This is a genomic window from Clostridium sp. 'White wine YQ', from assembly GCF_028728205.1.
Classification (GTDB): Bacteria; Bacillota; Clostridia; order Clostridiales; family Clostridiaceae; genus Clostridium_T.
In genome coordinates this window covers 173015-216080 of record NZ_JAQYUU010000009.1, presented here as the reverse complement: position 1 = coordinate 216080, position 43066 = coordinate 173015, and the positions used below count along the sequence as shown (strand labels likewise).

Annotated in this window: 45 protein-coding genes and 1 riboswitch (1 of these 46 only partly in view); of the genes, 11 read left to right on the top strand and 34 right to left on the bottom strand. The window is 31.4% G+C overall.

The features are described 5' to 3' along the window. The first annotated feature begins 417 nt into the window (after positions 1 to 417). Both PTZ02_RS18365 and PTZ02_RS18360 read left to right on the top strand, forming a co-directional pair. On the top strand, positions 418 to 1620 hold the full coding sequence (locus PTZ02_RS18365) for a class I SAM-dependent methyltransferase (protein ID WP_274229207.1): 1203 nt from the start codon (positions 418 to 420) through the stop codon (positions 1618 to 1620). A gap of 150 nt (positions 1621 to 1770) precedes the next feature. Next, positions 1771 to 2430 carry a DUF4230 domain-containing protein gene (locus PTZ02_RS18360; RefSeq protein WP_274229206.1) on the top strand — a complete coding sequence of 220 codons (660 nt, stop codon included), beginning with the start codon at positions 1771 to 1773 and terminating at the stop codon, positions 2428 to 2430. 36 nt (positions 2431 to 2466) lie between these two features. Here the strand turns inward: PTZ02_RS18360 and PTZ02_RS18355 are convergent, their stop codons facing one another. Then, the gene (locus PTZ02_RS18355) at positions 2467 to 3222 is read right to left on the bottom strand and encodes a tRNA threonylcarbamoyladenosine dehydratase (RefSeq protein WP_274229205.1); all 756 of its coding nucleotides are present in this window, start codon (positions 3220 to 3222) and stop codon (positions 2467 to 2469) included. A gap of 273 nt (positions 3223 to 3495) precedes the next feature. Between PTZ02_RS18355 and PTZ02_RS18350 the strand changes: the two genes are divergently transcribed. Next, positions 3496 to 4188 carry a 5'-methylthioadenosine/adenosylhomocysteine nucleosidase gene (locus PTZ02_RS18350; RefSeq protein WP_274229204.1) on the top strand — a complete coding sequence of 231 codons (693 nt, stop codon included), beginning with the start codon at positions 3496 to 3498 and terminating at the stop codon, positions 4186 to 4188. Positions 4189 to 4242: 54 nt separating this feature from the next. Here the strand turns inward: PTZ02_RS18350 and PTZ02_RS18345 are convergent, their stop codons facing one another. The 3 genes from PTZ02_RS18345 to PTZ02_RS18335 all read right to left on the bottom strand — a co-directional run bounded on the left by PTZ02_RS18345 (position 4243) and on the right by PTZ02_RS18335 (position 6511). Continuing rightward, complete coding sequence (locus PTZ02_RS18345) at positions 4243 to 4887, bottom strand: pentapeptide repeat-containing protein (protein WP_274229210.1); 645 nt, start codon at positions 4885 to 4887, stop codon at positions 4243 to 4245. Between the two features lie 181 nt (positions 4888 to 5068). Next, entirely contained in the window at positions 5069 to 5707 is a 639-nt protein-coding gene (locus PTZ02_RS18340) for a glycosyltransferase (RefSeq protein WP_274229203.1), read from the bottom strand. A gap of 78 nt (positions 5708 to 5785) precedes the next feature. Beyond that, complete coding sequence (locus tag PTZ02_RS18335) at positions 5786 to 6511, bottom strand: DUF421 domain-containing protein (RefSeq protein ID WP_274229202.1); 726 nt, start codon at positions 6509 to 6511, stop codon at positions 5786 to 5788. Between the two features lie 139 nt (positions 6512 to 6650). Here PTZ02_RS18335 and PTZ02_RS18330 point away from each other — a divergent pair, with 139 nt between their 5' ends. After that, on the top strand, positions 6651 to 7163 hold the full coding sequence (locus tag PTZ02_RS18330) for a L,D-transpeptidase (RefSeq protein ID WP_274229201.1): 513 nt from the start codon (positions 6651 to 6653) through the stop codon (positions 7161 to 7163). A gap of 62 nt (positions 7164 to 7225) precedes the next feature. Here PTZ02_RS18330 and rnfB read toward each other — a convergent pair whose 3' ends face one another. From rnfB to PTZ02_RS18265, 13 genes are all read right to left on the bottom strand, one after another. After that, a complete protein-coding gene (gene rnfB / locus PTZ02_RS18325; RefSeq protein WP_274229200.1) occupies positions 7226 to 8092 on the bottom strand; it encodes an RnfABCDGE type electron transport complex subunit B in 867 nt (288 codons plus the stop codon). A 12-nt stretch (positions 8093 to 8104) separates the two neighbouring features. Then, the gene (locus PTZ02_RS18320) at positions 8105 to 8686 is read right to left on the bottom strand and encodes an electron transport complex protein RnfA (RefSeq protein WP_274229199.1); all 582 of its coding nucleotides are present in this window, start codon (positions 8684 to 8686) and stop codon (positions 8105 to 8107) included. After that, entirely contained in the window at positions 8683 to 9309 is a 627-nt protein-coding gene (gene rsxE, locus PTZ02_RS18315) for an electron transport complex subunit RsxE (protein WP_202769248.1), read from the bottom strand. Before rsxE ends, PTZ02_RS18320 begins: the two co-directional genes overlap by 4 nt. A 1-nt stretch (position 9310) precedes the next feature. Next, the gene (locus PTZ02_RS18310; RefSeq protein WP_274229198.1) at positions 9311 to 9874 is read right to left on the bottom strand and encodes an RnfABCDGE type electron transport complex subunit G; all 564 of its coding nucleotides are present in this window, start codon (positions 9872 to 9874) and stop codon (positions 9311 to 9313) included. A gap of 5 nt (positions 9875 to 9879) precedes the next feature. Next, entirely contained in the window at positions 9880 to 10872 is a 993-nt protein-coding gene (locus PTZ02_RS18305) for an RnfABCDGE type electron transport complex subunit D (RefSeq protein ID WP_274229197.1), read from the bottom strand. A 14-nt stretch (positions 10873 to 10886) separates the two neighbouring features. Further along, positions 10887 to 12203, bottom strand: a complete 1317-nt coding sequence (gene rsxC / locus PTZ02_RS18300) for an electron transport complex subunit RsxC (protein ID WP_274229196.1) — start codon at positions 12201 to 12203, stop codon at positions 10887 to 10889. A gap of 58 nt (positions 12204 to 12261) precedes the next feature. Further along, positions 12262 to 12681 carry a SoxR reducing system RseC family protein gene (locus tag PTZ02_RS18295; RefSeq protein ID WP_274229195.1) on the bottom strand — a complete coding sequence of 140 codons (420 nt, stop codon included), beginning with the start codon at positions 12679 to 12681 and terminating at the stop codon, positions 12262 to 12264. 554 nt (positions 12682 to 13235) lie between these two features. Further along, positions 13236 to 13856 (bottom strand): thiamine phosphate synthase, encoded by a 621-nt coding sequence (gene thiE / locus PTZ02_RS18290; protein ID WP_274229194.1) that lies wholly within the window; start codon positions 13854 to 13856, stop codon positions 13236 to 13238. Then, positions 13849 to 14682, bottom strand: coding sequence for a hydroxyethylthiazole kinase (gene thiM, locus PTZ02_RS18285; RefSeq protein WP_274229193.1), 834 nt, complete (start codon positions 14680 to 14682; stop codon positions 13849 to 13851). Before thiM ends, thiE begins: the two co-directional genes overlap by 8 nt. Beyond that, entirely contained in the window at positions 14672 to 15499 is an 828-nt protein-coding gene (gene thiD / locus PTZ02_RS18280) for a bifunctional hydroxymethylpyrimidine kinase/phosphomethylpyrimidine kinase (RefSeq protein WP_274229192.1), read from the bottom strand. The genes thiM and thiD overlap by 11 nt, the downstream gene beginning before the upstream one ends. Before the next feature lie 58 nt (positions 15500 to 15557). After that, on the bottom strand, positions 15558 to 16055 hold the full coding sequence (thiW, locus tag PTZ02_RS18275; RefSeq protein WP_274229191.1) for an energy coupling factor transporter S component ThiW: 498 nt from the start codon (positions 16053 to 16055) through the stop codon (positions 15558 to 15560). Positions 16056 to 16130: 75 nt separating this feature from the next. Next, positions 16131 to 16243, bottom strand: a riboswitch (TPP riboswitch). A gap of 57 nt (positions 16244 to 16300) precedes the next feature. Further along, positions 16301 to 18301 (bottom strand): methyl-accepting chemotaxis protein, encoded by a 2001-nt coding sequence (locus PTZ02_RS18270; RefSeq protein WP_274229190.1) that lies wholly within the window; start codon positions 18299 to 18301, stop codon positions 16301 to 16303. Between the two features lie 147 nt (positions 18302 to 18448). Then, the gene (locus PTZ02_RS18265; RefSeq protein WP_274229189.1) at positions 18449 to 18892 is read right to left on the bottom strand and encodes a MarR family winged helix-turn-helix transcriptional regulator; all 444 of its coding nucleotides are present in this window, start codon (positions 18890 to 18892) and stop codon (positions 18449 to 18451) included. 156 nt (positions 18893 to 19048) lie between these two features. Between PTZ02_RS18265 and PTZ02_RS18260 the strand changes: the two genes are divergently transcribed. From PTZ02_RS18260 to PTZ02_RS18250, 3 genes are all read left to right on the top strand, one after another. Then, on the top strand, positions 19049 to 19528 hold the full coding sequence (locus tag PTZ02_RS18260; RefSeq protein ID WP_274229188.1) for a glutathione peroxidase: 480 nt from the start codon (positions 19049 to 19051) through the stop codon (positions 19526 to 19528). A 4-nt stretch (positions 19529 to 19532) separates the two neighbouring features. Beyond that, positions 19533 to 20078, top strand: coding sequence for a glutathione peroxidase (locus PTZ02_RS18255; protein WP_274229187.1), 546 nt, complete (start codon positions 19533 to 19535; stop codon positions 20076 to 20078). Between the two features lie 201 nt (positions 20079 to 20279). Beyond that, positions 20280 to 20762, top strand: a complete 483-nt coding sequence (locus PTZ02_RS18250; RefSeq protein WP_274229186.1) for a CarD family transcriptional regulator — start codon at positions 20280 to 20282, stop codon at positions 20760 to 20762. A gap of 103 nt (positions 20763 to 20865) precedes the next feature. Here the strand turns inward: PTZ02_RS18250 and PTZ02_RS18245 are convergent, their stop codons facing one another. Both PTZ02_RS18245 and PTZ02_RS18240 read right to left on the bottom strand, forming a co-directional pair. Then, positions 20866 to 21903, bottom strand: coding sequence for a M42 family metallopeptidase (locus tag PTZ02_RS18245; RefSeq protein ID WP_274229185.1), 1038 nt, complete (start codon positions 21901 to 21903; stop codon positions 20866 to 20868). Between the two features lie 68 nt (positions 21904 to 21971). Beyond that, entirely contained in the window at positions 21972 to 23873 is a 1902-nt protein-coding gene (locus PTZ02_RS18240) for an endonuclease MutS2 (protein WP_274229184.1), read from the bottom strand. Between the two features lie 466 nt (positions 23874 to 24339). On the opposite strand from PTZ02_RS18240, the gene PTZ02_RS18235 reads away from it, so the two are divergent. After that, positions 24340 to 25158: a TPM domain-containing protein gene (locus tag PTZ02_RS18235; RefSeq protein WP_274229183.1), complete on the top strand. Its 819-nt coding sequence runs from the start codon at positions 24340 to 24342 to the stop codon at positions 25156 to 25158. A gap of 26 nt (positions 25159 to 25184) precedes the next feature. Next, positions 25185 to 25754: a LemA family protein gene (locus PTZ02_RS18230; protein WP_274229182.1), complete on the top strand. Its 570-nt coding sequence runs from the start codon at positions 25185 to 25187 to the stop codon at positions 25752 to 25754. A 51-nt stretch (positions 25755 to 25805) separates the two neighbouring features. On the opposite strand, the gene asrC is transcribed toward PTZ02_RS18230, so the two are convergent. The 7 genes from asrC to PTZ02_RS18195 form a co-directional block, all read right to left on the bottom strand. Continuing rightward, a complete protein-coding gene (asrC, locus tag PTZ02_RS18225) occupies positions 25806 to 26768 on the bottom strand; it encodes a sulfite reductase subunit C (RefSeq protein WP_274229181.1) in 963 nt (320 codons plus the stop codon). A gap of 11 nt (positions 26769 to 26779) precedes the next feature. Then, positions 26780 to 27571 carry an anaerobic sulfite reductase subunit AsrB gene (gene asrB / locus PTZ02_RS18220; RefSeq protein ID WP_274229180.1) on the bottom strand — a complete coding sequence of 264 codons (792 nt, stop codon included), beginning with the start codon at positions 27569 to 27571 and terminating at the stop codon, positions 26780 to 26782. After that, the gene (gene asrA, locus PTZ02_RS18215; protein ID WP_274229179.1) at positions 27564 to 28580 is read right to left on the bottom strand and encodes an anaerobic sulfite reductase subunit AsrA; all 1017 of its coding nucleotides are present in this window, start codon (positions 28578 to 28580) and stop codon (positions 27564 to 27566) included. The genes asrB and asrA overlap by 8 nt, the downstream gene beginning before the upstream one ends. 37 nt (positions 28581 to 28617) lie before the next feature. Continuing rightward, on the bottom strand, positions 28618 to 29385 hold the full coding sequence (locus tag PTZ02_RS18210; protein WP_274229178.1) for a formate/nitrite transporter family protein: 768 nt from the start codon (positions 29383 to 29385) through the stop codon (positions 28618 to 28620). Positions 29386 to 29454: 69 nt separating this feature from the next. Beyond that, positions 29455 to 30144 carry a Crp/Fnr family transcriptional regulator gene (locus PTZ02_RS18205; RefSeq protein WP_274229177.1) on the bottom strand — a complete coding sequence of 230 codons (690 nt, stop codon included), beginning with the start codon at positions 30142 to 30144 and terminating at the stop codon, positions 29455 to 29457. Between the two features lie 64 nt (positions 30145 to 30208). Then, the gene (locus PTZ02_RS18200; RefSeq protein ID WP_274229176.1) at positions 30209 to 31651 is read right to left on the bottom strand and encodes a sensor histidine kinase; all 1443 of its coding nucleotides are present in this window, start codon (positions 31649 to 31651) and stop codon (positions 30209 to 30211) included. A gap of 15 nt (positions 31652 to 31666) precedes the next feature. Further along, a complete protein-coding gene (locus tag PTZ02_RS18195) occupies positions 31667 to 32359 on the bottom strand; it encodes a response regulator transcription factor (RefSeq protein ID WP_274229175.1) in 693 nt (230 codons plus the stop codon). A gap of 182 nt (positions 32360 to 32541) precedes the next feature. Here PTZ02_RS18195 and PTZ02_RS18190 point away from each other — a divergent pair, with 182 nt between their 5' ends. Both PTZ02_RS18190 and PTZ02_RS18185 read left to right on the top strand, forming a co-directional pair. Further along, positions 32542 to 32820 carry a hypothetical protein gene (locus PTZ02_RS18190; protein ID WP_274229174.1) on the top strand — a complete coding sequence of 93 codons (279 nt, stop codon included), beginning with the start codon at positions 32542 to 32544 and terminating at the stop codon, positions 32818 to 32820. 11 nt (positions 32821 to 32831) lie between these two features. Then, complete coding sequence (locus PTZ02_RS18185) at positions 32832 to 33413, top strand: hypothetical protein (protein WP_274229173.1); 582 nt, start codon at positions 32832 to 32834, stop codon at positions 33411 to 33413. 53 nt (positions 33414 to 33466) lie between these two features. On the opposite strand, the gene PTZ02_RS18180 is transcribed toward PTZ02_RS18185, so the two are convergent. From PTZ02_RS18180 to PTZ02_RS18145, 8 genes are all read right to left on the bottom strand, one after another. Beyond that, the gene (locus tag PTZ02_RS18180) at positions 33467 to 34648 is read right to left on the bottom strand and encodes a DegT/DnrJ/EryC1/StrS family aminotransferase (protein ID WP_274229172.1); all 1182 of its coding nucleotides are present in this window, start codon (positions 34646 to 34648) and stop codon (positions 33467 to 33469) included. Between the two features lie 21 nt (positions 34649 to 34669). Then, complete coding sequence (locus tag PTZ02_RS18175; protein WP_274229171.1) at positions 34670 to 35794, bottom strand: DegT/DnrJ/EryC1/StrS family aminotransferase; 1125 nt, start codon at positions 35792 to 35794, stop codon at positions 34670 to 34672. Positions 35795 to 35821: 27 nt separating this feature from the next. Further along, on the bottom strand, positions 35822 to 36592 hold the full coding sequence (locus tag PTZ02_RS18170; RefSeq protein WP_274229170.1) for a DeoR/GlpR family DNA-binding transcription regulator: 771 nt from the start codon (positions 36590 to 36592) through the stop codon (positions 35822 to 35824). Positions 36593 to 36818: 226 nt separating this feature from the next. Beyond that, positions 36819 to 37991, bottom strand: coding sequence for an ABC transporter permease (locus PTZ02_RS18165; protein ID WP_274229169.1), 1173 nt, complete (start codon positions 37989 to 37991; stop codon positions 36819 to 36821). Further along, positions 37991 to 38704, bottom strand: coding sequence for an ABC transporter ATP-binding protein (locus tag PTZ02_RS18160; RefSeq protein ID WP_274229168.1), 714 nt, complete (start codon positions 38702 to 38704; stop codon positions 37991 to 37993). Before PTZ02_RS18160 ends, PTZ02_RS18165 begins: the two co-directional genes overlap by 1 nt. A gap of 78 nt (positions 38705 to 38782) precedes the next feature. Next, on the bottom strand, positions 38783 to 40438 hold the full coding sequence (locus PTZ02_RS18155) for an efflux RND transporter periplasmic adaptor subunit (protein WP_274229167.1): 1656 nt from the start codon (positions 40436 to 40438) through the stop codon (positions 38783 to 38785). A 253-nt stretch (positions 40439 to 40691) separates the two neighbouring features. After that, positions 40692 to 41723, bottom strand: coding sequence for a low-specificity L-threonine aldolase (ltaE, locus tag PTZ02_RS18150; protein ID WP_274229166.1), 1032 nt, complete (start codon positions 41721 to 41723; stop codon positions 40692 to 40694). 38 nt (positions 41724 to 41761) lie between these two features. Next, positions 41762 to 43066 carry the 3' portion of a C40 family peptidase gene (locus PTZ02_RS18145; protein ID WP_274229165.1) on the bottom strand. The gene runs 33 nt beyond the window's last position, so only the last 1305 of its 1338 coding nucleotides appear in the window; its start codon lies off the right edge, out of view — the gene reads right to left on this strand; it ends in the stop codon at positions 41762 to 41764.

Here is a 43066-nt window from a genome sequence, read left to right as displayed (position 1 = left end):
ATATCATAAATTATATTATGAAATGTCTTTTATAAAAAAATCGTCAAGGCGATTTTGAGCCGTCGATTTTTTTCTCGCAACTGCCTTTCCAAGCGCATGTGAGGAAAATTTGGCAGGCGACTAATTCTATTTTTTATTCCTTAGGTGAGTTCATAGGGTTTTTATAGGAAACTTAATTTATTCTTGTTTGTGTTCAGGTATGAATAAATTTTTAGTTGAACTTAAAACCCTATAGTAAATTCTTAGATTATAATTCAAACTTTTAATGTTATCCAAAACCCTAAAATATTATAAAATCCTAAAGAATAAAAATATGTATTGATATTATGTAAGGTTAATTCTAATATTATTGGTAGATGTTTTAGAGTTTTAAGATGGCCTACATAATTAAAACTCTTTAGAAAGGTTAGTGATTTTATGAATAAGCAAAACATAGGCAAAATAAAACTTTTTTTAATAGGACTTGAAAGTAGATTTAGTGATAATGCCTCTATTTTTAAAGGAATTTATATTTCTTACAAAGCAGGCCTTAAAACCTTTAAAGGCGTAGGTGACTACTTAGATGGCAATATATCCTATAACTTTAATGGAGAAACTAAAGTTTATCCTATAAGTTCTCTATTTGAAAGAATTTGTTCTGATAGTGAAAGCTACGATGAAGTTTCAATATTATATAGAGAAAGAGGGACAGATATATTAATAACAGCTGATAATAAGAATGTTAAAATGCAGAACAAAGAAGTTAAGGAAGAGGATGAATTAGTTACTGCTAAAAATAGCACTTCTGCACCTCACCTAAACGAAACTTCAACTCTGCTAAACAGAGATTATTATATAAAAGTTGGAAAAGCAGATGCTCTTTTAAAAGAAATTGGAATAATGAGCAAAGAAGGAAAAGTCATAAATAATAAAATTAGAAAATATAATCAAATAGACCGTTATGTAGAATTGCTAGAGGGAGCCCTTGATTCTCTTCCAAAGAATGAGGTTATAACTATATTAGATTGTGGTTGTGGAAAATCTTATCTTACTTTTGTACTAAACTATTACCTAACTGAAGTTAAGAAAAGAAAGTGTCATTTTATTGGCTTAGATATATCTGAAGGTGTAATTAATTCCTCTAAAAAAATGGCATCTAACTTGGGATATAGAAATATGGAATTCCATGCAATAGATATAAAAAATTATATTCCAAAAAGAAAAATACATGTAGTTATTTCTCTTCACGCATGTGATACAGCAACGGATATGGCTTTAGCTTTAGGTATTAAAGTTGATGCTGATTGTATTATTGCAGTTCCTTGTTGTCATAGAGAAATGCTCTCACAATACAGTTACGAGCCTTTTAACGGAATCATAAAACATGGCATATTAAAAGCTAGAATGGCTGATGTGCTTACAGATGGTATGAGAAGTATGCTTCTCGAAGCTAAAGGATACAATGTTTCTGTCGTTGAATATATTTCACCATTAGAAACTCCAAAAAACCTAATGATTAGAGCAATAAAAACCTCCGATGAAAGATATGAGCTTATGGATGAATACATGAGCTTAATGGGTGCATTAAATGTTTATCCAGCTCTATATCAATATATAAATGAGGGCTGGTTATCTAATTAATATACTTCATTTATCTTAGAGTTACTTTTTTGTGGAACGCTGTTCTCAGCGGAGGGAACAAAATTTATAGTAACTCTTTAAATGAAGTTTATTATAGGACATCATTAATCTGTCTAAACTTCATTTAATATTGGGGGTATTTGAAGAATTATGAGGAAGTTAAAAAGAAAAGTGTTTTCTATGTCTATACTTGCTATTTTGTTTGTTTCTTTAGGGTTTTACGCCTCTTATAGAATATTTATAAAACCGCAAAAACAACAGTCAAAACAATCAAAGCCCTTAGATTCATCAAATACTACCAAGTTTATTTCTCAAGAGAGTATTGTTGACAAAATACATGAAACTCAAAAAATTATTCCATTAGAAACAGATTTAGAGGAACGTATTTTAATAGATGATAGCTGGGGAGACTGGGAAGTTTTTAAAAAGGTAAAAGAGATAGTTTTTTATGGCAAAGGAAGTTATTCTATAGATTTTGCTTCTATAGACAAAAATAATATTGTAATAAATAATTCATCAAATCTCATTAATATTACATTACCCAAACCTCAAATCGAAGACATTGCGCTGTACGAAGATAAAACACTTTATGAGACTACAACAAATGGTTTACTTAGATTTGGCGAGATTAAACTCTCCCCTGAAGAAAATTCAACCATTTGTAAAGAGGTAAAAGATAAGATGAAAGAAAAAATGCTTCAAGATGATTTATATGCCATGGCAGAAAGCAAATCTCAAGAAGCAGTAAAAAATATTTTATCTCCATTACTTCCTAATAGCAAAACAGAGATTATCATAAATTATCAATAAAAAAGAGCCTAAGGCTCTTTTTTTATTTCACTTATTTTAAAGTCCAGTTAAATCTCTAACCACTTGAGATGCTATAATCATTCCTGCAACTGGTGGAACAAAACTTATACTTCCAGGTATTTGACGTCTAATAGTACACTTTTTAGTTCCTCCTGTACATACGCATCCAGTCTTACAAGTTACTACATCCTCATCTTTTGGTTTCATAGGTACTTCTTCAGAATATACAACCTTAAGAGATTTTACCCCTCTTTTCCTTAACTCATATCTCATAACTTTAGCTAAAGGACATACCTTGGTTTTATATATATCTGTCACCTTAAACTGAGTTGGATCAAGCTTGTTTCCTGTACCCATTGAACTCATTATTCTTATATTATTATTTTCACAATAAACTGCTAAAGCAATTTTAGCCGATACAGTATCTATAGCGTCAACTACATAATCTGTATCTTCTGAAATAAATTCAGAAAGATTTTCTGGAGTTACAAAAGTTTCATGGGTAATAACATTACATTGTCTATTTATTGATAATACCCTTTCCTTCATAACTTCAACCTTTGACTTACTTATTGTGCTATAAGTTGCATGTACCTGTCTATTTAAATTAGTTAAACAAATTGTATCATCATCGATTAAAACTAAAGTTCCTACTCCAGCTCTTGCAAGCGCCTCTACAGTAAAGCTTCCTACTCCACCTATACCAAAAACCACTACTTTTGAATTTTTTAATTTATCTAAACCATCTTTTCCTATTAAAAGCTCTGTTCTAGATAATGAATGCTGTAACATATTACATTCTCTCCTTTGTATAAAGCATTTTAAAATTATTAATCATTTCATCTTTTTTAATATGTAATAATTTTTAATCTCTTTGTTAAATATAAAAGTTCTTATATCATTTTAGATGATATCTTTGAATAAAACAATAGGGTTTTATTTTCAATAAACCCTATAAGTTTCTAAGGGAAAAACTTCGTTAACATAATAAAACATTTTTAATGCATTCTAGCTATGTATTAATGTATAATGTTTTAAGTAATTAATATTTTAGGAGGATTCAATATGATAATTGGAATTATAGCTGCAATGTCTGAGGAATTAGCGCTACTTTTAGAAGATATGGATGTTACTTCAAAAGAGGATAAAGCTAAGATGACATTCCACAAAGGAAGTCTATGGGGAAAAGAAGTAATAGCTGTAGTTTGCGGAGTTGGTAAAGTTAATGCTGCTGTATGTGCTCAAATATTAGCAAGTGAATATAAAGTTGATAAAGTTATTAATGTAGGTGTAGCAGGAGGAATTGGAAAAGATATTTATCCTGGAGATGTAGTTATAGCCGACAATCTTGTAGAACATGACATGGATACTACTGCATTTGGGGATCCTCATGGCCAAATACCAAGATTAGATACTTTTGATTTTAAATGTGATAGAGAACTTGTAACTTTAGCAGAGGAAGCTTGTAATGAAGCTTCTGATATAAAAAGTTTTAAAGGCAGAATTGTAACTGGTGATCAGTTCGTAGCTAGCATTGATAAAATACAATGGTTATCAAGTGAATTTGAAGCTTTTGCTTGTGAAATGGAAGGTGGAAGTATTGCTCATACTTGTTACCTAAATAACATACCATTTGTAGTAATTCGTTCAATCTCTGATAATGCTAACAATGGGGCTCATATGGATTTTGAAAAATTTACACCAATTGGAGTAAGAAATTCTACAACTATTTTGGAAAAAATGCTAAAGAAAATGTAATTAATAATTTAAAGCCAAAGGATAAGTTATTTCCTTTGGCTTTTATGTTATATCTTACTTAATTATAACTCCTAGAAGTCTTGCTAATTCAACTGCTTGAATTGGTGATACTATAGCATCCTTTAACTCTCTTCCAGTTAAAGCAATTTCAGAAATATCACTGTCTCTAAAATCAATCTTTTTAAGTGGAGTATTGGTAAATTCAGAACTTGCTAAATTACACTCTTTAAATGCAACGCTACTAAAGTTACATTCTAAAAATATTGCTCCTTGCATATTACATTCTTTAAAATTTATATCCTTCATTTTAGAATATCCAAAATTTGAATACCTTCCTAAAGACTCCTGAAATAATATATTTTGAAGATTTCCACCACTAAAATTAGTTCCTATAAGCTTACAATCTTTAAATTCCACTCTGTGAATGCTTCCATCTGAAAAGTCTACATTAGATAAGTCACAATTCTCAAAAACTACATCTAATAAATCCACATTCCTGAAGGAACATTCATTAAATATTACATTTATAAACTTGCAACCATTTATCTCGACTTTCTCTTCACTTATATAATCCAAATTAATATTTTCAATTATGGTATCTGAAATGTAATTTTCATTTATTATTAAATCTTCAATATCATCACTTTTATTTAATTCCGCTTCTAATTTAGGTTTTAATATTTTCTTAAGTTCACCCATACAATCCATATTCCCCTCTTAAATTATTTCAACTTAATAATACACTATATAACGTAAACTTTCTAATATAAAATATATTAAGTTGTGCATAAAAAAGGCCTATTAAATCTTTAATAAGCCCTATATAGGGTTCTATAGGAAACTTAATTTATTAGTTGAACTTAAAACCCTATAATAATTATTAAAATTTATCAGGAAATTGTTTTATTATGCCTTTTGAAATAATATCTGCAAACATCAACATATGATTCTGCCCTTTATCATAGGAAACTGCATCTAAGTTCCAGTCCTTATTTAATCTAGCTAGAACTTGATCTGTAAGAAACCCTAAATGCTTATATAACATATCTTTTATAGAATTTTCATCCCAATTCTGATTTGCCTTGCTCATAAAACTTGAAATTTTATCAGCATTTTCATACCAAAGTTTATTATATTTTTCTAAATCATCTTTTTTTCCGTTCTTAGCAGCTTCTACTACTTGCCCAGCTAAACTAATATGTTCTCTTAATAGTTCAGATAAAGCATTTCCTGCCTTCTCCCCATAATAAGGTTTTATAGAATTCCCTATATCATCTTGGTTCTTAAGTAACCTTTGTAATACTATTTCCTTATCATCTAAATTAGCCAAGGCACTAATTATATAGCTTCTAGTCCACTGAACATGTTCTTCCCATAACTTCCTTTGAACTTCTTGAGCTATACACCCCTTTTCACTATAAGAATTTTCTATTTTCTTATCTACTCCATATACATTTAATGGAGATATTACCTGAATCAAAAATAACAGCAGTAAAATCTTTGAGAAAACTTTTTTCATTATGTTTATCCTCCTTATTTTTAAGACTACATTTTCTTTCTCAAAAATAGTTTTCATAACTTTTTAGTAAAATATGCATTACTCTATAACATCCAAAACCATAGGGTCTTTATTCTTTAAATCTATATATACTTCTCCCTTAGAATCCATTGTTGCTAAAAACACTTCTTTTGGTGATTTAATAGATTTTTTTTCTAGCTCTTTTAATAGCCATTCTTTATCTTTGTTCATAAGTTTTAAATGATCCTCAATTATTTTCCCGTCAATGATTATATCCGCTAATATCCCTTCATAAGATGCCTGAATATTTAAATCTTTTCGTGTTACCACCTGTTCAGGAGGCTTAAGCAAAACACTAACTTGCCCGCTTGTTTCAAGTATTGCATATTCAACTGCGGAGATATTAAATGCCCCTTTTAATCTACACTCCTCTAATACATCATTTATTGTAAACTTGCTCTTTTTAAGATTCTTCTCAATAAATTTGCCGTTTTGTATAAGAATAGTTGGTGAATCACCTAATATCTTTCTTAGTTTTATTCCTTTTAATGATATGTATCCTATGATTATAGGTATTACTGAATATACAACAATTCCTATGAGCCCATGAATATAGCTAATATCTTCATTAATTGTAAATTCTCCTGCAATAGAACCGATAGATATTCCAGCAATATAATCAAAAAATGATAGCTGTGAGATTTGTTTTTTACCCATAAGTCTAGTAAAAATAAATAGCATAACTATAGATACAATACTTCTTATAATAATATCTGCATCAGATAATAATTCCTTAACATCCATTTAAATCACTCTCTCATTAATCATAATCTTTCCCAATTTAAATTTCCCTTAATAGGCAATATTATTACTGCATATTGTTGGAACATGATTTTTATCCAAGACTATCATAATATTATATAGACTTTATTAAAGGTGACCTATGAAAATACCATTTAAATATCCTATAAAAATACTTATAGCTTTTCTTAATCCTACATTAGACAAGACTGCTAACCTATTTAGGAAAGATGCTGAATACTCGAGCAATGCTGCGAGCATTGTAAATAATCTTTCAAGTACAACCTCATTTCTTATTTGGGTAGATACTAAAAATTTTAAAACAAATATTTTTCAAGGTTCTAAAGACAACTGGAGACTTTTAAATAGTTATAGTTGTTCTATTGGCAAACCTTCAACCCCTACTCCCAAGGGTACTTTTAAAGTTGGTATTAAAGGCTTATCCTTCGGTGAAGAGAAATGGTATAAATGCAGATACTACACACAAATAGTTGGAAATTATTTATTTCACTCAATAATATACAATCTTAATGGAACAATACGCGATGGAAGGTTAGGTAAACGTATTTCTGATGGATGCGTGAGACTTGCTCTCTTAAATGCTAAATGGATCTATGATAACATTCCAAAAGGTACAACTATATATATTTCCTAAATAAAAATAGTACTAGTAGTTATTTAAACTAATAGTACTATTTTTAAGTTCAAATTCATTAACTAAATTGCTGGCTTATGCTCCACAGATTCTTCTTTTTTGATATCTTCTCTCAAGCTAGGTAATATAATCTCTATTGCTTTTGTAGGGCATTTTTCTGTACAAACTGCATCTGTACATTCATTTATACATATTTCTGAATTAACAACTGCTAGATTATTTTCAACTTTTATAGCCCCATGGGTACAACTTCTACTACAAATACCACAACCTAAACAAGAAACAGTACAAAGTTTCCTTGCCACTGCTCCCTTTTCTAAAGAATTGCAGTTTACCATAACAATAGAGTCCTTAGGAATCATTTCAATTACTTTTTTAGGACAAGATTCTTGGCATTTCTTACAACCTGTACATATTTCTCTATTCACAACAGGTATACCATTATCCCCCATAGTCATAGCTCCAAAGGGGCAATTTTTTACGCAAGTACCAAAACCTAGACATCCATATTGACATCCTTTTGGACCACCGAGTAGCAAACTTGCTGCCATACAATCGTCAATTCCTTCATAGTTATAATTTAATACAGTCTTATCCTTTGAACCTAAACATCTTACATGAGCTATCATTGGTTCAATTTCTTCTGCAACTTTTCCAGTAAGTTCTCCTACCTTTTTAGCTACTTCTATTTTTCCAGGCACACATAAATTGGCTGGAACATTAGGATCTAAAACTACAGCTTCAGCATAAGCTTTACACCCTGCATATCCACAGCTTCCACATTGTCCTTTTGGTAATATTTCATCAACCATTTCAATTAGTGGATTAACTTCCACTGCAAATTTTTTATTGGCTATAGCTAGTACTAGTCCAAAAATAATTCCTACCACAGCCATAACAACTATAACGGCAATTGCTGTACTGAACATAATACTCCCTCCTTAAATTGATATCATGCCTGAGAAGCCTAGAAAAGCTAACGCTAACATACCTGCTAAAATAAATGCTACACCAGTTCCTTGCAACGATTCTGGAACATCTGCATACCTCAATTTTTCTCTTAAACTAGCCATCAATGTAATTGCTAGCGCAAAACCCATTCCCGAGCCCACTGCGAAAACTATACTCTTTAAGAAGGTATAATTTGATTCAGCATTTAATAATGGTACTCCTAGTACGACACAATTAGTTGCTATTAGTAGTAGGTATATTCCCCACATTCCATATAAAGTGGGCAGATATTTTTTAATTATCATCTCTAGTAATTGTACAAAGCTAGCAATCAATAAGACAAATATCAGCGTAGTTAGAAATGTTACGTGAAAAGGAGCCAATACAAAATGATATACAACCCAAGATAATATAGAACTTAATGTTATTACTGAGGTTACTGCCATACCCATTCCAATTGATGCATCTAAACTCTTTGATACTCCAAAAAATATACATAATCCTAAAAATCTAGTTAATACAAAATTATTAACTAATACAGCACTCATAAATAATATAAGATAATCCTTCACCTTGCTTCACTTCCTTTTCTTGCTATTGCTGCTTTTCTTTTATCTAGTAGCTTCATTCCACCTATCAAATATCCAATAACCATAAAAGCCCCTGGTGGTAGAATAAATATCAGTGCAGGATTATACCAACTTCCTAATATAGTTACTCCGAATATTGTTCCCATTCCAAAAAATTCTCTAATTACTCCAATTAGTAGCATTGCTAGTGTAAATCCACAGCCCATTCCTAACCCATCTAGGAATGATGGGAAAATAGGATTCTTAGATGCGAATACTTCTGCCCGTGCTAGTATTATTGCAAAAACTACTACAAGAGCTAGATATATTCCAAGGTTTTTATATAAAACTGGAAAGTACGCCTGTAAAATTAACTGAACCAAAGTAACTATTGTAGCAATTGAAGTAATATATATTGGTACTCTAACCTTTGGATTAACTAATTTTCTAGTTAATGAAACTACTGTATTATTGGCTGTTATTACAAACATTACGCAAAGTCCCATAGTAAGTGCATTTGATGCAGTGGTTGTAACTGCTAAGGCTGGGCATAAGCTTAGTGCCAATCTAAAAATCGGATTTTCATCAAAGAGCCCTTTATAAAAAATCTTCCAAAGTTCTCTCATGTTATTTTCCCTCCTTATATTCAGTTACTAGTTCTGCTGCCTCTTTTACACCTTTAGTAACAGCTTTTGATGATATTGTCGCACCAGTCATAGCTTGGATATGTTCCTTGTCTGATGGATCCTTTACAACAGATAAACCATTTATATCTTTTCCATTAAATTGCTTCCTGAATTTATCTTTGGAAGCATTATCCCCTAACCCTGGAGTTTCGTTATGGGATATTATGTTATAATCTATTATTTTTCCTTCTGGAGTTATGGCTGTAAGCAATTTTATAGTTCCCCCGTATCCCTTTGTTTCTGTTGGAACTACATATGCTATAACTTTATCTCCTTTTACTGCACTATACCAACCTGTCTTTCCATCTATTGCTTTAAAACTTTCAGCATCAGTAACTAAAGATTTCATTGATTGATTAAGAAGTTCTTCACTTTTTTGTACAGCTGTCGCTGCAGTTTTATAATAGGTTAATGCTATAATTGTTCCAGAAATTAAACATGCAATGGCAAGATTAAAGGCAATTTGAAAAATACTGTACTCCTTCTCTTTATGTTCTTCCTTCATGCCCATTACCCCCTTACTCCAAACTTTTTAGGTTGAGTAAATCTGTCTATTAATGGAGTAATACTATTCATTAGTAAAATTGCATAGCAAACTCCTTCAGGATACCCTCCCTTTAATCTTATAAGGGCAGTTAAGAACCCTGCTCCAATCGCAAAAATCACCTGACCTTTTATAGTAATCGGTATTGTAACCATATCAGTAGCCATAAAAAAGGCTCCAATAATTAACCCCCCAGCTAATATATGGAATATTGGATCCCCTGTAAACATGCCATTTGGCCCAAATATCCATGTTATTGCTGCCACTGTGCCTATCATTAGTACAGGTACAAACCAATTGATATAACCTTTGTATATTAAATAAATTCCACCTAGAATTAATAAAACAGCACAGGTTTCACCTATACTACCATTCCTATTACCTAAAAACATTTCCTTGTACATTTCAGTTTTGCTGCCAAATGTAGCTATAAGTTTTTCGTATCCCTGTTGCTTAAGAATATTTAAAGGTGTAGCAGTTGATACCCCATCTACAGCTGAATTCATACTTCTCCAGGTAGTCATAAACACTGGCCATGAAACCATGAGAGCAGCTCTTCCAATATGTGCTGGATTAAAGATGTTATATCCTAATCCTCCCATAGAATGTTTGGCAATTGCTATAGCTATAAAAGACCCTATTGCAGTCATATATATTGGCATATCAGGTGGTATACACATAGCCAATAACAAACCTGTTAAAAACGCACTTCCATCACTAATCGTGATTGGTTTTTTCATAAATTTTTCTACTAAATATTCTACTAATACTGCAGAAATACTTCCTGTTAATAAAGTTACTAATGCTTTAATTCCAAAGTGATATACACTAAAAATACCCGCAGGAAGCAGAGCTAAATTAACTCTCCACATTATTTTACTTATAGACTGCTCAGAACGTATATGTGGAGATGCAGAAACCCTTAACAAATTTTTGTTAGATTCTATACTACTTTCCATAAAACTTCCTCCATCTATTTTGCTGCTTTTAATGCATTTTGTGACTTACTAAATTTAATATATTGAACTATGTTTCGTTTTGCTGGACAAACGTAAGTACAGCATCCACACTCTATACAATCCAATAGGTTATAATCACTTTTTGCTTCTTCATAAAACTTTCGTTCTCCTAAAATACTTAACATACTTGGATTCAATCCCATAGGGCATGCTTCAATGCAGCTACCGCATCTTATACAATTAGATTCCTTATTCATGTTTATTTCAGATTTTGTAAGTGCAAGTATTCCTGAGGTCCCTTTTATTATTGGTATATTGATTGAGTATTGAGCCATCCCCATCATAGGCCCACCCATAATTATTTTCTCTGGAACCTCACTTAACCCTCCACAGAGATCAATAGCTTCCTGGAAGGTTGTTCCTATTCTTAATAATAAATTTTTAGGTTCTTCTATGGCTCCTCCTGTAACAGTAGTTACTCTTTCGATTAAAGGTATACCTTGTACAACTGCATCACATATTGCTTTTATAGTACCAGTATTTTGCACTACTACTCCAACATCTGCTGGCAATCCTCCTGATGGCACCTCAAGTCCTGTCACTGCCTTGATTAGCATCTTCTCTCCTCCTTGAGGATATCTTGTTGGCAATGCAACTACCTTTATTTCTGTTCCTTTGAAAATATCTTTCATAACTTTTATAGCTTCTGGTTTATTATCCTCTATAGCAACATAAGCCTTTGAGACATTTAAAACCTTCATAGTTATCTTAGTTCCAATTAATATATCTTCTGGATACTCAATCATCATTCTATAATCTGCTGTAAGATAAGGTTCACATTCTGCACCATTTAAAATTAGTGTATCCACAACTTTATCCTTGGGCGGTGATAACTTAACATGAGTTGGGAATGTAGCTCCCCCCATTCCGACTATTCCTGCCCCTTTTATAATACTTTTTATCTCTTCTACATCTAGGTTTTCCCACTCTCTCTTAATGGGAATTCCCTCTGCCCATTCATCTTTTCCATCACTTTCAATGACTATCGATAAACACTTTCCAAAAACTCCATGTGGATAATCTGCGACCTCAATAACTTTCCCTGAAACAGTCGCATGAATAGGACTTGATACAAATGCTTCACTATATGCTATTACTTGCCCCTTTTTAACTTCTTCTCCACGTTCCACCATAACTGAACAAGGAGCACCAATATGTTGCCTCACAGGTATTATTACTCTATTCGGTATTGGTGCTTTTTCTATTGACTTATCCTGCGAATAAATTTTGTTATCCTTAGGATGAATTCCACCTTTAAATAGTTTTAACATCTAAACACCTCAATTCTAGTCAGTAGTTTAAAAAAGATTTATACTCATAAGTCAACTACTATTTCTCTATTATTTTTGTAATTCTAGAAACCTTCTTTAAATCATTCTTGGAATCCTTTTCAGCACGTATGATAAGACCTATTGATATAATAAAACCCAGAATCCCTCCTATCACTTGTAAATAGCTATTATCTAAATTTACAACTTTAGAAATTAACCACCCAATTACTGCGCCTAATGTTCCTAATATTAGAGGTAATGCATATACAATAAATGTTGCCTTTACCATCCCCTCTTCCTTTGATTCAAATATAACCTTGTCTCCTTTTTTAGCACCAATAGTATTAATCACTTCAAGTATCAATGCTAAGTCTCCTGGGCATGCTCCACAGTTTTCACATTCCCCATGTCTTGCTACCTTAACTTTTGCAGTATTTTCTTTAGTGTCAATTACTATGCCTTGTTGTTCCTTATTCATCTCTCATCCCTCTCATCAAAGCAATTAATATATTTAATATAAAATTTATATTAAACTCGTTAAGTTGGATAAATAATTATCAATATTTTGAGTTTATTAATCGTATTTATGTCCGTATTATTTCTATTTTTTACTAACTATTCTTCATATATTTTATACCTCTATTTTTAAAATTCAATAGGTACTTTTACTCATATTTAACTTTAAAAATATATTTTCTTAATTTTCAAATAATTACAATTACATGTAAATATTAGAGACCTCAATAAAATCGCCACTTGCTAGAATTATTATTTTCTTTATATTAAAAAGTTAATTTTTTGTAAACTTTTGTTTTTTTATATTTTTATTTGTATTGTAAACTATTTTCAATTTTTACATATGTTATATTATTCACAAACTTTCTCGTAAAAATAATCTTGTTTCTCATTTCTACATATTTTAATGATATTTTTTAATATAATTACACACTAATTTTCTAAACTCATAATAATAAACAAAATAAAAAAGAAGAGGCAATTTATCCTCTTCTTCAACAAAATGTTCATAATTTCTTAAAACTTCTCTTTAATATTCCTAGCTGCTTGTTTTATATCATCTTTAGCTAAGATGTCAGAAATAACTGCAACTCCGTCAATATCGCTTTCTTTTAGCATATCAACATTCTTTGAATTAATTCCACCAATAGCTACTATTGGAATATTAATAGTTTCCTTAATCTCCTTAAGCAATTCTAAAGATACATTTCTAGCGTCATCCTTTGTAGTTGTAGAAAATACTGCACCAACTCCTAGGTAATCAGCACCTTCTTTTTCAGCTTTAATTGCTTCATCAATTGTGGCAGTTGAAACTCCAAGTATCTTATCTGGACCTATCAATTTTCTTGCTATACTAGCAGGCATATCACTTTGCCCTACATGCACCCCATCTGCCTCTATTGCAAGTGCAATATCTATTCTATCATTTATTATAATTGGCACATTATATTTACTTGTTACTTCCTTTATTTCACTAGCTACTTTATAAAACTCAGAAGTACTTATGTCTTTTTCTCTTACTTGTACCAGTGTAACCCCACCTAAAATAGCTTCCTCTACTGCTTCTACAATATTTCGATTCTTTAGCATATCTCTATCTGTAACAAGATACAGAGTGTAATCTACTTCTTTACTCATATATTTTACCTCTACTTAATAAAGTTTCTGTATTTAGTTTATATATTTCATCAAGTATATAAACCTTTAGGCTACCTGTTCCTGAATCCTCTGTTTCAACCTTCTCATGCGCTCTCTCTCCTGCTATCCCCATGGATACCACGCCTGATAAAGCAGCTAGTAAGTAATCTTCTCCTGCCCCTAAATATGAGCCAATAAGTGAAGTACACATACAGCCAGTACCAGTAACCTTAGACATTATCTTATGTCCATTTTCAACGGTATACAGCTTTTCTCCATCCGTTATTATATCTACAGCTCCGGTTATAGCTATAACAGTGTTTAGTTTTTTAGCAACAGCTTTAGCAAATTCCTTTTCTTCTGTAAGTTTATCACTATCTGCTGAAATACTTTCTGCCGCATCCACACCCTTTGTTATGGTATCTATACCATATAAAACTTTAATTTCAGAGATATTTCCTCTTACCACTGACAACTTTATATTTTCTATGATTCTTTTTGCTACTTCTGTTCTATAAGGTGTCGCACCTGCTCCTACAGGATCTAATACTACAGGAATTCCTAGCTCATTTGCTTTTTTACCTGCCTCAAGCATTGCCTCTACAGTTCTACTATTAAGTGTACCAATATTTATAACTAAGGAAGATGCCAATGACACCATATCCTTAACTTCATTTATATCATCAGCCATAACAGGAGATGCTCCAATTGCTAAAGTTATATTCGCGCAATCATTTACTGTTACGTAATTAGTTAAGTGATGCACTAGTGGGCCCTTTTCCCTTACTTTCTCTAATAATCCGGCTACTACTTCATTAATCTTCATTTAGTAATCCTCCTTTTTTATAAAGTTCATAGAAATGATGTGTAGGTCCAACGCCTTTTCCTATATCTAAAGAATGCTCTATTGCTACTGTTATATATTTTTTAGCTTTATCAACTGCTTCTTTAATATCTAATCCAAGGGCTAAATTAGAAGCAATTGCTGAAGACAAGGTGCATCCTGTACCATGAGTATTTTTTGTATTAATCCTCTCAGATTGGAAATGTATAATTTCCTTTCCATCATATAATACATCAATAGCTTCCCCTTCAATATGTCCGCCTTTTAACAAGACATTTTCACATCCAAGCTTATATATCTCTTTTGCAGCTGCTTCCATATCCTCTACTGTTTCTATTACAACTATATCTGAATTTACTGCTTTTAAAATCTCCTCAGCTTCAGGAACATTAGGCGTAATTATATAAGCTAATGGTATCAATTCATCTATTAATGCTCTCTCTGATTCAGGCTTCAATAAAGAATATCCACTTTTAGATATCATCACTGGATCTAACACTAAATTCTTAGGCTTATATAGCTTCAATTTTTCTGCTATCGCTTTTATCGTTGAGATTTGTGAAACCATTCCTATTTTAACAGCATCTACTTCTATATCCGTAAATATTGCATCTATTTGCCCTTTGATTATTTTTTCATCTAAATCTTGAACATCAAAAACTCCTTGTGTGTTTTGTGCAGTTACTGCTGTTATAACACTCATACCGTATACTCCATTAGCACTAAAAGTCTTAAGATCTGCTTGTATTCCCGCTCCTCCGCAGCTATCTGATCCTGCTATAGTTAATACCTTTTTCATAAAAACCTCCTTATACCTAATTGAAACTTATTATAGACTTGTTTTAATTTATATTTTTTTATAAATCTTTACCATTTAATGATATTAGCTTTGTAGAGCTTAAAACTCTAACTAATAAGTATGCTATTAGACTACCGCCAACAGTACTTATTAAAAATGGAACTATATAAAATAGTGCTCCTACTTCTTTTCCCATTATTAGCTTTGCTATAGGAAAAGATAGTAACGCTCCTAAGATTCCCGTACCAAATACTTCACCTAAAACTGCAAAAAAACTTTTTTTAGTCTTAAGATACAGATAACCCGCCAAGAAAGCCCCTATCATACTTCCAGGAAAAGCCAAAAGAGTTCCTGTTCCAAGGATATTTCTTAATAGAGAAATACAAAAGGCTACTATAACTCCATATCCAGGACCTAACAATATTCCTGATAAGACATTAATTGTGCCTTGCATAGGAAAACATTTTGATGCTCCTATTGGTATATAAATCAAATTTCCTGTTACTACTCCAATTGCTATAAATAAAGATGCTATGGTTAATTTTTTAGTTTTCATCATATTCCTCCTTCGTTTGTCGTTTTAATAAAAGAAGCACAAATCCATAGGATTTGTGCTTAAAATTACCTTCTATAAAATAAAGAAAACAACTTCCTACGCTGGAATAACCCAGTTCAGGTTCATAGGGTTAAAAGAATAAGTTCTTTCTCTCAGTTGGCCAAATACCAACACCCCTGTGTTTTTTATTATTAAATTGTCTCCTTCATAATAGCATAGTATTGTATTTTCTTCAACTAAAGATATTAGCCAATTTTAAATTTGCTGACACCTTCGTTAAGAAGCTTAGCTAAATCTTGAAGTTCCTCTGTAAATCTTGAAACCTCTTCCATTGTAGCATTTATCTCTTCAGCAGATGCTGAAACTTCTTCTGAACCAGAAGCTGTCTCTTGGGATACTGCTGAAATATTATCAATCTGCATAATTACATTATTTTTCTTAGCTGCAATTACTGACGTAGAGCTCATTATACTCTTTATTCCATCAGTTAATTCATTAATTGATGTTAATATTTCATTAAATATCTTCTCTGTTTCAACCACCGCAGCTTCTTGCTCATTTACAATAGCATTAGAGCTTTCAATTGCTTTGACTGCTGATTTTGACATATTCTTAACTGATTCAATAATTTTTCTTATTTCTTCAGTAGAATTCTTTGATTGTTCTGCTAATTGTCTAATTTCTTCTGCTACAACCGCAAATCCTTTCCCTGCTTCTCCAGCTCTTGCTGCCTCTATACTAGCATTAAGAGATAAAAGATTGGTTTGTTCTGTTATATCTGCAATAGCATCTGAAATCATATTTATCTCTTCTGTATTTCTACTCATTTCCATAACAATTTCACTTACTTCTATAGAAGATTTCTTAGTTTTATTTGATTTAACTGCTAAATCAATAACCATGTCTAATCCTTTATTACCAAATTCTAATGCATTACGTGATAGATTTTCTACATCTTTTGTCGTAGATGTTATTTCATCAATTCCTGTAGCCAATTCACTAATATCACTAGCTGCATCTTGCGAACTTTGAGCTTGCTGAGTTGCTCCTAATGCAATTTCTTCAATAGCCTTAGATACTTGAGTTATAGAAATTGTTGTTTCTCCTGCCATAGTAGAAAGTACTTGTGAATTTTCTGATACAGTTCCAGATGATAATTTGACGTCTCTCATCAAACTTGCAATATTACTAATCATACTATTGAAATCTTTACCTAGATCTCCAAATTCATCTTTAGACTTGATATCTACTTTTGCAGATAAATCTCCATTTGCGGCATCATTAAATGCTTTACTTAACTCTTTTGCATTCTTAGCCATTCCACCACTTAAATAAAGTGATACAAATATAGATATTACTATAACTGCTGCAATTACTATAAGCATTATATTTCTTATTGCATTTACATCATTGTCTACTTCTGTAATACTCATAGCAGCTACTATCTTCCACCCGCTAGTGTCATTGGTTATATAACTTGAAAACTTGTCAGATCCATTATAATTGTATTTTATAAAACCGCTTTTTCCATTCTTTATATCATTCCATATGCTAAGTTTTGTAGCTTCTGGAGTTCCAATTATCTTGCTATTAGGATGTGCTAAAATTATCCCCTCGCTATCTGTTATATAAGCATATCCACTATCTCCAATTTTTGAATCCTTAAATTTATCTGCCATAGCATTCAGATCTATGTCTAAGGATACAACTCCTATAACTTTCCCATCTTTAGTTACGGCTTTAGCTACACTAGCCATAATTTGACCTGTTGATGCACTTTTGTATGCTTTGGTAATAATTGCTTTTCCCTCATTATTTAATGCAAGCTTGTACCAATCCCTTACTCTTGGGTCATATCCTGCTGCCATTTGTGCTTCTGGATATCTAATAAATTCACCTTTTTCAGTTCCCATATAGGCAGCTACTATCTCTTTACTACTTCCTTGCATATCCTTTAAGTAATTCTTTAATGAAGTAACTTTTTCTTGAGTTCCATCATATGCAGTAAAGCTATCATTGCCTGATGCCATATTTACCATAGCCACTTTAGAATTTAAGAAACTATCTACAGCCTTATTAATTTCCGATATAGTTTGCCCACTTGTTGCTTCAAACTTTTTTGTTAAAGTTGCTTTTGATTGAAAATATGCAAACATTCCTAGTACTATTAGTGGAATAATGCAAATAGATAAAAAACCTGCAACTAATTTTGCACGTATCCCTCTAAGTCTAATATCTTGTTTCATTAGTTAATCCTCCCCTTATCCTATTGTTTAAGCTCAGTTATTTATCGTCACACATAGGCTTAAACCTTATATATATTTCTAACATTCTTAATTTGCATATTTTCCCATTCATGCCCAAAAGAGAGAGGGGATTAACCTTTTATTATTTTATTGTTCTAAATTTTTAATACTTTCTAGTAGTTCATCTGTATCCTTTTTAAATTTAATTAACTGTTCTATATCCATATTAATTGATTTTAAAATACATTCTGGTATAGTTAATGCTTCTTTTTTAAGTTCCTTACCCTTTTCAGTTATATTTACACAAAGTATTCTTTCATCTTCACTAGAACGCTGCCTCTTTAATAGCTCCATCCCCTCTAATCTTTTAAGAAGTGGTGTCAATGTACCTGAGTCTAAATATAATCTATTACTTAATGCCTTAAGAGTTATATTTTCTTTTTCCCACAGTACTAACATCACTAAATATTGAGGGTAAGTTATTCCTAACTTCTCTAAAAAAGGTCTATATATTTTTGTTATAGCTCTTGATGTTGCATATATTGAAAAACATAGTTGATTTTCTAGCTTTAATCCATCTTCATATTTCATTTTATACATCTCCTGTATTTTTAATTTATAATATCTCATATTTTATTATAAATTAAAAATATAATTTCACAAAGTATTATTTTATAAAATTCAATTGCACACAATTAAATTTATGCTATAATATATTCAACAAGACAATTAATAGGAGGATTTATTATGTCAATTTATGATTTTTCAGCCAAATCAATAACTGGTAAGGAAGTTTCCTTAAGTGAATATAAAGGAAAGGTTCTTCTTATAGTAAATACTGCAAGCAAATGTGGATTTACCCCTCAGTATAAGGACCTTGAGGCTATATACAAAAAATTAGGCAATGACAAGTTTGAAATTCTTGGATTTCCTTGTAATCAATTTGCAAAACAAGAACCAGGGACTAGTGATGATATTAAAAACTTTTGCGAAATTAATTATGGAGTAACTTTCCCATTATTTGAAAAAGTAGATGTGAAAGGCCCAACTGCTCATGAAGTATTTAAATATTTAACTACAGAAAAACCTGGTATATTAGGTGGAGAAATTAAATGGAATTTCACAAAGTTTCTAATTGATAAAAATGGTAATGTAGTAGATAGATTTGCACCAACTACTTCACCAACAAAAATTGAAAAAGATATTATTAAATTAATGGAGGTTTAGTATTATGTCTATTTATGATTATTCAGCAAAGAATATAAACGGTGATGATGTTTCTCTAAGAAAATATGAGGGCAAGGTTTTACTCATTGTAAATACTGCAAGCAAATGCGGCTTTACTCCGCAGTATAAGGACTTAGAAGCTTTATATAAAAAGCTAGGAAATGAGAAATTTGAAATCCTTGGGTTCCCTTGTGACCAATTTGCTAATCAAGAGCCTGGAACTAGTGAAGATATCAAAAATTTTTGTGAAATAAATTATGGTGTTACCTTTCCAATATTCCAAAAAATAGATGTGAATGGTGAGAATGCTCATGATTTATTTAAGTACCTTAAGTCAAAAGCTCCTTTTAAGGGAATTGATGATAGTACTACAACAGGAAAATTTCTAAAAACATTTCTTTCTGAAAAATATCCTGAGACACTTTTAGGAGACTCAATAAAATGGAATTTCACAAAATTTTTAGTAAATACGAATGGTGAAGTTATTAATCGCTTCGAATCTACTATAGAACCTTCTGATATTGAGTCATATATAACTTCTCTTTTATAATTTAATCTACTTTAAATAAGCTACTTAAGATGCTTAACTATAAGACCTAAAGCATTTTAAGTAGCTTTTATTATCTAATTAACTTTTTTACAATAATGCATTGACAAGCATTGCCATGTCATGCTATTATAATATATTTGCCTAAAACATATTAAAGTGATATAATTAATATATTAATTGGTTATATTGGAGGTGAATTATATGTTTCAAATCGGTGATAGAGTTATCTACCCAATGCAAGGGGCTGGTATAATTCAAGGCATAGAAGATAAAGAAGTTTCTGGTACCCCAGAGAAGTATTTCATAATAAACATACTTAGTAATAAAATGCAGGTAATGGTGCCATTAAGCAAAGCGCCAAATACCGGTATACGACTTGTTAGTGATGAAAATATGCTAGAAGATGTCCTAATTAACTTTAAAACAAAAAAGTTATTTACTAGTCAGGAACTTAGCTATAGAGAAAGATATCACATTAATATGGCCAAGGTTAAAACAGGTGGAATCAAGGAGGGATCTGAGGTTGTTCATGATTTAATGCTATTAGGAGAAAATAAACCTTTAAATAGTAGTGAAAAACAACTTCTCCTCACTGCAAAGAAAATATTGATTAGTGAAATTTCTATAATCAAAGGCATATCCGAATCAAATGCGGAAGATTTGTTATCTTCTAACTTTTCTTAATAAATTGATTAAGGTAACCAAAAAGATTAATTTCTTATATACATATTTATATAAGTGTTAATCCCCTAGTTACCTTTTTTTATATCTTTAAATTTATTTCCTCTTATTTGGTTAAATACAAGTATAACAATTTTATTGTATTTTCAAAAGCATCATAGTGTGTTCTTTCCATTCCATGAGATGCGTGTACTCCTGGTCCTATAAGTGCTCCTCTTATATCATTTCCACCTTTAAGCGCAGCTCCAACATCTGATCCATACATAGGATAAATATCTACTGCATAATCTACTTTATTAGTTTTTGATAAATTTATTAAGTCTGTTACCATATTATAATCATATGGTCCGCCTGAGTCCTTAGCACATATTGACACTTGATATTCTGTACAGCTTAAATCTTCTCCTATACACCCCATATCAACAGCTATCATTTCAGTTATATCACTAGGAATATAGGATGATCCATGTCCTACCTCTTCATATGTTGAAATAAATATTTTAGTTGTATATGTTGGAACAATCCTTTCTCTACTAAAAAGTTCTAATAGTCCCATTAAACATGAAACACTACCTTTATCGTCAATAAATCTTGATTTTACAAATCCACTATTAGTTATTGTTGTTTTAGGATCTATAAAAATGAAATCCCCAGCACATATCCCTAATTTCTGAGCATCCTCTTTATTTGTTACCCTTTCATCTAATCTTATTTCCATATTCTCATCATCACGTTTCTTAGTTGAGCTATCCTTATAAACATGAGCTGCCGGACTAGTACTTAAAAATGTCCCCGTATAGATTTTTCCTTCTCTAGTCCTAACTTTACAATACTCACTATCAAGTGTTGGGACTATAGGTCCGCCAACTAAAGTAAATTTAAGTGTTCCCTTTGATGTAATTGACCTAACCATCGCACCTAATGTATCTACATGTGCTGATAACCCCACTACTTTTTCACTAGACTTACCTGGAATAGTGATTATCCCGCATCCTTTATTTGTAGTCTCAAAAGAATAATTAAATTCTTTTGCATATTCTTCTATTTTCTTCATAATTTCAAAGCAAAAACCACTAGGACTATCAAATTCTAATATTTCTTTTGCAGTTTTTAATAGAAACTCTTTATTTATTTTTATATCCATCTTTACCTCCTCAAACTTTCTCAATATAATAGCCATTACATATAATTATACTGCAATGGCTATTAATTTTATTTATTTTTTCTAATTTCTTTCTGTATCTTCTTTAATGCCTTCTTTGAACCTCTTTCTATATCTCTTTCTAACTTTCTCTCTTCATAACTCCTAAATAAACTATCCATATCATAATCTTCTGGGTATAGATCCTTAGCTTTAAGTTCTAATTTTATTCTCTTTTCATTTATCTCAATAAAGCTTCCTTTGTATAGAACTACTAAGTTATTAAGTTTGTCTGCTATCTTATATACTATTCCATAATCATTTTTTTCAAGAAGCAAAACCTTATCCCCTACTTCATAAGTCTCCTGTTTAATCTCTCCTGGGCCTTCAAACATAGTGTTCTTCTTAACTTTGCTATCCCTCACTAAGCTATAATTATAGTCTTTATTTCCTATATAACTTTGTGCTCTATCTATTACAGAAGCATCTATTCCCATCTTTCTAGATATCCAAAATGCATTGCTATCACCTGATTTCCCTATGATTAGCTTATATAAAGGTTCTAAAGTTTCATTTTCAAATTGCATAGCAGCATTTTCAAAATCTTGATGTCCCTCTGAGAAATTTTTTATTTCTCCATAATGAGTAGTTGCTAATGTTATACATCCTTTATGATAGAATTCTTCTAAAATAGCTATAGCTATAGCTGCACCTTCATTCGGTTCTGTTCCACTTCCTATTTCATCACAAATAATTAACGTAGATTTGTTACAACCATCTATCATAGAAGCTAGGTTTTTAATATGCGACGAAAAAGTACTTAGTGAATTCTCAATACTTTGATTATCTCCAATATCAACAAAGATTTTTTCAAATACTGATATCTCAGTTCCTTCTCCTGCTGGAATATGGAATCCAGCTTGAGCCGCGAGAGTTAACAATCCTAAGTTTTTTAGAACTACTGTCTTTCCTCCAGCATTTGGACCTGTAATAATAAGTGTTCTATAGTCTTTACCAACACTTATATCAAGCGGCACTACCCTTCCCTCAAGTAATGGGTGTTTCCCTTTAATAATATTTATATATCCATAATCATTTAACTTTGGTTTTATACCACTTATTGCTCTACTATATTTAGCTTTTGCAAATATCATGTCATATTCAGATATAACCTCAGTATTTATTTTAATTTGTTTTAAATTTTCAAATATCATTTCAGTTATAGCTGCCAAAACCTTATATTCCTCTATCGATTCTTGAGCCTTTAATTCCATTAACTCGGATGTATTTTTAGAAACAGAACTAGGCTCTATAAATACTGTTGATCCTTTTGATGAAACTTCTATTATAGTTCCATCTACATGGTTTTTATATGCTGCCTTTATAGGAATAGTGAACCTATCATTCCTTTTACTTATAAAAAAGTCTTGTATATAATTCTTATACGCACTATTTTTTAAAAACTTATTTAGAGTTTCTTGTATTCTTCCTTCAACTATATCAATAGATTTTCTTATTTTTTTTAGTTCTTTAGTTGCATTTGAATCTACTCTATTTCCTCTAATTGAATATTCTATTTCTTCCTCTATATATCTTAATTCAGTAATATTATCTCCGTAAGAACTTAGTGTAGGCGCATAAAATTCTTTACCCTTCATATATTCTTTTATCTTTCTACATCCTCTTAAAAAATTACAAAAAACCCCTAAGTCCTCAGGCTCTAATACAGCTCCTTTTTCAATAGCTGTTATTAAACTATCTATATTGAATATACCATCCAAGGGCACATAATTACTTGAACCTAATAATTCTCTACCTTCACTTGTTTCGCTTAATCTTTTTTCAACTACCTTTATATTCGTGCTAGGCATAAGTTTATCAATCAGTTTTTTCCCTAGTCCACTAACGCAGTAGGATCTTACAATTTCCTTTAATTCCTCAAATTGAAGTTTTTCCAATGTATTATTATTCATTCATCTCTCTCCTTACATAGAACATATCCTTCTATGAAGATACAACGAAAAAAAGATTTCATTAGTAAATTCTGAAAGCTATTATAATCTTCCATATTAAAAAAAGCTATGGATACACCATAGCTAAAAATACGCAAACTTATTAAATGATAGACTTTTCCTATCATATTAAAGGAGTACTTATGGCTCTGTATCTTCATAGATTCTCTAAATAAATCCATAACAAATAAAGGTATAACTTACCCTCATTTAAAAACTTATTTAGAAATATTAATTTAATCTATTTAGATACTACCCCGCTCACAAAGCACCTCTCTCCTTGGTTCTAATGAAATCTACAATGTTAATATATAATACTCGTTCTTTATTGTCAATTATCAAAATCTTTAATTAGCTTATAAACTTAGTATATTTTACACAAACTATCATTGATACAGTTTATAAGTCTTTATTTTGGGAGGTAATCATGAATAGAAAGAATCTACAATTTTTCCTTGGATTTTTTGTTATTATATCAATGTTATTTATAAGCTGCACTAATAAAAAATCAGAAATTCCTACCAAACCAACTTCAAATATTTATTTTCAAGACTATGCAAGAATGTTTTCTTCAGATACTAAGGATTATGTACTTCGAACCTCTGAAGATATTAAAAATAAAACTACAGCTGAAATTGCAGTGGTAACAATTAATTCATTGGACAATACCCCAATAGAGGAATATGCTAATTCTCTTTTTAGACAATGGGGAATAGGAAGTAAGGAAAAAAATAATGGGGTCTTAATATTAATCTCAAAAAATGATCAAAAATTTCGGATTGAAGTGGGATATGGATTAGAAGGAATCTTGCCCGATGCAAAAACAGGTACATATTTGAGAGAATTATCAAGTTTTTTTAAAGCTGGAGAATATGATAAAGGCATAACAACGCTATATAACAGAATTCTTTTAGATATTGGTCAGGAATACAACATAGATGTAACTAACTATGTCAGTAATAATCCACTGCCAAGCTCTAATTCTGATTTAGATACTTCTACAAATATTCAAAATACATCCTCTTTATTTAAAGGCGTTCTTCCTATATTCTCAATTATATTATTCTTAGTAGTTATTCGACTGTTTGGTGGTGGCGGTCCTAGAGGAAGAAATGGCGGAAGATATTATGGAGGTTTCTGGGGTGGCTATTACGGAGGTGGCGGTCCATTTGGATGTTCCAGTGGCTCATCTGGCGGTTTCGGTGGAGGTTCTTCAGGCGGTGGAGGATCCTCTGGTGGATGGTAAGAATATAGACTTAAGGAGGTAAAAAAATGAAAAGGAATTCTTCTTTATTAATACCTATAGTAGTTGTCATAGCTATTATAGCTATATTGGGTGGTACATATATAACTAGTTATAATAATTTAATTTCAAAAGATCAAAAAGTAGCCTCGAATTTTAGCCAAATAGATAATCAACTTCAAAGAAGAAATGATCTAATTCCAAATCTTGTAGAAACAGTGAAGGGTTACACAAGTCATGAAGAAAAGGTATTTACTGATATTGCTAATGCTAGAATGAAAATTGCTGGAACTTCCTCTCCGGCTATGAAGGCTCAAGGAGATGCTGAATTAACTACTGCTCTTAGAAGTCTTAATGTTATTGTAGAAAATTATCCTGTTTTGAAAGCTAATGAAAACTTTATGAGGCTTCAAGATGAGTTAGCTGGCACTGAGAATAGAATTGCTGTTGCAAGAAAAGACTATAATGATTCTGTTCAAGACTTTAACAGTTATAAAAAAAGATTTTTTGTTAATATGTTTTTTGGTTCTAAATATCCAGACAAAGAATATTTCAAGGCTACTCAAGGAGCTACTGAAGTTCCCAAAGTTACATTTTGAAATAATCCCCAAAATGTATAAATCATTTTGGGGATTATTTTATATATTTTGTTAATATCTAATTCCACTCCAGTATATATTATCTTTAACAACAGCCTTTTCTCCAAGTTCAACATCTTTAAATGCCCACTTTTTGTATTCTTCAAAGCCAGTTCTATCAATAATATATCCTATATGCTCTTTTCCGCCAGGAGCTTCTTTATCAATATATTCAGTAACATAGTCATAAGTATTTAGAATAATTTTTCTTATGCTAGCTTCATCTGCCCAGATAATGAAATCTTCTGCTAATCTAGGATTCTTCTTACCTGATCTTCCCATGATAGCTAATCTATAATACTTTTCTTCACTTCTAGTCCAAGCGCCTGTTGGACATTTTCCTACACATTCCCCACAACCTATACATTTATCATGATCTCTAACAACTTTAAAGTTTTCAAATTTTAATGCTCCGGTTGCTCTTTTTTTGCAGTTATTTACACAAGCTTGACAACCTATGCATCTGTAAGCATCATACTGTGGCTCTGTCATACCTATGATTCCAAAGTCATGCATTCTTACCTTCATACAATCATTAGGACAACCTGTTAAAGCTATCTTAAAGTGCAAGTCATTAGGGAAAATATCTTTTTCTATTCTTTGAGCAAATCCAGATGTATCATAATTCGCAAAAGGACATACTCTATTACCTATACATGCAGATACATTTCTAGTTCCTGCTGCAGTATATCCTTCTCCCGGTACCTCTTGATTAATTTCTAGTCCTTCTATAATAGGTTGAAGCAATCTATTAACCTCAGGTATGTCCTTCATATCTATGTCTGGTACTTCAAAACCTTGTCTAGTAGTTAAATGTACTGTACCATTACCATACTTATCTGCAATTTCTTGAATTAGACTTAAATATTCTGCCTTTAAATGGCCTCCTGGTACTCTTATTCTTGAGGCAGTCATTCCTCTTTTCTTTGTAACCCTAAAAGCATTTTTTTTGAGAGCTTTAGTATTTATATCCACATCTATTCCCCCTAATCCCTTAATAGCTTTCCTTTTGTATAATTAAATACAGGTCCATCTATACACACATAGGTATCATCTATTTTACAGTGCCCGCATTTTCCAACTCCACAGCACATTTTTCTTTCATGTGAAATCCATATATTTTCTTCTTTTAACCCTAATTTCAAGAATTCTGCTACTGCAAATTTCATCATTATCGGAGGACCAACAACAATAACTTGAAGTGTATCCATATCCTCAACCTTAACTTCTGGAATATATTTTGTAACAAGTCCTACATTCCCTTTATAATCTTCATCTGCTCCATCTACAGTTAACACTACATCTATTGTTTTTTCCCACTCATTTAGATCTTCTTTAAATAGAATATCCTTTGGAGATTTAAACCCTGTAATTAAAGTTAATTTCTTTATCTCATCCCTGTTCTTAGCAAAATGGTCTATAACTCCTCTAACAGGAGATAAACCTGTTCCACCAGCTACTACAATAAGTTCTTTTCCCTTATAAATTTCTGTATCAAAACCATTCCCATAAGGTCCTCTCATAAATAAGTTTTGACCTACATGGTAGTTAAATATCTCGTTAGTTACAACTCCAACTCTTCTTATGGTTAGTTCTACGTAACCCTCCCCTATTCCTGAAACAGAGATAGGTGCTTCCCCGTACTTAGGAAGAGATAATTCAAAAAATTGTCCTGGTTTAACTTCTCCTTGAAAAGATAATCTAAAAGTATATTCAATATCTGTATGTTGTTTTATATCTAATATTTCAGTTTTGAATGGCATATACACATTACTCATTTTTATTCACCTCATCCATTGCAGCATCTAATTTATTTACACAGTTTGAGAAGGAGATATATTCTGGACAAATATCATCACATCTACCACATCCTACACACATATGATATCCCCATCTCTTTTTATAATCATATACTTTGTGTAAAACCTTAAATCTCATTCTTTGGCCTTTATCTAGCCTAAAGCTATGTCCACCAGCCATATTAGTATAGCCATCTACATGACATGAAGCCCAGACTATTCTTCTTTCTCCTGCCTTTGCATTATCCTTATAGAAAATGTCTTGTGTAGTAAAGCATGTACAAGTAGGGCAAACAAAATTACATCTTCCACAAGCTATACATCTAGCTGAATATTCTTTCCATACTTCTGAATCCATAACTTTAATATCTAGATTATCTGGAATATTCACAGTCACTTCATTTTTGTCCACAAAATCAGGTGATATATCCACAGTTTCTCTCTCCAAATCACCTATATACTCTTCTAGTTGTGAATCCTTTACATCAAAGTAAACCATTTCTCCATCTAGTTTTACATAAGCATCTTGTCCATCAGTTTTATTTGTTCCCATGCTTACACAAAAACAATTATCAAAGCTATTTTCACATCCAATAAGTATAAACTTTGCTTTTTCTCTTAGCTTTTTATAGTATGGATCTTCTACACCATTCTTTAAATATATATCATCTATTCTTTTAACAGAATGAATATCACAGCTTCTTAAGAAAATTAGTGCACCTTTTTCCTCTTCCTTTGGCTCTATCCACTGATCTTCAGTAAAATAGAACAAAGTTTGTGTTATTGGTAATAATGTTTCCTTATAAGAAAACGCTGACTTTTGATTGAATTCTACTTCCTCAATATCTGATATTTCTCCATATCTAACTATGTCCGTATCCGAAAAAGTTCCTTTTCCCTTTAGAATTTTTGGAGCAAATATCTTATAATCCTTAGAATATCTCTCTAGTAACAAATTAAAGTTTTCAATAGTTAACTTAAACCCCATAACTTACACCTCTTAATATTTTTTTATGCATAATATCTTACTTATCTTTTGAAATAAGGTAATATGGTATTGCTAAAAATAAAGCTCCTCCGATAAAATTACCTAATGTTACAAATCCTATATTATATATAAAGCCCCCTATACTAACTGCTGCAGTATGAGGTATAAATAGACTGATAGATAGCAATGTCATATTTGCGATACTGTGTTCAAATCCAGAAGTTATAAATGCAAAAAGACACCAAAAAATCATAATAAGCTTACCAGTTTCTTCTTTCATTCTGTAAGTACACCAAACCGCAAGACAAACTAATATGTTACAAAATATCCCTCTAGTTATTAGTTCATGAATAGGAAGTCCCATCTTTGTCGCTGCAGTCTTAACAATAAATTCTCCAACTGCTGCTTTACCTAGCCCCGTGGCATAATAAAGATATCCTCCTAATACTGATCCAATCAGATTTCCAACAAAACTAAAAATCCAAATTTTAATTGCATCTAAAACTGAAGTTTTCCCTTTTAATATTCCAACAGTCATTACAAAATTATTTCCTGTAAACAACTCTGAGCCAGCAAAAATTACTAAACTAAGTGCTACACCGAAACCTAGTCCCATAACAATTTTAGTTGCTGGGGAATTTGCAGATGACAATAGTCCTCCAATTGTGAATATAAGCATTATTCCTAGCCCCACATACAATCCAGCAAACATTGCCGACAGCAAGTATCCAAGCTTATTCTTGTTTAGTAAGCCTATCTTTGCTTTTGCAGCCTCGCTTACTTTGTTAATTTCTTCACTAAACATGACAACAACTCCTCCTTTTTCTATGAATTTATTATAAATTAACCGTAAAACAAAGGACTGTGATAATAATCACAGTCCTTTAAAATATTTCAAAAGCTTTTCTTTATTAATAATGAATATCTTCTTTTCTCTCATTTCTATTAGGTTCAATTCCTCAAGCTGTTTTAAAGCTCTCGATATAGTTTCTCTCTGACTTCCAAACATATCTGCTAGGTATGTTACAGTTATTCTCATATCTATAAGAGCCCCATCATCATAATCTACTCCATAGTCTTTACATAACTTCCATAGCTTTGCAGCCACTCTTTTTTCAATTTTTAGAGGTGTTGTATTCTTTAATTGTCTATACAATCTTCTGACTTTTATTGTCAAAGAATTAACTATTATTTTCGTTAATTCAAAGTCTCTACTCATAATATCAAGTAGTTCTGATTTCTTTATAGCTATAAGCTCTCCTGCTTCAAAGGCTTCACAGTTAATAGATGCTGCAAGGTTATCTAAAATAACATCATTTAATATTTTCCCCGCACCTAATATATATATTATTTTCTTATTAGAATTTTCCCCAAGTTTATATAAAGAAAACTTTCCACTCAAAACTATGTATACTGTATCAACTTTTTCTTTATCCCTAAAAACATGGGAATTCTTTTCAAAGCTTGTTACAACTATATTATTTACTAAAGCATCTAATGTTTCTTTTTTTAGAGTTTTAAAAACTTCTTGTGCTTTTAACTCATCTATAGTAATTTTCCTCATATTTATATCTCCAATTATTTTATTCTACATAATAATATTACCACTAAAATAAATTTATTGAAATTTATAAATTATCTTTTAAATTAACAAGGTAGCAAGCTCCTTTATTAACATCATTCTTAGCAACTATAGTTCCCCCATGTCTTGAGATAATACTTTTAGTTATTGCTAATCCCAATCCATAGTTTCCACCTTTACCTTTATAGAACCTATCAAATATATTATTTATGTCCTTACTGTCAAATCCAGGACCATCATCTTTGACTAAAATTTCAATATTGGACTCATTCTTCTTCAAGGAAACATTTATATTCTTCTTAGCATATCTAAGACAATTTCCAAGTATATTTAACATTGCTCGTGTAAGTTTATCCTCATCTGCCATTATCATTACGTCTCCTATATTTGAAGAAAGACTAATTGTTTTTCCTTCTTTAACTGCAATTCCATTTATTCTATCTATACAGGTTCTGATTATCTCTTCAACATTTACTTTCTCAAACTTGAACTCATCTTGCATAGCATCAATTTTTGATAAGTATAGTAATTTCTCAACTAATTCTGATAGTCTTTTACTTTCATCTATAATTATTTCAATTGCCTTATCCTGTTCATCTACAACTCCATATTTTATTCCCTCTGCATATCCTTGTATTGACATAAGCGGAGTTCGAAGTTCATGTGATGCATTTTGCATAAAAGTCTTCATAGTATCATCATAAGCTGCCAGCTTTTTTGTCATAAGTTCCATACTATCTACTAGTTTGCCAATTTCATCATCATTTTGCTTTTTAAACTTAATATTATATTCTCTATCTCCAATTTTTTTTGCATAATTCACTAATTCATATATTGGCTTTGATATTTTTTCTGAAACATTATTAGAAATAATCGATGCAATTACTGCCGCAGCAAGTAATATTAAAAACAACATAATATTAACAACCATAGTAAGTCTTCTGCTTTTAGCTAAATCTGAATATACAATAAGATATCCACCTTTATTTCCCTTCAAGTTTAAGTTAAATGCTCCTAAAATGTATCTATTCCCTGATATTTTGAAATTAATTGTAGTGTTGTTATTAAGACTGGATAATGTAATTCTTCTGTTTACAACTTTCATTAAATTTTTTTCTATAAAATTATACTCTTGTTTATTTTCATTTGGCGGATATATAATATCTTCATTTTTTCCTAATAACACATAGTTTATATCTAAAAGTGCTTGGGATTGTTTTATTGTTTTATTCATTTGAATTAAACTCTTATTAAACTCATTAGAATTTTTATATTTTTCAGCTACATCTATTCCACTTTTATTTTCTTCTTCTATCGTCTTAGCAAGCATTTGTCCTGACGTAATAATTTGTGATTTAATTTCTCTCCTTACGTATAAACTAAGGCAGACATCAAAAATTATCATTGTGAGTAAAAGTGCAACACCTACAATAATAATATGGGATAAAAATATTCTTTTCTGTATTGATGTTTTATATTTCTTCTTCATAAAATACCCTTCTCACTATTTATTAGCTATTATAAAACCAAATCCCCAAAGAGTTTCTATCTTTAAATTTGAATTTACATTGGATAGTTTTTTTCTGATCCTCTTTATCATATCGTCAGTTGCTCTTGTATCTACTTCACTATCAAATCCCCATATCTTATTTAATAGTTCCTCTCTACTTACTCCCTTATTTATATTTTTAGCTAAATACAATAATAAATTGAATTCCATAGAAGTTAACTTTAAATCTTGTCCATGACAAAGAGCATATCTTCCTTCCGTAAATATCTCAACATCAGAAATATTAACCACTGACTTACTTTCTTTATTTGTCTTTTCCTGCTCCATTCTTCTGAAAATACTCTTCACCCTTAGTACCAGCTCAACTGGACTAAAAGGTTTAGTCATATAATCATCACTTCCTAGCATCAATCCTGCAATTTTATCTGACTCACTATCCTTTGCTGAAATTATAATTATAGGTACGTTGCTTTCTTTTCTTATTTCAGAACATAAAGCTAGACCATCGATACCTGGCATCATTACATCAATTATAAGCATATCTGCTGGAAACTGTTTAAATTTTTCTAAAAGACTTCTTCCTTCAGAAAATGTCTCTACTTCATATCCTTCTTTCTTTAAGAACATCCTGATTATCTCTTGTATCTTTACCTCATCATCCGCTATATATATAAGTTTATTATCCATAAATTTACCGCCTTATATTTTAGTTTGATTATAGCATACTAACTTTTTTATTCACATATTCTCTTAAGCTTTGCCTTAATTTTGCCACAATTTCTCGGAGATTCAGCCTAAGGTTACTTGATAAACTATATTTGTAAGCAACAAAACTAAATAAATATTAATTTTAAAAGGAGGTTAAACATATGAAGAAATTCACCACCCTAGTTATTTTAATACTTTTTACCTTTGTCATTCTTACCGGCTGTGGAAGAAAGCACGAAGCTGTTAATAAACAAGCAAATAAAAATTCAGAGGCTTCATCTACCTCCAATCCTAATACTAAAAGTGCTAGTAACGACAATTCAAATACATCAATTAATAACATAGATAGCAAATTAGATAAATTGGATAACACCTTAAATAGCTTAGATGATAGCAATGATGTAAATGAGACTGATTCACTAATAAATAATTTAAAATAGGAGATGTTATTATGAAAAATTTAAAGTTAAAAGTTCTTGCCTCAGCGTTAGCTATTACTTGCTTAATTCCTGCAATTTCTGCAAGTGCAGAAGAAGCTAACACTAATGCAACAAGACAGTTTGGCTCAGGTCTACTAAAACAACAACAAAATTTAGAAACTAAAAGTGAATGGCAACAATACAAACCTACTATTACACAAAAGAAGGATACTATAAAGCAAAACCATTCAACTAATCAAGCTCTTAGAAATGAGATTAAAGAAAAAAGAACCACTGCCAAAGGTCTTACTAAAGATATAAGACAAAACAAAAAGAAGCTATCTTCTGATGACTTAGCTAAAATTGATGCAGCGTTAAAAACAATAAATAGTGACGTTTCTTCTTTAGCTGATACTAAAGGTACTATTAAAACAGCTTTTACTACTGCCAAGGATGATATTAAAAACAAGAATTTTCAAGATGCCCTAACTCAATTAGATAACGTTATTAATATTCAAAATACAAGAACAGATGGATTAAAAAAATTGAGTACTGATATGGATACACTTATAAACCTTCTTCAATCAGCCACAGCTAATTCAACAACTATGTAATAAAATGAGCTGTTTCAAATTATAAATTTGAAACAGCTCATTTAAACTTGTATCTATTTAAATTCTTTTTCTATTGATTCTATTAATTCCTTTACTACATATTCAGCATCTTCCAATGATAATGTTGAATATAACGGCAAAGTTATCTCATTTTCATATTGAGCATATGCATTAGGGTAATCCTTAATATCATATCCTAGATTTTTATATAAAGTAAGCATAGGAAGTGGAATGAAATGAACATTTGTAGCTATATCTTTCTCTCCCATATCTTGAATTACTCTATCTCTTTGTTCTTCTTTAAATCCCTTTATTCTTAATGTATATATATGATAGCAGCTTTCCGAAATATCATCGCTTGCTACAGGAGTAATCGCCCATTCCTTTTCACTTAATATATTATCATATACATTAAATAAAGCTTTTCTCTTTTCTGTCATTTCATCATATCGCTTTAGTTGAGCCAAACCTATTGCAGCCATGATATCAGTCATATTGCATTTTAACCCATCTGTTAATATATCATATTTCCATGCTCCAGCCTGCATTTTTGATAAAGCATCCTTTGTTTGACCTTGAAGTGCAGTATACTTAAACTCTTTAAATAAATCTGGTTTTCCATGAAAATTATTGTCATTATAGGTTATTGATCCACCCTCAGCTGTAGTAAGATTTTTTACAGCATGATAGGAGAAAACATGAAAATCCATTTGACCTCCAACTCTTTTCCCTTTGTACTTTGCTCCAAAAGAATGAGCTGAATCTGAAATAAGTACTATGTCTTCTCGATTTTTAACTTTTATAACTTCTCTAACTGAATCATAGTCTACTGGCATTCCTCCAATATCAACAGTCATTATTGCTTTTGTCTTTGGAGTTATTGCATCATTTATTTTATCTATATCTATTAAGAAACTATCCTTTTTAACATCTACAAATACAGGCTTTATTCCTCTATGAATTAAAACATTGGAGGTTGCTGCATAAGTATATGGAGTTGTTATTACTTCATCTCCTGCACCTAGATTTAAAACCTTTAGAATTAATTCTAAACCTGCTGTTGCACTATTTAATGCAACAGAATAGTTTGCATCAGAATACTTTGCTACTTTCTGCTCAAATTCTTGTACCTTAGGTCCTGATGTAATCCATCCACTCTTTAATACTTCTACAACAGATTGAATTTCTAAATCTGTTATATCTGGAGGGGAAAAAGGTATTTTCTTATTTATCATATTCTTATCCTTCTTTCACAATTATTTATTCTTGTAGAAATTTATAATGGTATCACAAACATATTCAATTTCTTCATTTGTTATCTCAGGATAGATTGGTAATGCTAATATTTCACCACAAACTCTTTCTGCCACTGGAAAATCTCCCTTTTTATATCCTAAATATTTAAAGGATTCTTGAAGATGTAGTGGTATTGGGTAGTAGATACTATAGCCAATTTCGTTTTTCTTTAAATATTCTGCAAGACCATCTCTGTCTTCAGCTAATATATTAAATACATAATATACTTGTTTTTGATCTCCCTTTGTAATTGGAAGTCTAACTTTCTTACAATCTTTTAGTTTTTCTATATAAAGCTCAGCAATTTCTTTTCTTCTTTTTATTGCATCATCTATATATTTTAGCTTAACAGATAGTATAGATGCTTGAAGGGTGTCTAATCTTGAATTATAACCTATAAAATCATAATGATATTTTTTTGAAGCTCCATGTACTCTGTAACATCTTGCAAGATTAGCAAGTTCATCATTATTTGTTATAATCATTCCTCCATCTCCATAACCACCAAGGGTTTTAGTTGGGAAGAAGGAAAATACTCCAAAGTCACCTATAGCTCCTGAGTGCTTATATTCTTCTCCATTTCCTTTCCATCTCATACCAAATGCTTCCGCAGCATCTTCTAGAACCCTAAGATTATGCTTCTCTGCTACATCCATTATTTTGTCCATGTCAGGCATTTGATCAAAAAGATGTATTGGTAATATACCTACTGTATTTTCATTAATCTTTTCTTCAATTTTATTTACATCTATACCAAAAGTCTCTTCATCTATATCAACAAAAACTGGCTTTCCTCCGTGCTTTGTTATACATGATGCAGATGCTAAAAACGTAAATGGAGATGTAATGATTTCTTTTCCATCTTTAAATCCTAAAATGTCAGCTGCAATAACCAATGCATCTGTACCTGATGCAACTCCAATAGCATGCTTAGCTCCTGTATACTCCTCGATTGCCTTTTCAAATTCTCTTACTTCTTCTCCAAGTATAAAGTTTCCTTTTTCAATAATCTTTTGTATTGCCTTGTCAAACTCCTCTTTTTTTTGGTCATACTCCCTTTTAGATGTATAAAAATCTACTTTCATTTTTTTCTCCTTTCATTGTTCAATAATTTATATTTCTTTGGCTATTATAACCTTAACTTCTTGTTGCTTTAATTTTTCTATTTCTTCATCTGGTGCTTCCCAGTCAGTAATTATTAAATCTAAGTCATTTATATCAAGAGTTTTTGAAAAAAACTCAGTACCTACTTTATCAAAATTTGCTAGACAAATCTTCCTTCTAGATACCCCCGCTACAGCTTTGTGAAAGATTGCACCTTCTGGAGTAGAGCTACTTAATCCATGCTTTGCTGAAATCCCCCCTCCAGTTAAAAATGCTTTATCTATCCTTAAGTTTCTTACAAATTCAGTTGCTAAAGCATCTACTATTCCTTCTTCACTTTTTATTTTCCCACATACTATATAGGATTCTATATTACTGAAATCTTTAAGACGCTCTGCAACTCTAAGAGAATTCGTAATTACAGTAAAAACCTTATCTCTTGGAAGATATTTAAGCATTATAAAATGGATACTTGCATTTCCAATAAAGACTGTATCCTCTTCTTCTATATAACTAGCTGCTATTTTTGCTACAGCATTTTGATGTTCCGTTCCATCGCTATATCTAATCTTCTCATCCATTGGTAGCCTTCTAACCTTCGATAAAGTTACAGCACCCCCATGAGTCCTCTTAAGAAGTCCTTTTTCTTCCATGTACGTAAGATCTCTTCTTATTGTATCAATTGACACCTCAAACTCCTCGGATAAATCCTTTGCTAGAACTCTTCCTGTCTTTTTAATTTTCAAGAGTATTTGTTCTCTACGTTCCTCTGCAAACATAATTCTTAATCCCTTTCCAAAATTATTCTACAACAGTTCAATTATGATGTTAGCACTTTTGTGCAGTTTTGTAAATGGTTTTTTGCCGTTTTATGCAGTTTTCTTTACAATAAAGCGGCACATTGATTATAAATCATTGATTTTTCTTAAATCTGTCTTTCCAAATGCATGTTAGAAAAAAAGGAATAGCTCTAGCTATTCCTTTTCTAAATAAAGATATATAATTTTATTCGAATCTCAAAGCATCGATTGGGTTTAACTTAGATGCTTTATTGGCTGGATACATTCCAAATACTATTCCAACTAAAACAGAGAATACGAATGCTCCGATTACTACATTTCCAGAAATATAAACACTCATTTTAAATAAGTTTTGTGCTCCATATCCGCCCAAATAGCCAAGTAGTACACCAATTATTCCTCCAAGACTACTAATACTTGCAGATTCAATTAAAAATTGCAGTAAAATACTACTTCTTTTAGCTCCTATTGCTTTCCTTATTCCTATTTCTCTAGTTCTTTCAATTACTGAAACAAGCATTATATTCATAATTCCTATACCTCCTACCAAAAGGGATATAGCTGCAATTCCTCCTAACATAGCTGTCAAACTTGCTGTGGTAGTACTTGCTGTTTGAAGTAATGTTGTCTGATCGAATACCCTATAACTCTTAGTATCATTATTATACTTCTTATTTAAAAATAATTGTAAGTAAGACATTGCTTCACTAACATTATCTTTATCCTTAGCTTCAACGTAAAAATTTCTTATTTTCGTAGTTTGAAGTAATCTTTCTGCAGTAGATAATGGAAGTATTATTCTGTCATCACTAGAACCTGCTGAAGTACTTCCCTGTGGCGTAAGTACTCCTACGATATTAAATTCTATTCCATTTACATACATTGTCTTTCCCACTACGTCTGTTGTACCAAATATATTATCAGCAGTTTCACTTCCAATAACTAGTACCTTGTATCTTTGTTCTAAATCAATATCGTTTATAAATCTACCTGCACTTACGCTTATTTTTCTTATTTCTTCATAGGACGGAATAGATGCCTCTAAACTAGTAGTTGCTGATTTTGTTCCAGCCTTTACATTAACACTTCCCGATGTTAAAGCAGGCGCTATTTCTTTTATTCCAGGTTTAGTCTTTAAATCTGCTAATTCTTGATCTGTTATGGTTGCAGTTCTATTCCCTGTAATACTTACAGTAATTAAATTTGTACCTAAACTTTCTATTTGTTCTGTAACCTGTTTGTTTGTTCCTTGTCCAATACCAACTAATACAATTACAGAAGATATACCTATAATTATTCCTAACATTGTTAAGAATGACCTCATCTTATTACTCCATACAGAAGATAAAGCCATCTTAAATAACTTAGTTACTTTCATTAGCTAACTTCACCTTCTTTCATGCTATCAGAGGTTATTCTACCATCTTTAACAGTAATAATTCTATGAGCTTCCTGTGCTATCTCCATATCATGTGTAATCATAACTATTGTATTTCCTTCATTATTGAGTTCCTTCATCATCTGAAGAACTTCTTTACCAGTTTTACTGTCTAATGCCCCAGTAGGTTCATCGGCTAAAATTATTTGAGGCTCGGTAACTAAAGCTCTTGCTATTGCAACTCTTTGTTTCTGTCCTCCAGATAATTCTGTTGGTTTATGTTTAAGATGTGATTCTAACCCAACCTTTTTTAGAGCCACTAGTGATTTTTCTTTTATTTTACTATTTGAAAGTCCTAAATATACAAGTGGTAACTCGACATTCTCTAAAACACTTAGCTTAGGTAACAAATTATAGTTTTGAAATATAAACCCAATTTTTTTATTTCTTATCTCCGCAAGCTTAGAATCACTGCATCTAGTATCTAGCCCATCAAGAAAATAATCTCCCTTTGTAGCGGTATCTAGGCATCCTATTATATTCATTAAGGTTGATTTACCAGCCCCCGAAGGCCCTACTATCGCTACATATTCGCCTTTAGTTATTGTAAGGTTAACATCATCTAAAGCTATAAATTCACTACTTCCCATTGGATAAGTTTTATTTATATTTTTCATTTTAATTACTTCGGTTTGGTCTATTTTATTTGCCATATAATATCTTCCTCCAGTAAGGCATTTTTTAAAGATAGACATCTTCAAAAATGACACATTATTATTTATATTATCTGGTTAATTTCCTTTACTTGTGCCATTACTACTTTTAGCATTACTGCTATTGCCATTACTACCATTGCCTGAATTTCCACCACCTGATTGTCTACTTGCTCCGCCGCCCATGCTGCCGCCAAGGCCTCCCATTCCACCAAAGCCGCTTCTATTTCCAGTAGTACTAGTAGTAGTAGTCTTTGGTAGTGCAATTAAAACTTTTTCTCCTTCAGTTAACCCATCCAAAATTTCTACATAGTTTTCATTTTGAATTCCTGTTTTAACCTCAACAAGTCTTCCAGCTCCTGAATATGTTCCTCCCATTCTCCCACCAGCTCTTCCAGAGTTTCCACCACCTGAATATGAACCTTTTTGATTACTGTTTGCACTATTATTTGAACTATTATTTGAACTATTAGCTGCTCCTGACGCACTTTCTACCATTACATATTTAGTTCCATTTCTATCTACTAAAGCTTCTGTAGGTACGGCTAAAACGTCATCCTTATTTTCAACTGATATATTTACATTAGCGTTCATTCCGATTTTAATATCTGTTGGATTTGCTACTGAAACTACAACATCATATGTAGTTACATTATTATTTGATGCTCCTGTTAAAGCTATAGATTCTACTGAACCATCAAAAGTTTTATCACTAATTGCATCAAACTTAATCTGAGCTTTTTGCCCAACCTTAACCTTGTTTATATCCATTTCATCTATAGCAACTTTAACCTTTATTGATGATGGATCTACCACTGTTAATACTGATTTTCCAGACTGTACATCATCACCATTGGCATTATTTTCTTGCGTTACAACTCCATCAATTGGTGAAGTCACTGTCATTTTACTCACTTGCTCTGAAGCTGAATTATATTGACTTTGCGCATCACTAACACCTGAAGTATCTGAACTTGAACTTGATTGCCTTTGAGCTGATGACAATGCTGATTTTGCTTTATTCAAGTCATCTTGTGCACTAGAAACAGCATTTTTTAAGTCTTGATTATCAGTAGTAAATAATTTTTGACCTGCGCTAACAGCACTACCAACTGTCACACTTAATCCTTCTATTGTTCCACTATTATTAGCAGTAACTTGTACCACTTTTCCATTAGAATCTGTAATTGTTAAAATAGGTTTTCCAGCTCCAACATAATCCCCATTACTATCATTCACTGCAGTTACATTTCCACTTACAGGTGATGTTGATGTCATTGAATTTAATCTATTAGTAGCCTGTGTAAGCTCACTTTGAGCTTGATTTACTGCGGCTTGTGCATCTGCAACTTGACTATTTGTATTACTAGCTGATGACTGAGAATTTGCCTTATCTAAATTACTTTTTGCTTTATCTAAGTTTTGCTTTACATCTTGGCTGTCAGAAACAAACAAAGTATCTCCTGCCTTAACAGTATCTCCTACCTTTACATTAAGTCCAGTTAGTGTACCATTATTATTTGCAGATATATCCTTAGTTGTACCTGCAAAGGCTGCTCCTGTCCCCTGTACATTTACAGCAATATTTGTTTTTGTAGCTGATACAGTCATGTATTGAGCACTTGTAGCCGTAGCTTTACTGGCAAAAAACTTATTGTATCCTACATATCCTCCCGTAGCTACTGCAATTACAACTACTGCTGCAACAATGTATTTCACTAGCTTTCTCTTCATAATAATTCCCCCTACATTGATTAATTATCATTTTTAAAATATCCAACTATAATTTAACAATATCTTCAATATATCTAGTATATTGTTCGAAAGTGTCAATTTAATGACAATACTCCTAATTATTTTTAATAAAACACTACTATTTTAAAATTTTACTTTTCTTTAATATTTCTAAAGTTTTATATATAAAAGGGGAAAAAATAAGATTCAGAAATTTTTTGTTTGAAAAATCTCTAAATCTTATTAATCATTACTATATTAATTCCTTCATCACATTAACAACATAATCGATATCTTCTTTATTAACCCAATAGTGTGTCACAAATCTCATCTTTCCTGCTTCTGGTGGATTTATTTTTATTCCTTTGTTTAAAAATGCCTCACATATCTCCTTAGAACTCTTACTGCAATTTTCAAGTTTGAAGAAAACCATATTAATGTCAAGATTATCTTTATCAACAGTTATACCTGAAATCTCCTCTAATCTACTTGCTAGGTATCTTGCATTATCATGATCTTCACTTAACCTGCCAGTCATTTCTTTAAGTGAAATAAGTCCTGAAGCTGCTAAAAAGCCAACTTGTCTTAAGCCACCGCCCATTAGCTTTCTTTTCTTTCTAGCTTTTTCTATAAATTCCTTGTTTCCTGCTAATATAGAGCCTATTGGAGAGCATAAACCCTTAGATAAACAAAACATTACTGAATCACAACATTTAACGATCTCTTTTACATCAACTTGTAGATGAGTTGCTGCATTAAATAATCTCGCTCCGTCTAAATGTACCTTTAAATTCCTTTTTTCTGCTATATTATAAATTGTTTTCATGTATTCTAGGTCTACCACCGATCCATTTGAATATGCATTCTCTAAACAAATCAAAGATGTACCTGGAAAATGAATATCTTCCTGTTCTGCTCTAATTATAGATTCAACCTTTGAAACATCCATTTTTCCTCTTTTTGTTGCTAACGCTCTAAGTTGAACACCTGCAATTACGGCTGCTGCACCAACTTCATGAGCAACTATGTGGCAATCTTCACCTAATATTACTTCGTCTCCTCTTTTACAATGGGTAAATATAGCTAGTTGATTCCCAAAAGTTCCACTAGGGACAAATATTGCTGCCTCTTTTCCAACTAAGGTAGCTGCGTATTTTTCTAATTCTTTTACAGTAGGATCATCCTCATATACATCGTCACCTACAGTTGCCTTAAACATAGCTTCTCTCATTCTTTCAGTTGGCTCTGTTACTGTATCACTTCTTAAATCTATAATTTTACTCATAATTTCCTCCAATTGTACCTATACCTTAAATAATTCTACTATTTTAGTATTCTTCTAACTCGACCTATCTTACTCCAATTTACATTTACAATCTTCACATAGTCCTTAGAGTTTGGGGACTCTATCCATTGTCCATTTCCTATGTACATACCTACATGACTAATATCACTGTAGAATAAAAGATCTCCTGGTTTTGCATCTGAAACAGATACTTCCACTCCATTATTAATTTGATCCCAAGTAGTTCTTCCGATAGTTATTCCTGCTTGTTTATATCCCCATTGAACAAAACCTGAACAATCAAATGCTCTATATCCCTTATCTACATATTTTGCAGCCAAATCATAAACTCCTCTTGATGCCTCAACTGAAAAATTTTGTTTTATAGTATTTAAGTAGGCTGTTGTTAATAATTCTCCTGCCCCACCATATACATATGGAGATCCAATTTGTGCTTTTAATGAACTTAGTATCTTATTATAGGCTGAAGGATTACTTGGAGTATTGGAATTATTAGCATCACTGCTATTATTATAGCTAGTCCCATCTACTAACTTAACATAATCCTTAAGTAAGTATCCTATGTTTCCATTGTAATTAACGTTATACCAATCCCCATACATTCCTAAGACATCAAAAGTTGCTCCAGGTAATAAGTATGCTACTACTCTACTGTCTGACCCAGTACTTGCTTTACTTCTTAATCTTAGATTAGAGTTAACATTATAAACTACGCCTTTTTTACTTCCTGTATTTTGTGACGGAGTTTGAGTTGGCGTGGTTGTCACTGGAGGATTAGTAGATCCTGATGAAGTACTAATCTCTTTAACATAATCTTTATGTACATATCCGCTTATTCCATTTGCTTGTATGGAATACCAATCTCCTGATTTGCCCTTTATGTCAAATGTTTGTCCATTATTTAAATATCCAACAACTGATGAATTAGTACTATTAGATGATCTTATTCTTAAACTACTACTTATATTAACAACTTCTCCTTTAGATGAAGAAGAAATTATATTATTCGTAGGTGTAGTTACAACACCACCTGATGAGACTTCCTTAACATAATCCTTACTTACATATCCACTTCTGCCATCATACTGTATATTGTACCAATCACCTTCTGAACCTAATATACTAAAAGTTTGTCCATTTACTAAGTATCCAATTATTGAATAGCTAGCTCCTGCACCTGATCTTACTCTAAGATTCGTGCTAACATTAATAACTTGTCCTTTTTTGGTGAATTGCTGAATATTTGCTACTGAAGTTGTATTTGTTGCTGCATATGCTGCATGATTTGAAATAATAACACCTGTTGATGTGGCTGCAGTTGC

What these genes read in the sequence shown, in the direction of transcription:
- PTZ02_RS18365 (WP_274229207.1), top strand. Translation starts at nt 418, where the DNA reads ATGAATAAGCAAAACATAGGCAAAATAAAACTTTTTTTAATAGGACTT.
- PTZ02_RS18360 (WP_274229206.1), top strand. Translation starts at nt 1,771, where the DNA reads ATGAGGAAGTTAAAAAGAAAAGTGTTTTCTATGTCTATACTTGCTATT.
- PTZ02_RS18355 (WP_274229205.1), bottom strand. Translation starts at nt 3,222, where the DNA reads ATGTTACAGCATTCATTATCTAGAACAGAGCTTTTAATAGGAAAAGAT.
- PTZ02_RS18350 (WP_274229204.1), top strand. Translation starts at nt 3,496, where the DNA reads ATGATAATTGGAATTATAGCTGCAATGTCTGAGGAATTAGCGCTACTT.
- PTZ02_RS18345 (WP_274229210.1), bottom strand. Translation starts at nt 4,887, where the DNA reads ATGGGTGAACTTAAGAAAATATTAAAACCTAAATTAGAAGCGGAATTA.
- PTZ02_RS18340 (WP_274229203.1), bottom strand. Translation starts at nt 5,707, where the DNA reads ATGAAAAAAGTTTTCTCAAAGATTTTACTGCTGTTATTTTTGATTCAG.
- PTZ02_RS18335 (WP_274229202.1), bottom strand. Translation starts at nt 6,511, where the DNA reads ATGGATGTTAAGGAATTATTATCTGATGCAGATATTATTATAAGAAGT.
- PTZ02_RS18330 (WP_274229201.1), top strand. Translation starts at nt 6,651, where the DNA reads ATGAAAATACCATTTAAATATCCTATAAAAATACTTATAGCTTTTCTT.
- rnfB (WP_274229200.1), bottom strand. Translation starts at nt 8,092, where the DNA reads ATGTTCAGTACAGCAATTGCCGTTATAGTTGTTATGGCTGTGGTAGGA.
- rsxE (WP_202769248.1), bottom strand. Translation starts at nt 9,309, where the DNA reads ATGAGAGAACTTTGGAAGATTTTTTATAAAGGGCTCTTTGATGAAAAT.
- PTZ02_RS18310 (WP_274229198.1), bottom strand. Translation starts at nt 9,874, where the DNA reads ATGAAGGAAGAACATAAAGAGAAGGAGTACAGTATTTTTCAAATTGCC.
- PTZ02_RS18305 (WP_274229197.1), bottom strand. Translation starts at nt 10,872, where the DNA reads ATGGAAAGTAGTATAGAATCTAACAAAAATTTGTTAAGGGTTTCTGCA.
- rsxC (WP_274229196.1), bottom strand. Translation starts at nt 12,203, where the DNA reads ATGTTAAAACTATTTAAAGGTGGAATTCATCCTAAGGATAACAAAATT.
- PTZ02_RS18295 (WP_274229195.1), bottom strand. Translation starts at nt 12,681, where the DNA reads ATGAATAAGGAACAACAAGGCATAGTAATTGACACTAAAGAAAATACT.
- thiE (WP_274229194.1), bottom strand. Translation starts at nt 13,856, where the DNA reads ATGAGTAAAGAAGTAGATTACACTCTGTATCTTGTTACAGATAGAGAT.
- thiM (WP_274229193.1), bottom strand. Translation starts at nt 14,682, where the DNA reads ATGAAGATTAATGAAGTAGTAGCCGGATTATTAGAGAAAGTAAGGGAA.
- thiD (WP_274229192.1), bottom strand. Translation starts at nt 15,499, where the DNA reads ATGAAAAAGGTATTAACTATAGCAGGATCAGATAGCTGCGGAGGAGCG.
- thiW (WP_274229191.1), bottom strand. Translation starts at nt 16,055, where the DNA reads ATGAAAACTAAAAAATTAACCATAGCATCTTTATTTATAGCAATTGGA.
- PTZ02_RS18270 (WP_274229190.1), bottom strand. Translation starts at nt 18,301, where the DNA reads ATGAAACAAGATATTAGACTTAGAGGGATACGTGCAAAATTAGTTGCA.
- PTZ02_RS18265 (WP_274229189.1), bottom strand. Translation starts at nt 18,892, where the DNA reads ATGAAATATGAAGATGGATTAAAGCTAGAAAATCAACTATGTTTTTCA.
- PTZ02_RS18260 (WP_274229188.1), top strand. Translation starts at nt 19,049, where the DNA reads ATGTCAATTTATGATTTTTCAGCCAAATCAATAACTGGTAAGGAAGTT.
- PTZ02_RS18255 (WP_274229187.1), top strand. Translation starts at nt 19,533, where the DNA reads ATGTCTATTTATGATTATTCAGCAAAGAATATAAACGGTGATGATGTT.
- PTZ02_RS18250 (WP_274229186.1), top strand. Translation starts at nt 20,280, where the DNA reads ATGTTTCAAATCGGTGATAGAGTTATCTACCCAATGCAAGGGGCTGGT.
- PTZ02_RS18245 (WP_274229185.1), bottom strand. Translation starts at nt 21,903, where the DNA reads ATGGATATAAAAATAAATAAAGAGTTTCTATTAAAAACTGCAAAAGAA.
- PTZ02_RS18240 (WP_274229184.1), bottom strand. Translation starts at nt 23,873, where the DNA reads ATGAATAATAATACATTGGAAAAACTTCAATTTGAGGAATTAAAGGAA.
- PTZ02_RS18235 (WP_274229183.1), top strand. Translation starts at nt 24,340, where the DNA reads ATGAATAGAAAGAATCTACAATTTTTCCTTGGATTTTTTGTTATTATA.
- PTZ02_RS18230 (WP_274229182.1), top strand. Translation starts at nt 25,185, where the DNA reads ATGAAAAGGAATTCTTCTTTATTAATACCTATAGTAGTTGTCATAGCT.
- asrB (WP_274229180.1), bottom strand. Translation starts at nt 27,571, where the DNA reads ATGAGTAATGTGTATATGCCATTCAAAACTGAAATATTAGATATAAAA.
- asrA (WP_274229179.1), bottom strand. Translation starts at nt 28,580, where the DNA reads ATGGGGTTTAAGTTAACTATTGAAAACTTTAATTTGTTACTAGAGAGA.
- PTZ02_RS18210 (WP_274229178.1), bottom strand. Translation starts at nt 29,385, where the DNA reads ATGTTTAGTGAAGAAATTAACAAAGTAAGCGAGGCTGCAAAAGCAAAG.
- PTZ02_RS18205 (WP_274229177.1), bottom strand. Translation starts at nt 30,144, where the DNA reads ATGAGGAAAATTACTATAGATGAGTTAAAAGCACAAGAAGTTTTTAAA.
- PTZ02_RS18200 (WP_274229176.1), bottom strand. Translation starts at nt 31,651, where the DNA reads ATGAAGAAGAAATATAAAACATCAATACAGAAAAGAATATTTTTATCC.
- PTZ02_RS18195 (WP_274229175.1), bottom strand. Translation starts at nt 32,359, where the DNA reads ATGGATAATAAACTTATATATATAGCGGATGATGAGGTAAAGATACAA.
- PTZ02_RS18190 (WP_274229174.1), top strand. Translation starts at nt 32,542, where the DNA reads ATGAAGAAATTCACCACCCTAGTTATTTTAATACTTTTTACCTTTGTC.
- PTZ02_RS18185 (WP_274229173.1), top strand. Translation starts at nt 32,832, where the DNA reads ATGAAAAATTTAAAGTTAAAAGTTCTTGCCTCAGCGTTAGCTATTACT.
- PTZ02_RS18180 (WP_274229172.1), bottom strand. Translation starts at nt 34,648, where the DNA reads ATGATAAATAAGAAAATACCTTTTTCCCCTCCAGATATAACAGATTTA.
- PTZ02_RS18175 (WP_274229171.1), bottom strand. Translation starts at nt 35,794, where the DNA reads ATGAAAGTAGATTTTTATACATCTAAAAGGGAGTATGACCAAAAAAAA.
- PTZ02_RS18170 (WP_274229170.1), bottom strand. Translation starts at nt 36,592, where the DNA reads ATGTTTGCAGAGGAACGTAGAGAACAAATACTCTTGAAAATTAAAAAG.
- PTZ02_RS18165 (WP_274229169.1), bottom strand. Translation starts at nt 37,991, where the DNA reads ATGAAAGTAACTAAGTTATTTAAGATGGCTTTATCTTCTGTATGGAGT.
- PTZ02_RS18160 (WP_274229168.1), bottom strand. Translation starts at nt 38,704, where the DNA reads ATGGCAAATAAAATAGACCAAACCGAAGTAATTAAAATGAAAAATATA.
- PTZ02_RS18155 (WP_274229167.1), bottom strand. Translation starts at nt 40,438, where the DNA reads ATGAAGAGAAAGCTAGTGAAATACATTGTTGCAGCAGTAGTTGTAATT.
- ltaE (WP_274229166.1), bottom strand. Translation starts at nt 41,723, where the DNA reads ATGAGTAAAATTATAGATTTAAGAAGTGATACAGTAACAGAGCCAACT.